Source organism: Acidobacteriota bacterium (assembly GCA_009838525.1).
In the GTDB taxonomy this organism is placed as follows: domain Bacteria; phylum Acidobacteriota; class Vicinamibacteria; order Vicinamibacterales; family UBA8438; genus VXRJ01.
Window position 1 is genome coordinate 1 of sequence record VXRJ01000014.1, and the last position, 57,671, is coordinate 57,671.

General features: G+C 66.9%; 47 protein-coding genes (1 of these 47 running past the window's edge). 28 read left to right on the plus strand and 19 right to left on the minus strand.

The features are described 5' to 3' along the window. Together F4Y45_04105 and F4Y45_04110 are read right to left on the minus strand one after the other, a co-directional pair. Positions 1-873, minus strand: an 873-nt coding sequence (locus F4Y45_04105; GenBank protein ID MXY23690.1) for a hypothetical protein, incomplete at its 3' end; no start/stop codon positions are given. A 30-nt stretch (positions 874-903) separates the two neighbouring features. After that, a complete protein-coding gene (locus F4Y45_04110; GenBank protein MXY23691.1) occupies positions 904-2,856 on the minus strand; it encodes a tetratricopeptide repeat protein in 1,953 nt (650 codons plus the stop codon). 64 nt (positions 2,857-2,920) lie between these two features. Between F4Y45_04110 and F4Y45_04115 the strand changes: the two genes are divergently transcribed. From F4Y45_04115 to F4Y45_04165, 11 genes are all read left to right on the plus strand, one after another. Further along, positions 2,921-3,166: a Trm112 family protein gene (locus F4Y45_04115; protein ID MXY23692.1), complete on the plus strand. Its 246-nt coding sequence runs from the start codon at positions 2,921-2,923 to the stop codon at positions 3,164-3,166. Continuing rightward, the gene (locus F4Y45_04120; GenBank protein ID MXY23693.1) at positions 3,019-4,446 is read left to right on the plus strand and encodes an O-antigen ligase family protein; all 1,428 of its coding nucleotides are present in this window, start codon (positions 3,019-3,021) and stop codon (positions 4,444-4,446) included. Before F4Y45_04115 ends, F4Y45_04120 begins: the two co-directional genes overlap by 148 nt. Positions 4,447-4,450: 4 nt before the next feature. Next, positions 4,451-6,103, plus strand: a complete 1,653-nt coding sequence (locus F4Y45_04125) for a hypothetical protein (GenBank protein MXY23694.1) — start codon at positions 4,451-4,453, stop codon at positions 6,101-6,103. Further along, positions 6,100-8,124, plus strand: a complete 2,025-nt coding sequence (locus F4Y45_04130; GenBank protein MXY23695.1) for a hypothetical protein — start codon at positions 6,100-6,102, stop codon at positions 8,122-8,124. Before F4Y45_04125 ends, F4Y45_04130 begins: the two co-directional genes overlap by 4 nt. Before the next feature lie 74 nt (positions 8,125-8,198). After that, positions 8,199-10,139, plus strand: a complete 1,941-nt coding sequence (locus F4Y45_04135) for a hypothetical protein (GenBank protein MXY23696.1) — start codon at positions 8,199-8,201, stop codon at positions 10,137-10,139. Next, on the plus strand, positions 10,136-12,016 hold the full coding sequence (locus tag F4Y45_04140) for a hypothetical protein (GenBank protein MXY23697.1): 1,881 nt from the start codon (positions 10,136-10,138) through the stop codon (positions 12,014-12,016). The genes F4Y45_04135 and F4Y45_04140 overlap by 4 nt, the downstream gene beginning before the upstream one ends. 36 nt (positions 12,017-12,052) lie before the next feature. After that, complete coding sequence (locus F4Y45_04145; GenBank protein ID MXY23698.1) at positions 12,053-12,775, plus strand: YceI family protein; 723 nt, start codon at positions 12,053-12,055, stop codon at positions 12,773-12,775. Next, on the plus strand, positions 12,772-13,929 hold the full coding sequence (locus F4Y45_04150; GenBank protein MXY23699.1) for a hypothetical protein: 1,158 nt from the start codon (positions 12,772-12,774) through the stop codon (positions 13,927-13,929). Before F4Y45_04145 ends, F4Y45_04150 begins: the two co-directional genes overlap by 4 nt. A gap of 18 nt (positions 13,930-13,947) precedes the next feature. Then, positions 13,948-15,894 (plus strand): phospholipid carrier-dependent glycosyltransferase, encoded by a 1,947-nt coding sequence (locus F4Y45_04155; GenBank protein ID MXY23700.1) that lies wholly within the window; start codon positions 13,948-13,950, stop codon positions 15,892-15,894. After that, on the plus strand, positions 15,821-16,447 hold the full coding sequence (locus tag F4Y45_04160; GenBank protein MXY23701.1) for a hypothetical protein: 627 nt from the start codon (positions 15,821-15,823) through the stop codon (positions 16,445-16,447). The genes F4Y45_04155 and F4Y45_04160 overlap by 74 nt, the downstream gene beginning before the upstream one ends. 40 nt (positions 16,448-16,487) lie before the next feature. After that, positions 16,488-16,934: a hypothetical protein gene (locus F4Y45_04165; protein ID MXY23702.1), complete on the plus strand. Its 447-nt coding sequence runs from the start codon at positions 16,488-16,490 to the stop codon at positions 16,932-16,934. 46 nt (positions 16,935-16,980) lie between these two features. On the opposite strand, the gene F4Y45_04170 is transcribed toward F4Y45_04165, so the two are convergent. From F4Y45_04170 to F4Y45_04185, 4 genes are all read right to left on the minus strand, one after another. Next, positions 16,981-17,418, minus strand: coding sequence for a PIN domain-containing protein (locus tag F4Y45_04170; protein ID MXY23703.1), 438 nt, complete (start codon positions 17,416-17,418; stop codon positions 16,981-16,983). Then, positions 17,408-17,629, minus strand: a complete 222-nt coding sequence (locus F4Y45_04175; protein MXY23704.1) for a hypothetical protein — start codon at positions 17,627-17,629, stop codon at positions 17,408-17,410. Before F4Y45_04175 ends, F4Y45_04170 begins: the two co-directional genes overlap by 11 nt. Positions 17,630-17,705: 76 nt before the next feature. Continuing rightward, positions 17,706-19,427, minus strand: coding sequence for a bifunctional phosphoribosylaminoimidazolecarboxamide formyltransferase/IMP cyclohydrolase (gene purH, locus F4Y45_04180; protein ID MXY23705.1), 1,722 nt, complete (start codon positions 19,425-19,427; stop codon positions 17,706-17,708). Positions 19,428-19,435: 8 nt separating this feature from the next. Then, a complete protein-coding gene (locus F4Y45_04185; GenBank protein ID MXY23706.1) occupies positions 19,436-19,792 on the minus strand; it encodes a hypothetical protein in 357 nt (118 codons plus the stop codon). Between the two features lie 44 nt (positions 19,793-19,836). Between F4Y45_04185 and F4Y45_04190 the strand changes: the two genes are divergently transcribed. The 3 genes from F4Y45_04190 (at position 19,837) to F4Y45_04200 (ending at position 23,555) form a co-directional block, all read left to right on the plus strand. Then, the gene (locus tag F4Y45_04190) at positions 19,837-21,369 is read left to right on the plus strand and encodes an L-seryl-tRNA(Sec) selenium transferase (protein ID MXY23707.1); all 1,533 of its coding nucleotides are present in this window, start codon (positions 19,837-19,839) and stop codon (positions 21,367-21,369) included. 223 nt (positions 21,370-21,592) lie between these two features. Next, complete coding sequence (locus F4Y45_04195; protein MXY23708.1) at positions 21,593-22,792, plus strand: FAD:protein FMN transferase; 1,200 nt, start codon at positions 21,593-21,595, stop codon at positions 22,790-22,792. Between the two features lie 148 nt (positions 22,793-22,940). Continuing rightward, positions 22,941-23,555: a transposase gene (locus tag F4Y45_04200; protein ID MXY23709.1), complete on the plus strand. Its 615-nt coding sequence runs from the start codon at positions 22,941-22,943 to the stop codon at positions 23,553-23,555. A 177-nt stretch (positions 23,556-23,732) separates the two neighbouring features. On the opposite strand, the gene F4Y45_04205 is transcribed toward F4Y45_04200, so the two are convergent. From F4Y45_04205 to F4Y45_04225, 5 genes are read right to left on the minus strand one after another with little or no spacing between them, the layout of a single operon-like run. Next, the gene (locus tag F4Y45_04205; protein ID MXY23710.1) at positions 23,733-24,959 is read right to left on the minus strand and encodes an NADH:ubiquinone reductase (Na(+)-transporting) subunit F; all 1,227 of its coding nucleotides are present in this window, start codon (positions 24,957-24,959) and stop codon (positions 23,733-23,735) included. Positions 24,960-24,976: 17 nt separating this feature from the next. Beyond that, entirely contained in the window at positions 24,977-25,591 is a 615-nt protein-coding gene (nqrE, locus tag F4Y45_04210) for an NADH:ubiquinone reductase (Na(+)-transporting) subunit E (GenBank protein ID MXY23711.1), read from the minus strand. Positions 25,592-25,599: 8 nt separating this feature from the next. Continuing rightward, on the minus strand, positions 25,600-26,226 hold the full coding sequence (locus tag F4Y45_04215; protein ID MXY23712.1) for an NADH:ubiquinone reductase (Na(+)-transporting) subunit D: 627 nt from the start codon (positions 26,224-26,226) through the stop codon (positions 25,600-25,602). Then, on the minus strand, positions 26,223-27,002 hold the full coding sequence (locus F4Y45_04220; protein MXY23713.1) for a Na(+)-translocating NADH-quinone reductase subunit C: 780 nt from the start codon (positions 27,000-27,002) through the stop codon (positions 26,223-26,225). Before F4Y45_04220 ends, F4Y45_04215 begins: the two co-directional genes overlap by 4 nt. After that, complete coding sequence (locus tag F4Y45_04225; GenBank protein MXY23714.1) at positions 26,992-28,215, minus strand: NADH:ubiquinone reductase (Na(+)-transporting) subunit B; 1,224 nt, start codon at positions 28,213-28,215, stop codon at positions 26,992-26,994. Before F4Y45_04225 ends, F4Y45_04220 begins: the two co-directional genes overlap by 11 nt. A 209-nt stretch (positions 28,216-28,424) precedes the next feature. On the opposite strand from F4Y45_04225, the gene F4Y45_04230 reads away from it, so the two are divergent. Next, complete coding sequence (locus F4Y45_04230; GenBank protein MXY23715.1) at positions 28,425-29,663, plus strand: ATP-binding protein; 1,239 nt, start codon at positions 28,425-28,427, stop codon at positions 29,661-29,663. A 7-nt stretch (positions 29,664-29,670) separates the two neighbouring features. Here the strand turns inward: F4Y45_04230 and F4Y45_04235 are convergent, their stop codons facing one another. Next, a complete protein-coding gene (locus F4Y45_04235; GenBank protein ID MXY23716.1) occupies positions 29,671-30,306 on the minus strand; it encodes a Uma2 family endonuclease in 636 nt (211 codons plus the stop codon). A 126-nt stretch (positions 30,307-30,432) separates the two neighbouring features. Here F4Y45_04235 and F4Y45_04240 point away from each other — a divergent pair, with 126 nt between their 5' ends. The 8 genes from F4Y45_04240 (at position 30,433) to F4Y45_04275 (ending at position 40,944) form a co-directional block, all read left to right on the plus strand. After that, entirely contained in the window at positions 30,433-30,687 is a 255-nt protein-coding gene (locus F4Y45_04240) for an antitoxin (GenBank protein ID MXY23717.1), read from the plus strand. Further along, positions 30,687-31,076: a type II toxin-antitoxin system VapC family toxin gene (locus tag F4Y45_04245; GenBank protein ID MXY23718.1), complete on the plus strand. Its 390-nt coding sequence runs from the start codon at positions 30,687-30,689 to the stop codon at positions 31,074-31,076. Before F4Y45_04240 ends, F4Y45_04245 begins: the two co-directional genes overlap by 1 nt. 5 nt (positions 31,077-31,081) lie before the next feature. Then, the gene (locus F4Y45_04250; protein ID MXY23719.1) at positions 31,082-33,886 is read left to right on the plus strand and encodes a sulfatase-like hydrolase/transferase; all 2,805 of its coding nucleotides are present in this window, start codon (positions 31,082-31,084) and stop codon (positions 33,884-33,886) included. A gap of 29 nt (positions 33,887-33,915) precedes the next feature. After that, positions 33,916-36,738 carry a sulfatase-like hydrolase/transferase gene (locus tag F4Y45_04255; GenBank protein ID MXY23720.1) on the plus strand — a complete coding sequence of 941 codons (2,823 nt, stop codon included), beginning with the start codon at positions 33,916-33,918 and terminating at the stop codon, positions 36,736-36,738. Between the two features lie 245 nt (positions 36,739-36,983). Then, on the plus strand, positions 36,984-37,403 hold the full coding sequence (locus tag F4Y45_04260) for a WxcM-like domain-containing protein (protein ID MXY23721.1): 420 nt from the start codon (positions 36,984-36,986) through the stop codon (positions 37,401-37,403). Continuing rightward, positions 37,400-38,836 (plus strand): NDP-hexose 2,3-dehydratase, encoded by a 1,437-nt coding sequence (locus F4Y45_04265; GenBank protein ID MXY23722.1) that lies wholly within the window; start codon positions 37,400-37,402, stop codon positions 38,834-38,836. Before F4Y45_04260 ends, F4Y45_04265 begins: the two co-directional genes overlap by 4 nt. A 7-nt stretch (positions 38,837-38,843) precedes the next feature. After that, a complete protein-coding gene (locus tag F4Y45_04270) occupies positions 38,844-39,821 on the plus strand; it encodes a Gfo/Idh/MocA family oxidoreductase (protein MXY23723.1) in 978 nt (325 codons plus the stop codon). 4 nt (positions 39,822-39,825) lie between these two features. Continuing rightward, the gene (locus F4Y45_04275) at positions 39,826-40,944 is read left to right on the plus strand and encodes a DegT/DnrJ/EryC1/StrS family aminotransferase (GenBank protein ID MXY23724.1); all 1,119 of its coding nucleotides are present in this window, start codon (positions 39,826-39,828) and stop codon (positions 40,942-40,944) included. A gap of 36 nt (positions 40,945-40,980) precedes the next feature. On the opposite strand, the gene F4Y45_04280 is transcribed toward F4Y45_04275, so the two are convergent. Further along, on the minus strand, positions 40,981-41,616 hold the full coding sequence (locus F4Y45_04280; protein ID MXY23725.1) for a Uma2 family endonuclease: 636 nt from the start codon (positions 41,614-41,616) through the stop codon (positions 40,981-40,983). 68 nt (positions 41,617-41,684) lie between these two features. Beyond that, complete coding sequence (locus F4Y45_04285; GenBank protein MXY23726.1) at positions 41,685-43,421, minus strand: hypothetical protein; 1,737 nt, start codon at positions 43,419-43,421, stop codon at positions 41,685-41,687. On the opposite strand from F4Y45_04285, the gene F4Y45_04290 reads away from it, so the two are divergent. Then, positions 43,165-44,352, plus strand: coding sequence for a glycosyltransferase family 2 protein (locus tag F4Y45_04290; GenBank protein ID MXY23727.1), 1,188 nt, complete (start codon positions 43,165-43,167; stop codon positions 44,350-44,352). The two genes, F4Y45_04285 and F4Y45_04290, sit on opposite strands and share 257 nt — an antisense overlap. A 48-nt stretch (positions 44,353-44,400) precedes the next feature. Here the strand turns inward: F4Y45_04290 and F4Y45_04295 are convergent, their stop codons facing one another. Genes F4Y45_04295 through F4Y45_04305 form a run of 3 tightly spaced genes read right to left on the minus strand, consistent with a single transcriptional unit; the run spans position 44,401 to position 51,327 of the window. After that, a complete protein-coding gene (locus tag F4Y45_04295; GenBank protein ID MXY23728.1) occupies positions 44,401-46,884 on the minus strand; it encodes a hypothetical protein in 2,484 nt (827 codons plus the stop codon). A 10-nt stretch (positions 46,885-46,894) separates the two neighbouring features. Beyond that, positions 46,895-49,135: a hypothetical protein gene (locus tag F4Y45_04300; GenBank protein ID MXY23729.1), complete on the minus strand. Its 2,241-nt coding sequence runs from the start codon at positions 49,133-49,135 to the stop codon at positions 46,895-46,897. 35 nt (positions 49,136-49,170) lie between these two features. Beyond that, the gene (locus F4Y45_04305) at positions 49,171-51,327 is read right to left on the minus strand and encodes a hypothetical protein (GenBank protein ID MXY23730.1); all 2,157 of its coding nucleotides are present in this window, start codon (positions 51,325-51,327) and stop codon (positions 49,171-49,173) included. Positions 51,328-51,417: 90 nt separating this feature from the next. On the opposite strand from F4Y45_04305, the gene F4Y45_04310 reads away from it, so the two are divergent. Continuing rightward, positions 51,418-52,182: a class I SAM-dependent methyltransferase gene (locus tag F4Y45_04310; GenBank protein ID MXY23731.1), complete on the plus strand. Its 765-nt coding sequence runs from the start codon at positions 51,418-51,420 to the stop codon at positions 52,180-52,182. On the opposite strand, the gene F4Y45_04315 is transcribed toward F4Y45_04310, so the two are convergent. Then, positions 52,155-53,639 carry a class I SAM-dependent methyltransferase gene (locus F4Y45_04315; protein MXY23732.1) on the minus strand — a complete coding sequence of 495 codons (1,485 nt, stop codon included), beginning with the start codon at positions 53,637-53,639 and terminating at the stop codon, positions 52,155-52,157. The genes F4Y45_04310 and F4Y45_04315 overlap by 28 nt on opposite strands. Before the next feature lie 18 nt (positions 53,640-53,657). Continuing rightward, positions 53,658-55,082, minus strand: a complete 1,425-nt coding sequence (locus tag F4Y45_04320; GenBank protein MXY23733.1) for a Na(+)-translocating NADH-quinone reductase subunit A — start codon at positions 55,080-55,082, stop codon at positions 53,658-53,660. Positions 55,083-55,191: 109 nt separating this feature from the next. Here F4Y45_04320 and F4Y45_04325 point away from each other — a divergent pair, with 109 nt between their 5' ends. The 3 genes in view from F4Y45_04325 to F4Y45_04335 are tightly spaced (at most 2 nt apart) and all read left to right on the plus strand, a layout consistent with a single transcriptional unit that may run on beyond the window. Next, positions 55,192-56,166, plus strand: coding sequence for a glycosyltransferase family 2 protein (locus F4Y45_04325; protein ID MXY23734.1), 975 nt, complete (start codon positions 55,192-55,194; stop codon positions 56,164-56,166). Positions 56,167-56,168: 2 nt separating this feature from the next. Next, entirely contained in the window at positions 56,169-57,152 is a 984-nt protein-coding gene (locus F4Y45_04330; protein MXY23735.1) for a glycosyltransferase family 2 protein, read from the plus strand. Next, positions 57,149-57,671, plus strand: partial view of a glycosyltransferase family 4 protein gene (locus tag F4Y45_04335; protein MXY23736.1) — the start only. Its footprint extends 731 nt past the window's final position; only the first 523 of its 1,254 coding nucleotides appear in the window; the start codon lies at positions 57,149-57,151; its stop codon lies off the right edge, out of view. The genes F4Y45_04330 and F4Y45_04335 overlap by 4 nt, the downstream gene beginning before the upstream one ends.

Consider the following 57,671-nt stretch of genomic DNA (forward strand, 5'->3'; position numbering starts at 1 on the left):
GGGCGGGGGCGACCCGTGGGGCGGTAACGACTCGAGGGGCGGTGCGCCACGCAGTTGGTCGACCGTGATCGGCGCATACTCCGCCGGCACGTCGACCTGGAAAACCGCCGGGTGGAGGGTCGTGTTGATATTCACCTGCGTGAGCGACGCGTTGAGATCCGTCGCCGCCGCGACGTCCCCCGCGTCCGCCGTGCCGGGCACGGTTGACGGCGCCTCCACCTCTACGCGGAACCCGCGGGGGAGGCCTCGCACATGGTCGCTGTAGGCGACGGTCAGCCGGCCGCGCTGCCCCGCCGCGACGACCGGCCCGGCGCCGTCCCCGCCGGCCGGGGCATCGCGCAGATAGGCGGACACGCCGCCCTCCAGATCGATGACGGTCCAGTCGCCTAGCCGGCGCCCCGCCGTCGTCCCCGCACCCGGCGCCAGGCACCCCGTCAGGAGCGCGGCCACGTCGGCCGGTCCCAGTTCCAGGCCCGCCAGCACGTCGAGCAGAACGGCCGGATCGGCGCCGGCGATCACCTGCCGGTCGCGCGGCAGCAGCAGCGTCGCGGCCCGATCGTCCGGGGCCACCAGGATGAAGAGCGCAGCGCCGAACGGCGCCAGCGCTTCCAGCCGAAGCGCTCCACCCTCCACCGCGCCGCGCATCCGCGTGCGGCGCAACGCGGCGTCGTGCGCCCGCCCGCCGATCGACAGGTTGAACTCCATCGACCGGACGGATCGGCACGGCTCGGTGGCGGCCTCCCAGATCGCCGCGTGGTCCGCCAGCGGCACGCCCGTTCCGGACGGCAGCTCGATGCCGCCACGCGCGGATCCGCAGGCGCCGACAAGGGCCGGCAACATCAGAAAAAGGAGAGAGCGTCGAAGGAAGCGCACCGATCGGTGGCTGATCTAAGGCCTATGGCGTCAGCGTTGACGGACGTCGTCGATCTTCTGCTGAATCACGCCGGCATCCACCCCGTCGCGGTCGCCGTTCAGGGCGCGTTCCCATGCGGCGATGGCCTCTTCGAACCGGCCCAGGCGCTCCATCAGGTCGCCCAGGTGGTCCTGCACGACCGAATTGCGCTGTAGCTGCTCGGCCGCCGCGCGCAGCGGCGGCTCGGCGAGGTCAAGCTGATCCAGCTTGAAGTACGCCCAGCCGATGCTGTCGAGATACGACCCGTTGTGGGGATCCACTTCGAGCGCCCGCGCGATGAGCTCGACCGACTCGTTCAGCCGCTCGCCCCGCTCGGCCAGCATGTAGCCGAGGTAGTTGAGAGCGGGGGCGTGGTCCGGATCCTCCTCGATCACGACGCGGAACATCTCCTCCGCTTCGGCGAAGCGGTCGGTCTGCTCGAACATGGCGCCCAACTGGAACGGGATGGACGTCACCGACGGGAACCGCTCGCGCGCCGCTTCGAGCAGCGCGATCGCCTCGCCGTGGCGGTCATGCCGGCTGTAGTAGCTCGCCAGGGCGAGGTGCGCGCGGACATCGTCCGGGTTGCCCTCCAGCACCGCGCGGAGCGCCTCCCCACCCGCGTCCACGTCGCCGCTCCGGGCCAGCAGATCCGCTTCGATCATCTCGATCGACAGGTTGGCGGGATTGTTCACGCGGGCCCGGCGCAAAGCGTCCTGCGCATCCCGATCGCGATCCGCGTCGACGTAGGCCTGAGCCAGCCGGGCCAGGAACCGCACGTCTGACGGCATCAGCGCAATCGCGCCCTCGTAGACGCGAATCGCCCCGTCGCTGTCCTCCAGCATTTCGTACGCGAAGCCGAGCCGGTCGAACACCGTGACCAGCCGCTCGGGACGGACCTCCTGCGACAGGGCGCGGGCCAGCACCGGCGCCAGCGTGTCCACGATCCGCTGGTACTCGCGCCGCCGCTCGAAGACGCGCGCCAGCACGGACGGCCCGCGCAGTCCCTCCGGCTCCAGTTCGATCAGCCGCGCCGCCGCAGTTTCCGCCGCGTCGAAGTTGTTGGTCTCCAGCTCGACTTCCGCCAGCAACCGCCAGGCGAGAGCGTCACGCGGACGCATCTCGAGCAGGTCTTCGATCACGGCGCGGGCGCGCGCCGGCTCGTCCGCTTCGATGAGCGTTCCCGCAAGGCGCTGCCGGACGCTGGCGTTCCGCGGATTGAGGGCGGCGGCCCGTTCGTAGGCGGCGGACGCATCACTCCACCGGCGGCGGCGCTCATACATCTCGCCGAGACGCGCGAGCGCCTGGTAGGTCGGCCGTCCGGTCGCGACCGTCTCCTCGAGGGTCGCCAGCGCTTCCTCCCCGCGTCCCGCCTGCTCGTAGGCCTGGGACAGCAGGAGGCGCGACGGCTGATAGCCAAGCTGGTCCTTCGCGAGCGCCTCCAGCAGGTCGATCGCGTCGTCGTTCTGGCCCGCCCGGAGGTACAGGCGCCCCAACGTCAGCTCCACCTGCAGATCGGGGACCACCGTGTCGCGCGCCTGCTCCAGGTGCGTGATGGCCTGGTCGACGTCCTCGCGCGTCGCCTCGCGGGACATCGCGGCGGATGCATGGTTCATGCCGAGCACGCGGTGCGCGCTCACGTTGGCGGACTCGCGTTCAATCGCCTCGTTCGCGGCGGCGAGCGATTCGTCCTCCCGGCCGGCTCGGGCGTAGAGCCCGGCCAACTCCGCCAGCGGCTCGCCCGACGTCGGATCGAGGCCGGCCGCGTCCCGCAACGCCTGGATGGCGCCGTCGGTATCGCCTTCGCCCTCCAGGTGGCGGCCCAGCATGAAGAGGCGGTACGCCTCGGCGCGATCGCCCGCTTCCAGGTCGGGCCCGGAGGCGGTCTGCGCCGCGGCGGGGAGCCCGGTCACCGGAGCGAGCAGCAGCGCGACGCCGAACAAGGCACAGGTCGGCCGGCGCATGAGAAGGCGATTGTTCCACAGGTAAGGCGGCAGAGTCCACGTCGCGGTTACAATGGGCGTGTCGATGGCCATCGACCCTGAACTGCTCGCCATACTCGCCTGCCCCACCTGCCGGACGCCGGTCACCCTGACGGCGGGCGGCGCCGGCCTCCGTTGCGCCGAATGCCGCCGTGTCTTTCCGATTCAGGACGAGATCCCCGTGATGCTCATGGACGAGGCGATCCCCGAGGATGCGCCGGCGGACGCGGCAGACCCGGGAGGTCCGGCGGATTCAGCGGATCCGGCGGGGGACGATACCCCGAAGCCATGACGACGCACGGCGGGGTCGCAACGGCGGCGTCCCCCGGCCGGCCCGATGCCGGCGCGTCCTGGCCGGGGCGCTTCGAGACCGTCGCGTGGTGGCTGCTGCCGCTGTTCGTCTTCGCGCTGCCGCTCTCCGTCGCCGCCTCCGGCATCCTCCTGACCGCGCTGCTCGCGGTCTGGGCCGGCCTGCTCGTCACGGCGGGCGAACGTCCTGCCGTCCCGGCGTTCTTCTGGCCGCTCGCCGCGTATTCGGGCTGGACGCTCGCAACCGTTCCCTTCTCGATCGACCCGACCGCCAGCCTCATCGAATCGCGCGAGGTGCTGCTCTACCTCACCGTGCCGGTCGTCTACCGCCTGGCCCGGGGGGATCGCGCCTGGTCGATGACGAACGTGGTGCTCACCGCGGGCGCGCTCACCGCGGCGATCGGGATCGTGCAGTACGGCATCCTGGAATTCGACAACCTCGGGCGCCGGCCGAGCGGCTCGATGGGCCACTACATGACGTACGCCGGCCTGCTGATGCTCGCCCTCGTCGTCGCCGTGTCGCGCGTCACGTTCGGCGCGCGCGACCGCCTCTGGGCCGCCCTGATGCTGCCGGCGCTCATGGCCGCGCTGGCGGTTACGCTGACGCGCGGGGCCTGGATCGGCGCTCTCGCCGCCGTCGGCCTCCTGCTCGTGCTCCGCGACCGCCGCCTGCTCCTCGTCGCGCCGGTCGCCGTGCTCGTCGTCTACTTCGTGGCGCCGGCGACGGTCACCGACCGCGCGCTCTCGATCTTCGATCCAGCGAACCCGACGAACCGCGACCGCGTCGCGATGTTCACGGTGGGCGCCGGCATGGTGCGCGACCACCCCGTCACCGGAGTCGGCCCGGAAATGGTGCTGCGGCGCTACGCCGAGTACCGCCCCGACAATGCCGTGAACGACGTGAATCCGCACCTGCACAACGTTCCGATGCAGATTGCCGCCGAGCGCGGGCTGCCGGCCCTGGCGCTCTGGGCCTGGTTCGTTGTCGCCATCTCCCGCGACCTGGCCCGGCGCTTCCGCCGGCCGGAGACCCGCACGCTCGCCGCCGCGGGCCTCGCCGCGGTGGCCGCCATGCTCGTGGCCGGCCAGTTCGAATACAACTTCGGCGACTCGGAGTTCCTCCTCCTCTTTCTCGTGTTGATAACGCTGCCCGCCGCTAGGGAAGCCGGTCTGGAGACCGGCGAACCCGCTGGTGCGCCGGCCTCCAGGCCGGCATCTTCCGACCCGGAATCCGCGGACACAACGGTGTCCGACCCGCACTAACCCCTTGCGCCACCGTCACGCCCTCGCGGCAGCGATCTTCCTGACGCTCACCGTTCTCCACACCTGGCCGCTCGCCACCGATCCGGCGCGGATGTCGCGCATCCACGACGACGAGTGGCTCAACGCCTGGGCCGTCTCCTGGATCGCGCACCAGTTGCCGCGCGCGCCGCTCGACCTGTTCGACGCCAACATGTTCCATCCCGCCGAGCAGGCGATGCGGTACACGGAGCCGCTCGTTGTCCCGGGACTCATCGGCGCCCCGTTCTACTGGCTCGGCGCTTCGCCCCTTCTGACCCACAACCTGCTCGTCCTCGCCGGCCTGCTGCTCACCGCGCTCGCGATGCACCGGCTCGTCGTCCACTGGACCGGCGACTTCTGGAGCGGCATCCTGGCCGGGGCGCTGCTGACGTTCGGCACCGCGATGGCGACCCGCATCGCGCACATCCAGTTCCTGCACTTCTATGCCTTCCCGTTCGCCGTGCTCGCCCTCGATCGCCTCCTCACCGGCGGGCGGGCGCGCGACGCGGCGTGGGTCGGCGTCTGGGTGACCGTAGCGGCGCTCACCTCCGGGTACCTGGTCGTGCTTGTCGTGGTTGCCCTCGGCGCCGCGTTCGTCATGCGGGCGGGCGACTGGTGGGGACGGCGCGCAACCGGCATCGCGGTGCGCCTCGGCGGCGCCGCCGCGGTGACGGGGGCCCTCCTCCTCCTCCTGATGCGCCCCTACCTGGGGGCGGAGCTGCGACGCGCCCTGGTCGTGGACGCAGGCAGCATCGGTGAATCGCTGGCCGGGTTCCTGAGAACCGCGGCCGACCTGCACTACGGACTCTGGAGCGAGCGGTTCTGGAGCGGGGATGCGCCGAGCGCGATGTTCCCCGGCGTCGTCGCAATCGTCCTCGCGGGCGCCGCATTCGCCGCACGTGGACGCCACGCACCGCACGGCGTGCGCCGCATGTTGATCGGCATCGGCGCAGTCGGCGCAGTCCTCTCCCTCGGCATGCTGACGCCCGTCTACGGCTGGCTCGCGGCCGTCCTGCCGCCACTCCTCGGCCTGCGCTCACCGTCCCGGTTCGCGATGCTGACGATTTTCGCCCTCGCCGCCCTCGCCGGCATCGGCTGGAGCGCGGTGCGGGAACGCCTGAACCCGCGTTGGCAGACTGCCGCGGCGGTCGGCCTGCTCGCGCTCGCGACGGTCGAGAGCCTGCACGCACCGCTCCCCTACCGGGAACTGACCCGCGACGAGTGGTATCCACCCATCTACGGGATGCTCGAGGCGTCGCCGCCCGGGCCCATCGCGGAGCTGCCGGTGCCACGCAGCGTCTTCTTCCATGAGAACGCGCGCTATCTGTTGGCGTCGACACAGCACTGGCGGCCCATCCTCAACGGCTTCGGCGGGTTCTATCCGGAGAGCTACGCGGAGGCGGTCCGGCGCCTCGCGACCTTCCCCTCCGACGACGCGGTCGACTACCTCCGGTCCGTCGGCGTGCAGACAGTGATCGTGCACGGCAATCGGATGCGCTACTTCCATTTCCGCCGCGTGCTGGCGGAAGCGGACCGGCGCTCGGATGTTCGGCTGGAGGCGCAACTGGACCGGGATGTGATCTATCGCATCGCGCCGCACGACGGCCGGGAAATAGGTACCATCCGGCCGGGTAGATGAACGATCCGACGCACACGCGCGAACGGCGGAAAACGATTGCCGTCTGCGCCGGCGTCACACTCCTCGCCGCCACCCTCGCGTTCTGGTGGAGCACGACGAACCGCTACCGCCTGACCGGCGACGAGCCGCACTACTTCATCCTGGCCGCCAGCCTCCTGCGCGATAGCGATGTCGACGTCCGGAACAACTTCGACGAAGACATAGCCACCGGCGAGATCTATGGTTCGTTCCCGGACCTCCCGAGTCGTCACGTCAGCGCTCGCGACGGCCGGGAGTACTCCCTCCACGCGCCCGGGCTGGGTGCGCTGCTAGTCCTTCCGTTCGCGATTGGCGGACCGCTTGCAGGCCGGCTGCTTCTTTGCCTGTTGATTACGCCGATCCTGGGCTGGGCTTGCTGGCGCTGGTTCAATGGGCGGGCTCCGCCGGGCGACGTGGCGCTCGCCACTGCGGGCGTACTGCTGTGCCCGGTGATCCTGCTCGGTTCGGGACAGGTTTACAGCGACCTTCTGGCCGGTGTCCTCATCGTGGCGCTCGCCGTCTGGCTGTGGGACGGCGAAGGGGAACGCCAAGCATCCGACTCCGCACACGCTTCCGGCGCGAGGTCGCCGGCCGCGTGGACACTCTTCGGTCTCATTGCCGGCGTCCTTCCCTGGCTGCACATGAAGTACCTCGGCACTACTGCGTTGTTCGGCCTGTTCGCCGCTTGGCTGATCCAGCGCGAGGGAGGGCGGAGAACTGACCGCGGACCCCAACGGAACTGGGGCCATATCGCCGGCGGCGCGCTCCTCTTGACCGGACCGGCCGCCTTCCTCGCCTATCAGATGGCAACCCATGGCCAGCCCCTTGCCGGCCTGGGAAACCAGATGACGGATACTCCGTACCTGCGTGCCGCCGAGTTCCTGATCGGTGAACACCTCGATCAGTCGCACGGCCTCTTCTGGCACCAGCCACTCTTCTTTGCTGGCCTCATCGCCTTGGGCTGGATGATCCGCACCCGTCACCCTCTGACTATCCCCTGGTTGCTGCTCTACGCCTCGCTGATGCTCCCTCCCGCACTGCGGGGGGCATGGGGCAGCGTGCCGCTCGGCCGGTTCAACTGGGGCGGCTTCTGGCTTTGGCTCATCCCGATCGGCTACTGGCTACAGTCCGAACGAAGCGCCATCGGACGGTACGTCCGCCCAGCCGTGCTGACGGTGCTCGCCTATCAAGCGCTGCTGGCATTCCGTTGGATTCCGGATCCGACCCGCCTCTTTGACTACGCCTCGTCTGCCCTGGTGTGGGCACGCGACTCCCTCTTCCCATTGCCGGTCCGCTACGTGCTCCCCCACTTCTACGGTGATGCGGGCGATGGCTGGTGGGTCGTGCGCTACCTGGAGTACCTACCCAATCTGGTTTGGATCCTCGCAACGGCACTGCTGATCGTTACTGGTCTGCTCTGGAGCGCCGACGGGCGGCGGAGGCTGCGTCCCGTGTGGATCGGGGGATTCATCGTCGCTGCGTTCCTGCTGCCCGTCGAACCCACAGCCGACCGGGAAGGGCCACATGACGACGGCCTCCACGATCCGATGATGCGGTCGCTCCGGAGCACCTTCGCGCGGCGGTTCGAGGCGGAACGCATGTTTCCGACCGAAACGGCAGCCCGAACGACACGCTTCGACGACGAAGCCAGCGACGGACGTGCGCGCGCCGCCGACCCGGACCGGCCGGACGGGGTGATCACCTTCGGCCCCTACCTCGGCGTCGACGCGGGGCGTTACCGTATCGAGGCGGCGATGCGGCTCGAGACGCCGTCGGATGCCGCACCAGCCGCCTGGCTTAATGCAACGACCGATCGCGGTCGCGTCTCGCACGGCCGTATCGACATCGCAGCCTCACGCTTGCCAGCCGACGGAAGCTACACGATTGTCAGTCTCTCCATCGACGCGGTGGAACCCCTCGGCGACCTGGAGTTCGTCGTCGGAGCCCATCCCGGGGTTGACCTAGTGGTTGACTACATCGACCTCATCCCCGTCCTGCCATGAGTTTGTCGACGGGCGTTCGACGCGACAGAACACTGGCCGTAGCGACATGCGCCAGTGCGGCGTTGCTGGCAGCCATGCTGGCGTTCTGGTGGACCAGCTCCGACCGGTACCGCCTCACGGGCGATGAGCCGCACTACGTCGTACTCGCGGCAAGCATATGGCGCGACGGTGACTTTGACGTCCGCAACAACTTCGACGAAGACGCCACTACTGCCGAAATCTACGGTCCGATTCCCGACAGACACGTTGGTACGCGCAACGGCCGACAGTATTCGCACCACCAGCCCTTATTGAGTGTCCTGCTTGCCCTCCCATTCGCGATCGGGGGGACGGTCGGGGCGCGGCTTTTTCTCTGCCTCCTGATCACACCCATTCTTGGCTGGGCCGCCTGGCGCTGGCTCCACGGACGTGCCCCACCAGCCGACGTGGCGATCGCACTGGCGGGGTTGTTGTTCTGTCCCGTCATCCTGTTCGGTTCCGGCCAGGTTTACGGCAACCTTCTGGGGGGAGCCGTCATTTCGGCGCTCGCGATCTGGCTCTGGCAGGGCGAGGATCTCGCCCGGACATCCTCGGCACTGACGCGCCGGGAGGGGCGTTCACCTATCGCATGGATGTTCTTTGGCGTGGTGGCCGGCCTCTTGCCCTGGCTGCACATGCAGTACCTCGCCGTTACCTTCCTGCTTGGCGTGTTCGCCATCTGGCAGGTCTGGCGCGAACAGCCGTGGCGCGACGGAATCGCGCGTGACTCTCGGTGGGGCTACACGGCGGGCGCCGTAGCGCTCGTGCTCGGACCTGCAACGTTCTTCATGTACCAGATGGCGACACTGGGACAGCCCTTCGGCAACATGGAGCGTTTCATAGTAGAAACCCCGTACCTGCGCGCCGCGGAGGTCTTGATCGGCAACCACCTCGATCAGTCGCACGGCCTTTTCTGGCATCAGCCACTCTTTTTCCCGGGTCTGATCGCCATTGGCTGGATGGCTGGAAGGCGGCATCCGCTCACGATTCCCTGGCTGCTGCTGTACGCGGCCCTGATGACGCCGCCCGCGCTCCTGGGCACGTGGAGCACGATGCCGATCGGCCGATACAACTGGGCCGCCTTCTGGCTCTGGCTGATTCCCATCGGTCTGTGGCTACGGGCGGAACGAGCCAGTCTCGGTCGCTACGTCCGTCCGGTGGCGCTGGGGGTATTGGCGTATCAGGCGATACTGGCGCTCCGCTGGGTACCGGATCCAACGCGCCTCTTCAACTACGCGGAATCCCCGTTGGTTTGGGCTCGCGATTCCCTTTTCCCACTATCAGTCCGCTACGTCTTTCCCCACTTCTTTCTCAACACCAGTGACGGCTGGGGCGTCGTGCGCTATCTCGAATACCTGCCAAACCTGATCTGGGTCGCGGCAGCGGCGCTTCTGTTCGTGACGGGATGGATGTGGAGCGCCGAGGGACGCCGCCGCCTGCGGCCGGTCTGGATCGGAGGGGTCGCCGTCACTGCCCTGCTGCTGCCCGTCGAACCGACCGCCGACGCGGAGTCGCCTACCGACGATGGGCTCCATGAACCGATGGCGCGGTCGATTCAGAGCACGTTCCCGCGCCGCTTCGAGGCGGAACGCATGACGCCGATGCAGACGGCGGACCGCACGACCCGCCTGGACGAGCAGGCAAGCGGCGGCCGCGCCCGCGCCGCCGACAACGGGCGATCCGACGGCCTGATGACGTTCGGCCCCTATCTGGACATGAACCCTGGGCGTTATCGAATTGAAGCCGCTATGCGCCTTCGAACATCCTCCGAAGCCGCGCCGGCCGCCTGGCTCGATGTCCGGTCGGCGCGCGGTCAGTTCGCGCACGGCCGGGTCGACGTGCCAGCCGCGAACCTGCCGATAGACGGCGGCTATACGACCGTCAGCGTCGCTTTCGACGCGGTCGAGCCGCTCGAGGATCTGGAGTTCCGGGTTGGCGCGCACCCGGGAGTCGATCTGCTCGTGGACTACATTGACCTGATTCCGGTGCTGCCATGACGTCGCGTCCCGCCGGCACGCTGCCAACGGTCTCGTCGTGGCTGAAGACGGCCGCCCTCGTTTGCCTGCCCTGCGCGTTGCTCACTGCCGGGAGCGTCTATCTGGCCGTGCAATGGACCGCGTCCGGCGATCTGCCGATCATCGGCGACGAACCGCACTATCTGATTACCGCCGCGAGCGTGGTGCGGGACGGCGACCTCGACGTCGCGAACAACTACGAGTACGAAAACACCGCCCGCGAGGTATTCCCCGCCGACCTGGCGCCGCACGCCCTGCGCCAGGGACCGCACCTCTGGCCGCAACGCATGCCCGGCCTCAGCGTGCTGCTCGCGGTCCCCTTCGGCCTCGGCGGCGCGCTGGGGGCTCGCGCGGCGCTCCCGCTCGTGATCATCCCGTTGCTTGCCGCCGCCGTCTATCGATGGAGCCGAACCTGCCTGGGTCCGCTCGACGCGACGGTGGCGACGGTCGGCGTGCTGGCCTGCAGCCCCGTGGTCTTCGGAGCGTCGCAGGTCTATCCGGACCTCTTGGTAGGCGCCACTGCTCTGACGCTGCTGGGTTGGCTTTGGGGAAGCGGACGTCGCAGCTACTTGGGATGGTGCATTTACTGGTTCGTAGCCGGCTTGTTCTGCTGGATGCACGTGAAGTACTACGCGCCGTCGGCGGTTCTGGGAGCCCTGGGCGCCTGGCAGCTCTGGCGCGACGCCGATGCCCGTTTTACGCGCACGAGTTACCTGACCTTCGGCGGTCTTCTTCTGGCCGGCCCGGCCCTGTTCTGGGCATTCTCCGTCCCCAGATTCGGGAACATCATGGGCGGAAGGGGCAGCGGGGAACTGAACGTCGACTCTTCCACGGCGCTGGAGCTCTTCCTGGGCCTGCACATCGATCAGATTCACGGCCTGTTCGTCCAGCAGCCGATCCTGCTGCCCGGTCTCGTCGCGCTGGGCTGGATGATCCGGCGGCGGCATCGACTGACGCTTCCCTGGCTCGTGTTGTACGGATCGCTGATCGCGCCCAACGCCCTGCAACACATAGCGTATGGCGGTCATGTCGCACCGGCCGGACGGTACGGCTGGTCGGCGGCGTGGCTGTGGCTCGTTCCCATCTGTATCGCCATCGGCGAACTGCGGGACCGCAGTTCGTTCTCGCGAGCCGTACGGCTGACCGTTCTGGCCGGCGCCGCCTATCAGGCGGTACTAGCCCTCCAGTGGGTGCCCGTACCGCAACGGCTGTTCAACGGGTTGTTCCCGCTGGACACCTGGCAGCCGTCCCTATTCGCGAACGGCTGGATGTTGTCGCTCCCGAAGCTCGGCCCGCACGCTGACCCCGGCTATCCTCCGAACGTCGTCTGGACGCTCGGCGTCCTGTCGCTGCTTGCCGCCGGTTGGTTGCGACGGGCAAGACTGCGGTATGCGCCGCTGGTGGCGACTGCCGTCCTTGGCGTGTTTCTGTTGCCGGTCGAGGACCCGTTGGATCGCTCCCAGTCGGTGGCGCGTCGATACGAAGCCGAGAACACGCCGGCACGGTGCGCCGTCCGGCCCCGCGGGACCGCCAGCAATGGTCACAGTTGTCAACAGGATGCGGACAACGCAGCCGCGGTGGCCGGACCATTCATTACCCTGGAGCCGGGTCGGTACCAAGTCACGGCGGTAGTGCATCAGGGCCTGAACTCGTCAGCCGGCGATGGAGTCATCGACGTGATGGCCGACCGCGGCCGCATCCACATCGCACGCCACGATTTCAGTCTGATTCCGGCTCCCGACTGGTCCTCGCTTGCTTTCCATTTCGACATTGCCCGGACCATGCAGGATGTCGAATTCCGGATTCGCGCATTCCGGGGCATCGAGATCGACTACATCGATCTGTCGTACGACGAGTAGCGAGCCAGATGGTATTGCTTTCCTGTTGTGCCATGAATGGACATGTCTACCATTAGACGAATGAGATACCGTAAACGGTCATTCCATCCATATACGGCACAAAACGCCATGAGTTGGAGATCCTGCCATTTTCCGCGTGCCAGCTGGCGGCCCGGCGTCCGCCGCGCCGCCGCGATCGCTCTGGCCGCTCTCACGCTGACCGGCACGCACGCCGCAGCAGCCGCGGAATCGTGGAGCGTTTCTTCGGGCGACGTCGAAGTCCGCTGCCGCCTCACGGTCGGCGGCAGCTTCAACGTAGCCACCACCGCGCTCTCCGGAACGCTCCAGCGCTCGACGTTGGACGGGGCGGACTATGCCGGCGAGCTGCGCGTCGACTTGGCAACTCTCGACAGCGGCATCGAGCTGCGCAACTCCCATCTCCGGGGCACTTATCTGGAGCTGGAGCGCGGCCCGGATTTCCAGCATGCCGTGCTCTCGGGCATCGTCCTCGACGATCCGCTGCCGGATGGCGCCGGCCGCCACGACGCAGACTTCTCCGGAACACTGTCCCTGCACGGCATGGAACGCCCGATCGAAGGCGAAGTGGAGCTGCGCCGGGGCGACGGGCAAATGCGCGTGGAGGCGACGTTCTCGATCAGCCTGGAAGCGTTCGACATCCCGCCCCCGCGTTACCTGGGCGTCGGCGTCCGCGACACGGTGGAAGTTACCGTTGCGTTCGACGCCACGCCGGCTGAAACGTCAACAGGCGGCACGCCATGATGTGGCCCGGGAGCCGCCACTCCGCCGCGCGCCTCGCGCTCATCGCCGCACCCCTGCTGGCGGCTTGGGGCGCCGACCCGGCGTCCGCGGAACCGACGTTCCTGTCCAAGCAGTATCCGCGGTGCACGGCCTGCCACCACTCCGAGTCGGGAGGCGGGCTGCTGACGCCCTACGGGCGGTCCCTGTCGCGGGAAGAGATTTCGACTTTCGGACGCCAGGGCGCGGGCCTGGACCCGCAGGCCCCGGCCGGCGAGGAAGGCGCATTCTTCGGCCTTGTCGGGAACGACAGCCCGCTGCAGCTCGGCGTCGACTTCCGGCCGTCGCACGTGCGGGTCAAGACGGCCGGCCGACCCCAGCGGAACCGGACGTTCCCGATGGTCCTCGATCTGCAGGCGGCCTGGCGGCGCGATCGCTGGACGGCCTACGGCACGGTCGGAGCCCAGCCCCGTTCCGCCGGCGGGGGGATGGTGTCGTACGAACACTGGGTCGCTTACCGGGCGACCGACAGCGTGAGCGTGCGCGGCGGACGGTTTCTTCCCGCCTACGGCGTCCGGTTCGCCGACCACACGTCGTTCACGCGCGAGCGTCTCGACCTCGCCCAGGACGATCAGATCTACGGCGTAGAAGTCGACGTCTCGACGGATCGCACGCTGTTGCAGGTCTCCGCCGGTCCGGGACGCGCCGAATCGCTCCTGGCCGCCACACGGGAAGGAGCCTGGACGTCGACCGGCCGGTTCCAGTTCGACTTGGGAACGCGTACCGTCCTGGTCGGGTCGGCCATCCACCGTGGCGCGGCTGGCGCCGCTCCGTCACGTACCGGGGGCGGTCTCTCCTTCGGCTACGCCCCTGTCGCCTGGCTGACCACGTGGACCCACGCCGACGTGCAGCACCAGGAGTTACGGACGAGCAGCCGCTCGTATATCGTCGCCAACCAGACATCCGTCGAGGCGCTGCGCGGGTTCTGGTTGCGCGTGTCGCCGCAGGTGCGCTGGACCGACACTGACCCACGCGGGGAGATCCGCCGCATGGTCTACGGCCTCGACTTCTATCCGCGCACCCACTGGCACGTCAACGTGTCGTACTACCGCGACCACCTGCCGTTCAACGGCCGGGGCGTGCAAACCCTGCTTGCTCAGTTGCACCTGTATCTGTAACTTCCGGTCGTGACGCCCATGCACCGTACTCACGTCGTCGCCTTTGGTGCGGTACTCCTCGTCGGTCTCTGGCTACGGGCACCGCAGATCTCCGCGAACTTGCCTTACTTCTACGACGCTGACGAGACAACGTCTTTCAACCGCTTGGTGCGGATGGTTCAGACCAGCGACTACCACCCTTATTTCTTCTTCTATCCGTCGCTGCACCTTTACCTCCGGATGCCGGCGCTGGCGGGCGGCTTTCTGTGGTCGGCGCGGGAGGGCGACATCAGTTCCGTTCACGACATTGTCAGAATCGACAATAACGTGCCCGACGGAATCGCAAGAACGGCATCGCACCCGCACATCGTGATGTGGGTACGGTCCGTCACGTTGTTCTTCAGCCTGCTGATGATTGTTTCGACGGTGGGAATCACACGCAGGCTAACTGCCTCGCCCTGGGCGGGGATTCTGGCGGGGGCGCTCGTAGCATGCTCGGCACCACTGATTCGGGACTCGGAGAAGATCGGTGTCGACACGGTGATGGCGGCAATGTGCCTTGTGACCGTGTGGCTGTCGTTGCGCACCATGGAGCAGCCAACCGTGGGGCGGGCAGCGCTCGCAGGACTCGCGGCAGGTCTTTCCGTATCAAGCAAGTACAACGCCATGCCGATCGTGGCTGTGCCGGTGCTGGCTTGCCTGCTTTCGGCCCGCTGTACGCCCGGCATGTTGGCAGCAACTCTGGGTCTTCCGGCGGTCGGGTTCTTCGCCGGGACCCCGTACGGCTTGCTCTATCCCGCCAGCCTGCTCAACGGCCTTGCGGAGCAGGTTAGCCACTACGGCCTCTACGCAAGAGATGGGACCGTCGACCCTGGCTGGCCGCAAGCGCGGCGATTCCTTCTCTGGATGTTAGGCCCCGCTTTGGGCGCGACTGCGACACTGACCGGTGTCGCCGGGGCAGTACTGATGGTGTGCATGGAGAAATACCGTCGCACGGCAATCGTGGCACTCGCCTTCCCAGTGGCATACGGGATGCTGATGTTCGACCAGCGGGTCTACTACAACCGAAACATGCTCGTACTGATTCCCTTCTTCGCTGTGGCCGCGGCGTGGATGACCGAACAACTGGTGACGTACTTTTCCGCACGGTCGCGGACACCCGGAAGGAGCCGCGCCACCATCACGGCGTTGGTCATTCTCCTGATCAGCCAACCGGCCGTGATGGCCATCGATGTGTGGCTACACGCAGGGACCGCACCGGAGAGCCGACATCTGGTCACCACGTGGCTGGCAGAGACTAACGATTCCCAGCAGGAAACCGTCATCGCCGCAAGCCTGCAGCTACCATCCCGGTATCGAGCTAATGGCATCTCGGTGGCGCGCACCGATGAGTTGACGGACCCGAGACGACTGTTTCTCGATGGCTACGACCGCATCGTTGTCGGGCCAGACTTCGCGCTCCGCGCACCCTCCTGGGCTACGGACCTGATGCAGGTGCATCGGGTCTTTGCAGGCTATCGAGAACAGACCTATATCCCACTCAATCCGGAAGTAACGGTCTACGACCTGCCTGCCACACTCGCGTATGCACCCGAAGTCCGCGCTCTCGTCGAGCAGGACGCGCGCTACGAGGTAACCGACGGTACGGTACGGACGCGCGTCGCACGGCTCCCACTCGACGCAAAGGCTATCGCTCTGATCCGCACGCGAAACTCGACCATCACGCTGGACCTCCGGTCGCGTTGGCCGTCCCAATCCTGCCGTCTCGAGCTCGCCATTTGGCAATCGCCCGATCTTTGCGCGAACCTCCAGACCAACGAATGGAGAACGACGACAGTGCCGGTTCCTACGCGCGCTCTGACCGATCGAACATCGCTATGGATCGTCAACCGTCGTGTCCACGGGGATCCCGATGCGCCGAGGCAGGAGGGGCTCCGGCGACTTGGACTGGAGGTGCAGGGACTTACCATCTCGCCGGCGCCGTAGCGTTCCATTCCACGCCTTAGGGTCCAGACGCTGCTTGCCCAGTTGCACCTCTATCTGTAACGCTGGCTGTACCGCCATGAACAAATCACGTCGCCTATGCTCGTCGTCGCTGGCCCTGATCCTGGCTCTGGGCCTCGCAGTCCTGGGCCTCTCCGCGTGCGGCAGCGACCCTGCCCCGACGCCGACGGCCCCGACGCCGACGGAGCCCGAACCGGACCCCGATCCCGATCCGAACGTGCTGTCCCCCACGCTGTCGAGCATCCAGAGGAACGTGTTCTCGCCAACGTGCGTCGTCTGCCACGGGGACAGCGACGCGGAGGCAGGCCTCAACCTGGAAGAGGATCGGTCATTCGACTCACTGGTCAACGTATCCAGCACCCAGGTGGCGCTCGACCTGGTGGAACCGAACGACGCGGAGAACAGCTACCTGATCCACAAGCTGGAAGACCGACCAAGCATCGAGGGCGACAGGATGCCGCCGGACAACCCACTTTCCAGCGACGACATCGACGTCATCAGGCAGTGGATCGACGACGGCGCCCAGAACAACTGAACTGCTTGTCCAGCTACGCGCGTACCGGTAGCGTAGCCGGATGAAAACGTTCCTTCTCTTCCCGGGGATCCTCCTCGTGGCGGGGCTCGCCGCCTGCGGAGATAGTTCCCCTACGGCGCCCACCACCACACCGACCCGCCCGACGACGCCGACCACGGATGCCGACGAGTTGATGCCCACGCTGTCCAGCATCCAGAGCCTCATCTTCAACGAATCGTGCCTCGACCACCACGGAGACCACGCCGTTGAAGGCGAACTCGATCTCTCGGAGGGCATGTCCTACGCCGAACTCGTGAACATGCCCAGCATCCAGGTACTGGGGCTCAATCGGGTTGAACCCAACGATGCGGAGAACAGCTACTTAATCCACAAGCTCGAAGATCGGGCGAGCATCGTGGGCAATCGCATGCCGCCTGCCGGGCTCCTGACCACCGAACAGATCGACACGATCAAGGAGTGGATCAACAACGGCGCGCAGAACAACTGATCCGGAGTCGTTGCGGTCTGCAGGCGAGCTGTTGATCTCTCGGATCCTACGGGGCGACGCTAGATCCGAATGGATCCACGACCGTCAAGCCATCAATCCGCTGTCGATCCTGTAGGTCCTCGCTGTAGAGGACGCTGCATCCGGCGTCAAGCGCAGCGGCGACGATAAGCGCGTCATAGTAGGCGAATCCATAGCGCGAGTGTATGTCCAGGGATGCGTGATAGAGCCGCAGACTCGGCTGCACGCGGAGCAGCGGAGCAAGCACCGAGTCCACGTACCGTCGCATGTCATCGCTGCCGAGCGGAACAAGCGCCTTGCGGAGGGCCGTGTTGAGGCATTCCTGAACAACCTGAAAGCTGATGCAGGCGTTCCCGCTCTCTATTCCCTGGCGGATTAGGTCGTGAGCGATCGCGGCCTTCCGAGTATCGCGCCCTTCAAGCTGGTACACGAACACGTTGGTGTCCAGGAAGCAGTCAACGCTCATGCATTTCTTCTCTGGCCAGCTTGCGCCCAACGTGCAATCTGCCTTGCAGTTCGCGCATCACGTGACCCGCTTCGGCGGCCAGTTGCTTGCGGCCGACGTAGTCCGCCAGCCACCGGCGAAACTGCTCGTTCAGCGTCGTGCGCTCGCTGGCCGCCCGCTGCCGCGCCGCTTCGATCAGGCCGTCATCGGCACTCAAGGTGATGTTCTTCATTGGGCACCATACGCACGAGACTCGTGCACACTATTCTAGTGCATTCGCGCGGCCGTCTGGCGGAACTGAAGCGGGTTCAGTGGCGGAAGTGCCGCCGCCCGGTGAGGACCATGGCGAGGTTCTGTTCGTCCGCCGCGGCAATCACGTCGGCGTCGCGCTTCGAGCCGCCGGGCTGCGCGATGGCGGTCGCGCCGGCCTGAGCGATTGCGTCGAGCCCGTCCCGGAACGGGAAGAACGCATCCGACGCGGCAACGGTCCCCCGCAGGTCGGCGCTGGCCTGGGCGGCCGCCTTCATCGTGGCGACGTTCACCGCGTCGACGCGGCTCATCTGCCCTGCCCCCACTGCCACAGCCCGGCCCGCGCGTGCGAAGATGACGGTGTTTGACTTCACGTGCGCGCAGACCCGCCAGGCGAAGCGAAGCGCCTCCCACTCGTCAGCGGTAGGCGCGCGCTTGGTGACGACGCGGATCGGCTCGCCCGGCACCACCTCGACACCATCGGCCCAAGGCTCGGCGCACTCGACGACGCCGTCCCGCTTCTGGACCAGCCACGCCCCCATGATGGAGCGGACGTCGCGCTGCCCCGCATCGCCGCCGCCATTGAAGTCGGCCACCACGAGGCGAAGGTTCTTCTTTTTCGACAGCACGCCGCGCGCCTCGTCGTCGACGGCCGGGGCAATGACGCATTCGATGAACGTCTCGGCGATGGCCGCCGCCGTCGCGCCGTCGAGCGGCCGGTTCAGACCGACGATGCCGCCGAAGGCCGACAGCGGGTCCACCTCGCGCGCCGTGACGTACGCGTCGCGCAAGCTGCCGGCCGTCGCCACGCCGCACGGGTTGGTGTGCTTGATGACCGCGGCGGCGGGCTCGTCGAACTCCAGCGCGAGGCGCGCCGCGGCGTCGAGGTCAAGCAGGTTCGTGAACGACAGCGCCTTCCCCTGCAGGACCTGCGCGCTGCCGAAACCCCAGTCCCGGTCGGCGTAGAGCGCCGCCGCCTGGTGCGGGTTCTCGCCGTAGCGGAGGTCGCGCAGCTTGGCCGCGCGGACGTGCAGGAGGTCCGGGGCCACACCGTCCAGGGTCAACGCCGACCGCTCGAACGACGCGCCATCCGTCTCCACCGCGTCGAGCGCGGCGGCGATCGTGGCGTCGTACTCGGCGGTGTGTGCGAACGCCTTGCGCGCCAGCTCGAAGCGGAAACGCCGCGCGGCGGCCTCGCTGCCCCGTGCGCCGCTCGGTTCGCCGGCCGGTTCGCCGCTCGGTTCGCCGGCCGGTGCGCCGGCCGGTTCGCCGGCCTCCAGGCCGGCATTCCGGCTGGCATTCCCTCCGGCATTCCGATCAAGCAACTCGAGCACTCGCCTGTAATCGCCTGGGTCGACGACGATCAGCACATCCTCGAAGTTCTTGGCGGCCGCGCGCACCATGCTGGGGCCCCCGATGTCGATCTGCTCGATCAGCTCGTCGACCGGCGCATCCGACGACGCCGTCTGCGCAAACGGATACAGGTTCACGACGACCAGGTCGATCGGCGTGATCCCCTGCCCGGCGATGGCCGCCAGATCGTCCGGCCGGCCGCGGCGGGCCAGGATGCCGCCGTGCACGGCCGGGTGCAGCGTCTTCACCCGGCCGTCCATCATCTCCGGGAAGCCGGTCACGTCCGAGACGCTCGTGACCGCGAGACCGGCGTCCGCGAGCGCGCGCGCCGTCCCGCCGGTGGAAACCAGTTGCACGCCCCGATCGATCAGGCCGCGGGCGAAGTCGATCAGGCCCGTCTTGTCCGAAACACTCAGCAGCGCACGCATCTTCAGATTCAAGCTCCCGTGACCCAGTTGTGGTTGCGGCGCGTTCGCAGCAGCCAGATAAGAGGCAGCCACAGCTCGCGCGCGAACGGCACCGGCCGATCGTCGATCAGCACTTGGCAATCGTCCCGCCCGCCGACCAGCCCATAGAGGGCATGGAGGGCGTCGACATCGTCCGGATAGAAGCGCGCCCGATGACGCAGGCGGTCCCCTTCGCCGACGCTCCGATACTCCGCGGACGCCTTCGCCATCTCCACCGCCCGCGCGCAGTCCTCGCCCTCGAAGGGCGCAAAGCTGAGGGTGATGGAAAACGGCCGTTTCTTCCGGCCGAACAGCATCTCGGCGAGGTCGGGATCGAGCGCCGCCATTTCCTCGTCGGTAGGATGCTCCGCGAGCTCCGCGTACGGCCAGAATGACTCGCTGGGACGCTGGGTGGGCCGTTCGTCCAGCGGTGGGCGCTTGTCGGGAATCCGGCTATCGCTCATCGCGGGGTCCGGGATCGTACCATACCCCTCGGACCCGACTTACCGACATGCCCTCTCACGCACGCGTCATTCCGTCGATCGAACTGCTCCGGCAGCGGGAGGAAGTTCGGGACCTCGAGGCGCGCTACGGACGCGAAGCGACACTCGCGGCGCTCCGTGAGGAAAGCTCCGCGCTGCGCGAACGGCTGCTCGCCGGTCCAGTGGATGGCCAGCCCGGCGCGGGACCGGCCGACCCCGAGGCCGCCGCCACCGCCATTCTGGCCGGTCTCGAACCACGCCTGCGGGCCGCCCTCGCGCCATCGCTGCAACCCGTCATCAACGCCACCGGCGTCATCGTCCATACGAACCTGGGGCGCGCACCGCTCGCCCGGCCGGCGATGGACCGCATCGCCGAGGTGGCCTCGGGTTACGCCAACCTGGAATATGACCTCGCGGCGGGGACGCGCGGGTCCCGCACGGTGCATGCGGCGACGCTGCTGGCGCAACTGACCGGGGCGGAGGCGGCGGTCGTCGTGAACAACAACGCCGCCGCCGTGCTGCTGGTGCTGGCTGCGCTCGCGGAAGGCCGCGAAGCGATCATCTCGCGCGGCGAGTTGGTGGAAATCGGAGGGGGCTTCCGGATCCCCGACGTGATGCGGCAGTCCGGCGCGATCCTGCGCGAGGTGGGCACCACCAACCGGACACGCGCGGCGGACTATGCGGCGGCCATCAGCGAACGGACGGCGCTGATCCTTCGGGTCCACCCCTCCAACTTCCGTATCGAAGGCTTCACCGAGCGACCGGCGCTCGCGGAGTTGGCGCAACTGGGTGCGCGGTTCGACGTCCCCCTGGTGGAGGATCTCGGCAGCGGGCTCCTGGCCAGCGAGGTGACCGCGGGAGCAGTCGGCGATGAGCCAACCGTGGGCGCCAGCATCGACGCGGGGGTCAGCGTCTGCACGTTCAGCGGCGACAAGCTGCTCGGCGGACCCCAGGCGGGAATCATCATCGGGCAGCGGACGCTCCTCGACCGAATCCGGCGCCACCCACTGATGCGTGCGCTGCGCGTCGACAAGCTGACCCTTGCCGCACTGGAAGCCACCCTCATCGAACATGCCGTAGCGCGGGCCAGTCGCACCGTGCCGGTGACCCGGATCATCGCCACGCCGGTCGAGGAACTTGCTTCCCGGGCCAACGCCTTGCGCGCGCGCCTCAGCGGCGCAGCCGCCCTGCGCGTCTCCGTAGAAGCGAGCGACGCGGCCATCGGCGGCGGCAGCACGCCGGGGATAACCGTGGAGAGCCGCGCCCTCGTCGTCGCGGTGTCCGACCGGTCGGCCCGCAACCTCGCCGCCGCGCTGCGGGCCCACCAGCCACCGGTCATCGGCCGGGTCGCCGACGACACGCTCTGGCTGGACCTCCGGACCGTGCTACCAGAGCAGGACGACGCCCTTGCGGCGGCACTGGTCAGGTCCGCCGGCCTCTAGGCCGGCCAATAAGCACGGTGCGCCGGCCTCCAGGCCGGCATGCCTTGCGTAATGGTGCGCCGGCCTCCAGGCCGGCAATCACGCACGGACGTCCGTGGTCGCACGGCGCTTAGGGCACGCCGCGCAACGCAACGACTCGCCGTTGGCATCCAGCGGATCTTCGCCGCCGCACGAACCGCGCAGGCAGGGGTAGCGGAAGAGGAGGCCGACGCCCATCGCCAGCATGATGGCTGCGATTGCCGCGACGGTCAGCAGGAACAGACCCACTTCTCCAATCCTACACCCGTCATCATGCGACCACCGGTGCGCCAGCCGGTTCGCCGGCCTCCAGGCCGGCATTCGCCAACCCAGGCCGGCACTCCCCATCATCTACAATCCGAGACGGGCCATGACCCGACTCCTCTCCGCGGCCCTCCTCTTCTTCCTCGCCGCCTGCACCACCAACGACCTCCATGTGTTGGTACAGGGCGGGACGCACAGGTACCGCGGCGACACCATGGGCACCACCTACGAGGTGACGGTCGTCGCGGACCCGCAATACAACGTCCGCTTCCCCTTCCTCCACGCCGCCATCGCGATGACCCTCGAGCGCATAGAAGCCGCCATGTCCACGTGGCGACCGGAGTCCGAGTTGAGCCGCTTCAACCTCGCCGACACGACCGATCCGTTCTCCGTCTCGCCGGACACGGCGACCGTCTTCCAGCACGCCCTGACCGTAGGCGCGCTGACGGGTGGCGCGTTCGACATCACGGTCGGCCCGCTGGTCGATGCCTGGGGATTCGGCCCGCCGGGACATCCTCCCGCCGCCCCGTCTGCGGCGGATCTCACGCGCCTCCGCGAGCAAGTTGGTTGGGAGCGACTCGCGGTGGACGCCGAAGCGTCGACCATCCGTAAACTAACGCCCGGCGCCTCGGTGGACCTCTCGGCGCTAGCAAAGGGCTACGCGGTGGACCAGGTGGCCGAACTGCTGGACGCCGAGGGCTTCACCAACTACCTCGTCGAAGTGGGCGGCGAAGTGCGCGCCGCCGGCCGCAACGCCCGCGGCGAACCTTGGCGGGTCGGGATTGAACGCCCGTCCGCCGGACCGCCCACCGTTTACCGAACCGTGGAGCTCAGCGGGCAGGCCCTCGCCACTTCTGGCGATTACCGCAACACCTACGTTCTCGACGGACAGCGCGTCTCGCACACCATCGATCCCCGCACCGGCCAGCCCGTGACGCACGCGCTCGCCTCGGTCAGCGTCATCGATCCGCTGTGCGTCCGGGCTGACGCCCTCGCGACCGGACTGATGGTCCTCGGCCCGGACGACGGCTTCGCCCTGGCCACAGAACAGGGCTGGCCGGCGCTGTTCCTGGTTCGCCGCCCCGACGGCACGCTGGAAGAACTCACCACACCAACCTGGGCTCAGTTCAGCGCGCAATAGGTCCGCCGGCCTCCAGGCCGGCATTCCGTAGGTACCGGTCCGCCGGCCTCCAGGCCGGCATTCCGTAGGTACCGGTCCGCCGGCCTGCAGGCCGGCGACCCCTTCCTGGCACCAGTCTTGCGTACGTCTCGCCTGCATGAGAGCAACAATGCAAGGCAGCGGTCCCGCCCGTGGGCGCCAGCTTGCAATCGGCTCCGGACACCTCGCGTGGCACTCGCGCGGCTACCACCCGCACCTTGACGCAGCCTACGTCACTCAGCACATCACCTTTCGTCTCGCCGACAGCGTGCCCGCATCCCTGATCAACCGGTGGCGCGCCGCTCTGCACGGCGACCGCGCCGCAGAGATGCACCGGCGGATCGCCAAGTACGAGGACGCCGGCCGTGGAGCGTGCCATCTGCGACGCCCCGAGATCGCCAGGCTTGTTCAGGATGCCCTGCTCCGGTTCGATCGCAAGCGCTACCGACTGCTCGACTGGTGCGTCATGCCGAACCATGTCCACGTGCTGATCGAACAGGCGGCGGGCGTACCGCTGCACAAAATCGTGCACTCGTGGAAGGGATACACCTCGCGCCAGGCCAACGCCCAGCTCAACCGCAACGGAGCGTTCTGGATGCGAGATTACTTCGACCGCTATGTGCGTTCGCCAGAGCAATTCAACGCCATCCGGTACTACATTCAGTGGAATCCGGTCCGCGCGGGACTGTGCGACAGACCGGAGCATTGGCCGTGGTCGTCAGCGGGGTGGAGAGCGAAGCGGTGATTGGTGTTGATCTGCCGGCCTAGAGGCCGGCGGACCATGTGTACCGTGCCGGCCTGGAGGCCGGCGCACCGTGGGGAACGTTGAGGCCGGCGCACCGTGGGGAACGTTGAGGCCGGCGCACCGTGGGGAACGTTGAGGCCGGCGCACCTTGGGGAACGTGGAGACCGGCGGGGGCGCCTACCCGAAGTCGTCGAAGAGGATGTTGTCCCGCTCCACGCCAAGGCTGTCGAGCATGCCCATGCACGCCGTGAGCATCATCGGGGGCCCGCAGATGTAGTACTCGACATCCTCCGGCGCGGGATGGTCCTTGAGGTAGTTGTCGTACAGAACCTGGTGGATGAAGCCGGTGAGGCCGTCCCAGTTGTCTTCGGGAAGCGCGTCGGACAGCGCGAGGTGCCACTCGAAGTTGTCGTTCTCGGCTGCGATCCGGTCGAAGTCGTCGATGTAGAACGCTTCCCGCAGGCTGCGCGCGCCGTACCAGAAACTGACCTTGCGCCTGGTGTTGATGCGCCGGAACTGATCGAAGATGTGCGACCGCATCGGGGCCATGCCGGCGCCGCCCCCGATGAACACCATCTCGGCGTCGGTGTCCTTCGCGAAGAACTCGCCGAACGGGCCGGCGATGGTCACGTCGTCGCCCGGCTTCAGGCTGAAGATGTAGCCGGTCATCTTGCCGGGCGGCGTCCCCTCCGGCGCGCGCGGGGGCGGCGAGGCGATCCGGATGTTGAGCATGATGATGCCCTTCTCTTCCGGGTAGTTCGCCATCGAGTAGGCCCGCGTCACCGGCTCGTCGACCATAGCCGTGTAGCGCCACAGGTTGAACTTGTCCCAGTCGTCGCGGTACTCCTCCTCGACGTCGTAGTCGCGGTAGTCGTACGCCCCCTCCGGCGCCTCGATCTGGATGTAGCCGCCGGCCCGGAACGGCACGTCCTCGCCCTTCGGCAGCTCGAGGATCAGCTCCTTGATGAACGTGGCGACGTTGTGGTTCGAGCGCACCTTGCAGGTCCACTGGCGGATGTCGAAGATCTCCGCCGGGATCTCGATCTCCATGTCCTGCTTCACCTTCACCTGGCAGGACAGCCGCACGCCGCCCCGTTCCTCCCCCCGGCTGAGGTGGCTCCGTTCGGTCGGCAGCACGGCGCCGCCCCCGTCGCAGACCGTCACCTTGCAGACGCCGCAGCTTCCCTTCCCGCCGCAGGCCGACGGCACGAACAGCTTGTTGTCGGCCAGCGTGCCGAGCAGCGTGCCGCCGGCCGCCGTGCGTAGCGCCTTGTCAGGGTCGCCGTTGACGGTAATGGTCACCTCGCCCGTTGCGACGAGCTGCCGCCGCGCCATCATCAGTAGGCCGACCAGCGACACGATGACGAACGTGAACATCGCGACGCCGAGGGTGACAGTAACCATGGCTCCTGCTGTGGCTCCTAGAGTTGCACTCCCGCAAACGCCATGAAGCCGATAGCCATCAGCCCCACCAGCATGAAGGTCAACCCGAGGCCGCGCAGGGCGGGCGGCGGGTTCGAGTAGCGCAGCCGCTCGCGGATGCCGGCAAGCGCGATGACGGCGAGCGCCCAGCCGATGCCGGAGCCGAGGCCGAAGACGGTGCTCTCGGCCAGCGTGTAGCTCCGCTCCACCATGAACAGCGACGCGCCCAGGATGGCGCAGTTGACGGCGATCAGCGGCAGGAAGATGCCGAGCGCGGCGTGGAGCGGCGGCGCGAAGCGGTCGAGGACCATCTCTACGATCTGCACCATCGCCGCGATGGTTCCGATGTAGGCGAGGAATCCGAGGAACGACAGGTCGTAGGCGGCCAGCGACGGATGCAGCCACGCCATCGCGCCCGGACTCAACATGTAGATGTAGATGAGGTTGTTCATCGGCACCGTGATCGTCAGGACGAAGATGACGGCGCCCCCCAGGCCGATGGCCGTCGTCACCTGGCGCGATACGGCGAGGAACGAGCACATCCCCAGGAAGAAGGCGAGGGCCATGTTCTCGACGAACATCGACCGGATGGCCAGGCTGAGGTAGTGCTCCAGCATCTCTACTACCCCTGTTCCTCTTCCACCTGCTCCGGCTTCCAGGTCCGGATGGCCCAGATCAGGAAGCCGATGATGAAGAACGCGGCCGGCGACAGCACCATCAGGCCGTTCGGGGTATACCAGCCGCCCTCGCTGGCGAGCGGCAGCACCGTCGCGCCGAAGAGCGAGCCGGAGCCGAACAGCTCGCGGATGAGGGCCGTCACCATCAGGATCAACCCGTAGCCGAGGCCGTTCCCCAAGCCGTCGATCAGGCTGAGGCGGGGCGGGTTCTGCATCGCGAACGCTTCGGCCCGGCCCATGATGATGCAGTTGGTGATGATCAGGCCGACGAAGACGGAAAGCTGCTTGGACAGCTCGAACAGGTACGCCTTCAGCACCTGGTCCACCACGATCACGAGCGACGCGATGATCGTGAGCTGCACGATGATGCGGATGTTGGTCGGGATCTGCTCCCGGAGCGCGCTGACGAAGAAGTTCGATCCGAGCAGCACGGCGACGACGGCCGCGCTCATCACCAGCGCGGTGTCCATCCGCGTCGTCACCGCGAGGGCCGAGCAGATGCCGAGCACCTGCAGGGCGATCGGGTTGTTGTTGAAGAGCGGATCGATCAGCGCGTCGCGGGGCTTCGTCATCCTGCCACTCCCTCGCGGCGCAGGCGCTCGAGATACGGGCCGAACCCCTGTTCATCCAGCCAGAAGCGCAGCATGTTGGTGACGCCGCGGCTGGTCATGGTGGCCCCGGCCAGGCCGTCCACCCGGAACGGGTCGTCGGCCGGCGGGCCGGCCAGCCCCTTGATGACCTCGATCTCCGGTTCGCCGTCCGCACCGAACGCCTTCCGCCCGTCCCAGAGCGCCTTCCAGCGTGGGTTGTCCACCTCGCCGCCGAGACCGGGGGTCTCCTTGTGCTCGTAGTAGGTGAGGCCGCGGATGGTCTCCAGGTCGGCGTCGATCGCCACGAAGCCGTAGAGGATGCCCCAGAGGCCGAGGCCGTGGACCGGCAGCACCACCAGGTCCAGCTCGTCGTCCGCGTCCGCCAGTTCATAGACCAGCACTTCGTCCGCCACCCGCATCAGGCCGGCGTTGTTCTCCGGCGCCGCCTCGCTGGTGTCGGGGTCGGCCGCGGCCAGGCGCCCGTCGAAGCCGAGCGGGTCGGTGTCCGATTCCTCGCCCGTCCGGCGGTCGACCACGACCTGGCGGATCGGCGCGAACCGCTCGGCAATCTCCTCCGCCGTGAGCGACTCGTCCGTGCCGGCGAGGCCCGCCGCGACCAGCACGTTGCGCTGCATGTCGAGCATCTGGTTCTCGTGCTGGCGGTCGCGCAGCGTGACGGCCGACGAGGACACCACGATGGCGCACGCGACGCAGATGATCGCGGCGAAGACGAGGTTGTAGACGACGCTACCCTGCATAGCGCGCCTTTCGCCGGCGGAGGTTCGCGCGGATCGCGAAGTAGTCGATCAGCGGCGCGAACAGGTTCATGAACAGGATCGCCAGCATCATCCCCTCAGGATACGCCGGGTTCACGACCCGAATCAGGACACACAGGAACCCGATCAGAAAACCATACACCCAGTGCCCGCGAATGACCGAGGGCGCGGAAACCGGGTCCGTCGCCATGTAGACGGTTCCGAACGCCCAGCCCCCCGCCAGCAGGTGCCAGACCGGGCCAACGTCGAAGAACGGGTTGGTGGCGGAGCCGATCGCGTTGAGCGCCATGGCGGTGAGGACGGTCCCCGCCAGCACGCTCACCATGATGCGCCACGAGCCGACGCCGGTCACGATCAGCAGCGCCGCCCCGGCCAGGCAGGCGAGGGCCGACGTCTCGCCCATCGAACCGGGGACGAAGCCGACGAACGCGTTCCACGGGTCGAATCCCGCCGCGGCGACCGCCACCGTCCCGCCCAGCGTCGCGTCCGCCAGGATGGTGGCGCCGCTCACCGCGTCGGTCGACGTGTCCGCTGCAATCCACACCGCGTCGCCCGACAGCTCCGCCGGATAGGCGAAGAAGACGAACGCCCGCGCGACCAGCGCCGGGTTCAGCACGTTCATCCCGGTGCCGCCGAAGATCTCCTTGCCGACGACGATGCCGAACGAGATGCCGAGCGCCACCTGCCAGAGGGGCACCGTCGGCGGCAGCACCAGCGGGAAGAGCATGCCGGTCACGAGGAACCCCTCGTTCAGCTCGTGCTTCCGGACAATCGCGAACACCGCCTCCCAGAGCCCGCCCACCGCAAACGTGACGGCCAGGATCGGCAGGTAGTAGAGGCCGCCGTGCGCCAGGCAGCTCACGAGGCTGTCGGGCGCGAAGCCGAGGCCCAGCGCCTCCATCGCCGCTGTCTGCCAGTTGTCGAGCGGCGTCGCGCCGCGCGCGATCGCCAGGTTCGCCTGGTAGCCGGTGTTGTGGAACGCCATGTAGACGCAGCCGGCCAGGGCGACGACCACCGTCATCATCAGCCGCTTCAGGTCGAGCCCGTCGCGGACATGGGACGGCCCGGCCGTGACCATGCCGGGCGTGTAGAGGAAGGTGTCCTGCGCTTCCCAGAGGGGATACAGCTTCTCCAGCCGCCCCCCCTTCTCGAAGTGATGCGCCTGCGCGTCGAGCAGGCGGCGCAGCCATTTCATTGCGTGGATGCGGGCCGGCCACGGCGTGGCGTCGCCGGCCGGGCGCCAGTTTGTGAAAAAAGTATCAAGCTCGGGCCGAAAAAAGACCGGCGGCGCACTGCCGACGGTTTTCGGCTTCCCCGTTCCTTAGGATCGTAGCGTACCCTCACGCGGCCTGCGAACCTCGCGCTCGGCTTGCAATTTTGCATTCTAAATGCAAAATTACAACCATGGCCTCGCCGCGCGAGCCGGTCTATGTACGCCGTTCACTGGAGACAGCGCTCCGGCGCGCCGCCCGCGAGTTCCCGGTTGTCATCGTGACCGGGCCCAGACAGTCGGGCAAGACTACGCTACTCCGGAGGCTCTACGAACCGCAGTGCCGCTACCTCTCGCTCGATCCGCCGGATGTGCGAGCGGCCGTCGCAGCCGATCCACGCACGTCCCTGGACCGCTATGGCGCTCCGCTCATTGTCGACGAGATCCAGCACGTGCCCGCCCTCCTGTCCTACATCAAGGAACGGGTCGACGCGCGGCGCCATGTTCCGGGCCAATACCTGCTGACCGGATCGCAGAATCTTCTCCTCCTGCACCAGGTATCCGAGACGCTGGCCGGCCGGGCCGCCGTGCTGCGCCTGCTGCCGCTTGCCCAGCGCGAAATAGGTGACCACCGCCTCGCAGGTCTCCCCTGGGAGCTGTCGAGTGGTCGGACCGGCAGCCTACCGACGCAGGAGGCTGTCTGGAACTCCATTCTGCGGGGCGGCTACCCGGAGATCGCCCTCGATCGCGCACGCGACGCCGTGCTGTGGCACCGCAGTTATGTCCAGACGTACCTGGAACGGGATGTTCGGACCCTGCGCCAGGTCGGCGATCTCACACAGTTTCAGGTCTTTCTCCGAGCACTCGCCGCTCGCAGCGGGCAGCTTCTGAACCTGAGCGACCTTTCGCGCGACCTGGGCGTTACCGTCAACACGGCGAAGGCTTGGCTCTCGGTGCTGGAAGCGAGTTATCAGGTCATCGTCGTTCGGCCCTGGTTCGCCAATACCGGTAAGCGTCTCGTCAAGACGCCCAAGGTGTATTTCACGGACACCGGCACCCTCTGCTTCCTGACCGGATTGCGCGACGCGCGCCACGCCGCCGACGGGCCACTCGGCGGCGCCCTGTTCGAGACCGCCGTCCTCGCAGAGCTCACGCGGACCGCCTGGCATCGTGGCGAAGCGCCTCGCATCCACTTCTGGCGCACGTCGGCGGGCGCCGAAGTCGACTTCCTCGTCGAGGACGGAACCGATCTGATTCCCATCGAAGTGAAGCTCTCCGCCACACCACGCCCCCGAATGGCCGACGGCATCGAGCAACTTCGCGCCGACATCGGCGCACGCGTCCGACCCGGCTACGTCGTGCATCCGGGCACGGTTGAACTGCCTCTCGGACGGCACGCCACAGCGTTACCGTTCGGCCGGCTCTGGAGGTAGTGGCCGCCTACTCCGCGGCTTCGTCGAAGAGTGCGGTCACGTCGACCGCGACGCCGTCCAGCAGCGCCGAGGTCGCCGTGTCGCCGCGGGCGAACATACCGTGCTCGACGTAGTCGCTCCCGGCTAGCTTGAGGACGGTGACCGTCTCGCAGCGGGGATCGACAATCCAGTACTCGGGAATGCGCGCCTCGGCGTAGTCGGCCCGTTTGACGACCAGATCGCGAGGCGGATCGTCGGGGCTGACGACTTCCGCCACGAGATCGGCGCCGAGCCAGAATCGGTCCTCGTTCCGTGGATCTGAACGGTCAAGAAGCAGCAGGAGATCCGGTTCCCGGAACTTGCCCGAGCGCACGCGCATCCGCAAGCCCGACGTGATGACGAGTCCGGGCCGCGCGGCCTCCTGCAGGTGGGCGTGGAAGACTCGATACAGGAACAGCAGGAGGATCTGGTGCGCGCGGGTCGGCATCGGCAATAGCTCGAGCCCACCGTCGGTGAGCTCGATTCGCCGGCGCGCACGATCCGTGAGCCAGAGGTACTCCTCGTCGCTCCAGCCCCCCTGGGGCGGCAGGACTTCGCGGAGGAGCACATCCACGGCGTCCTGCGAGGCAAGTGACGCTGCCGTGGCCGGGCTCGCGAGTGGCATGAGTTTCATCCTGCCATATCGGGCGCGAGACTGCTACATTCGAGCGCGTAACCTCCGACCATGTGACGCAATGTCGGTTAGGCCACCATGGTAGAATCTATCCCAATTGCTACCTGGATCCATACCATGGCGCTGAGCATCAAGAACACCCAAGCCGAACAGCTCGCTCGAGAACTCGCCAAGGAACGCGGAACCACAGTGACTCGGGCGGTCATCGTCGCGCTTGAGGACGCACTCCGGCGTACGCGCGGCCGAAGAGTCGCCCCGTCCATGCAAGATGCCATCCTCGAGATCTCGGAACGTTGCGCGGCGTTGCCCGACCTCGACACGAGAAGCGCGGACGAGATTCTCGGGTACGACGCGAAGGGCGCCTTCCGCTGATGGTCGTCGATTCCTCCGCGGTCCTTGCGATCCTCTTCAACGAACCTGAGCGGGACACGTTGGCCGCCGCCCTTGCCCAAGCGGGGGTCCGGCTGATGAGCTCGGTAAACGCCCTCGAAACGGCTGTCGTGGTGTCAGCGCGCAAGGGGCCTCACGGCGCGCGAGAATTCGATCTCCTGCTTCACCGCGCCGAGATAGAGGTGATCGCGTTTACCGCGGACCATCTCCGACTCGCCCGCGACGCGTATCAACGCTACGGCGAGGGGCGACACCCTGCCGGGCTCAATCTTGGCGACTGCTGCGCGTACGCGCTTTCCCGCCACACCGGCGAACCCTTGCTGTTCAAGGCAGGCGCCTTCCTGCTCACGGACGTTGTGCCGATCCAGTGAACCTGATGCGATTGCGCTGGAGCGACATGCGTGACGACTGGGGCCGCCAGCATCCCCGGACGTTTCGCGTGTGCTCCGCTTACGTACTCGGGGCGGTCTCAGTGACGCTATTGTGGCCGGCGTTCATCATCCTGGGGCCCGACTCCGGACTCACACGCAGCTATTGGCATCTGGACGACGCGGTCGTCGAGGAACGAATCACGACGGTCGATCTCGCCTTTATCGACGAGCAGAATCTACCGACGCGGCACTACCGGGTTCTCTGGGAAGGCGTATGGTTCTCGCCGCGCGCCGAGAGCGTTGACTTCCTGGCGGGAGCGGACGACGGCGTCACTCTCCGCATCGATGGAGAGACGATTCTGGAACGGAATCCGGCGCTCGGCATGCACACGACGGCCCGCGCGGTCGAGCTGGCACCGGGTCCGCATCGACTGGAAATTGAGCACTGGCAAGTGGGCGGCGGACATTCGCTGAATGTGCAGTGGGCGCCCCCCGGCGGCGCCGCGGCACTCCTGAGCCCCACCCGGCTGTTCCCTGCGGATCCTGGCGCATTCGGCTACTGGCTCCACTACACCGCGACGCGATTGCCAAGCCTCCTTCTGTTGATCTGGGCGACAGGTCCTGTCGTGGTGGCCGCGCTGGCAGCTTGGCGAATCCTCTTCCGGCAGATCAAGACCCTGAGCCGGCACGAGGTTTGGCGCCGCCTGCGCACTGCGCTGTTGCCCGCGGCGCTTGGCCCCAGTCAACTCCTTCTCTTCGGCCCTTGGACGGTACATGACACCAACCGGACCGAGTTCCTGGTGGGATTCTGGGACCTCGCGCCCGGTTGGCTCTGGCTCCTTGGACCCATGGTCGGTGCCCTGACGGCGTTTAGCATCCTGCTGCCGCACCGATGGTTCGCACGCTACGTGGCGGGCCTATGCGCGGTCGGGGTTCTGCTCTGGGCGCAAGGAAACCTGCTCCTCGCCGAATACGGACTACTGGATGGCGAGGGACTCGACCTGGCATCTCACGCGTGGCGAACCCCTGTCGAAGCCGGCTTGTGGATTGGCGTGCTCATCCTTGCCATTGCATTCGCCGGCGTCGTCACTCGCGCCGCGCCCGTGGCGAGCGGCATGCTGGTGACTCTGCAGGCGGTCGTACTGCTTGTCCCCACGAGTGGAGAGGCAACGGTCCCGGGAATCGCCAACGGTTCCTCCGACAGAGCTGAGACCGGCTGGCAGTTGCCGCCACCCGAGATCTTCGAACTCTCCAGCACGCGCAATCTCATCTATATCGTGCTCGACTCGTTCCCCTCACACACTTTCGCCGAAATTCTGGACGCCGACCGTTCCGCCTTCGATCGCGACTGGCGCGGCTTCACCTTCTTCGCGAATCACCTCGGCACTCGACACACCACCAGGCATTCGATACCGGCGATGCTCACGGGCATCCCCTTTGGTTTCGAGACATTCAGCGAGTACCTGGCTCGCCATCCATCCGTCTTCCACGTGCTCGGACAGCAAGGCTGGCGACTTCGATTGCTGTTGAGCACCCACCACGGTGGAATCCACGTAAATCCCGCATTCCCTGGCGTCGACGGCGTCACCCGGTACGACATCCCGAACCCCTACGGCAGCTACGGTGACTATGTCGATTTCACGGCAGCCCAATTGCTGGACCTGTCGCTGTTAAGGCACGTTCCTCACCCTTTCAAACCGGGCGTCTACCGCGACCAGGAATGGCTGTTCCAAGAGTGGCTCGCGACGCGACGCGGACCGGAGGAGACGGCGGAGCGACCCTTCGGAGACGCCGTGTTTCTGCATGAGTTCGCCAATCGGATAGCCCGAGGCGACGTCGCACCGGTCTACTCATTCATGCATCTGCTAACGCCGCATCCCCCGATCGTGACGGACTCGGATTGCCGGTACGCACCCAAACGAACGGAAACCCCGGGAGATTTCGTGAACCAGGCACGCTGCGCGCTGTCAGCGATCCGGGCACTGCTCCGGCGACTGCAGGACCTCGGCCTCTACGACCGAAGCGCCATCATCGTCACATCGGATCATGGAGTCAACATACGTCTGAATCCGCTGGACGTTGATCACCCCTTTCGCAGCAAGTGGTCACCAACCGACGTGACCCTGGCAACCGTTCAACGTCGCGCTGCGCCTCTGCTCCTGGTCAAACCGTTCGCGGCCGAAGATCCGCTCCAAGTATCGCACGCACCCACCTCCGCGCTGGACCTGCCAGCCACCCTGCTGGACCTCGCGGAGGTTCCCGATACTCTTGGGAACGGCGCTTCGGTGCTGAGGATGGATCCGGCAACGTCCCGGCAGCGCATTTACGCACATGGCAGTGGTTCGTTCGATGGCCTCCATGTGTTCGCCGTCAACGGACACCTCAACGACCCGGACGCCTGGAACTCCTACCGGTCGGTGTTCGCACCAGCGCTTGACCGCGCAGCACAACGCCGAACACATCGTATCGGCATATTTGCGGACCCAATTGACACGATGAGTCAGTCGCGCGAACGCATCTACCGGACCGACGAGCGTGCGGTCTTCTACGCCGCGCCCGAGAGTTCGCGCGTCGCCTTCGATGTTCGCAGAATGCCAACCATGGCCTCCCCACAGTCGGTGACCATCCGGATCGACGGCAACATCGTCGACCAGCGGCGGCTCGTAGACGATGCATGGCAAACACTCTCTTACCAGGTCACGGCGCGATCCGCAGAAAACACCCCATTCCGCATCGAACTACTGACGAGTCCTGCCTATCACGACGCGGACGGTGAGTCCTGGGGTGTAATGCTCCGTAGCGACATCTGAATAGGCACCATGGTATCGAAAGCCTCGCCATGACCCTGACGAAAACGCGCTGGATGGACAGCCGCCGCGACTGGAGCCGCCGCCATCCCCGCGCCTTCCGCATGGTTTCCTACGTTGCGGCAGCGAGTGTTCTGACGGCACTTTGGCTGGTGGCGGCTGGACTTGCGCCCGACACCGGACTCACGCGCAGTTATTGGTATCCGGACGGCGTTTCGACCCAGCCGGTTGTAGCAGAAGGAATCACCGCCATCGATCTGACCTTCATCGAAGAGCAGGATCGACCGGCACGGGACTACCGGGTTCACTGGGAAGGCGTGAGGTTCTCGCCGCGAGCGGAACGTGTTGAGTTCGCGGCGGGCGCGGACGACGGCGTCATTCTTCGTTTGGACGGCGAGACCGTCGTGGAACGCAACCCGGCGGTCGGCATGCACACGGTGGCGAGAAGCATGGCGCTTGACGCGGGTGCGCATCACCTAGAAATCGAGCACTGGCAAGCGGGCGGCGGCCGGAACCTGAACGTGGAGTGGGCGCCCTCCAGCGACACCGCGGCGCTTCTCAGCGCCACTCGTCTGTTCCCGGAGGATCCGGGCACGCTCGGCTACTGGCTTCGCCTCGCCGCAACCCGTTTGCCCGGCTTGCTTCTGCTGATCTGGGCGACAGGCCCAGCCCTGCTGGTCGCGCCCGCAGTCTGGCGAACCGTCCACCGACGGGTCACGACCCTGAGCTGGGACGAGGTCCGGAGCCGCCTGCGTGCGGTGCTGTTTCCGGCGATCCTCGGCCCCAGTCAACTCCTTCTCTTCGGCCCGTGGACGGTGCACGACACCAACCGACCCGAATTCCTGGTGGGTTTCTGGGAACTCGCTTCCGGCTGGCTTTGGCTGCTTGCGTTGGTAGTCGGCGTCCCAGCGGCGCTCGGCGTCCTCGTGCCGGCCCGATGGTTCCCGCGTTATGTAGCGTCTCTTTGCGCGGCCGGCGTGCTGCTCTGGACGCAGGGCAACTTACTACTCTCCGACTACGGCGTGCTGGATGGCGGAGGGCTCGACCTCGTCTCGCACGGGTGGCGAACACCGTACGAGGTCGGCCTGTGGATCGGCGTGCTCGTCCTCGCCGTCGCATTCGCCGACGTCGTCGCTCGCACGGCGTCCGTCGCGAGCGGCATTCTGGTAGCGCTGCAGACAGTCGTTCTCTTGATTCCGACGAGTGGAGAGGCACCCCTGCCTGGAATCGCCGAGAGTCCCCAAGACAGAGCTGAGGCGGCCTGGCAGTTACCGCCGTCCGAGATCTTCGAACTCTCCAGCACCCGCAATCTCATCCACATTGTGCTCGACTCGTTTCCTTCACACACGTTCGCTGAAATACTGGATGCCGATCGGTCCGCTTACGATCGCGACTGGCCCGGCTTCACCTTCTTCGCGAATCACCTCGGTACTCAACGAACCACGAGGCACTCGATGCCAGCGATGCTCACAGGCGTCTCCTTCGCCAACGACGTGACATTCAGCGAATACGTGGCTCGCCATCCATCCGTGTTCAACGTGCTCGGACAGGAGGGCTATCGACTACGAGTGCTGAGCTCGTATGGTGGAAACCAGGTAAACCCCGCGTTCCCCGGGGTAGACGGCACGATTCGTTACGCCATCCCGAACCCCTACGGCGGCTACCGTGACTATGTCGATTTCACGGGCGCTCAATTGCTGGATCTTTCCTTGTTACGGCACGTCCCGCACGCTCTCAAGCCAAGCGTCTACCGCGACCAGCAGTGGTTGTTCCAGGAGCGTATGGCGTCGCAACGCGGACCGGAGGCCACAGCAGAACCACCGTTCGGGGACGCGCTGTTTCTAAGTGAGTTCGCCAATCGGATCACCCGGGGCGGCAGCGCGCCGGTCTACACGTTCGTGCATCTGCTAACGCCGCATCCCCCGATCGTGACGGACTCGGATTGCCGCTACGCACCCAGGCGACCGCCCAGGCCAGAGGACTTCGTGAACCAGGCGGAATGCACCTTGTCTGCCGTCGGGGCACTGCTCCGTCGACTGCACGAGCTCGACCTTTACGACCAGACCGGCATCATCGTCACTTCGGACCATGGCGTGAACGTCCGTCTGAATCCGCTTGAAGCCAACCACCCGTTCTACGGCAAGCCGTCACCACACGGCGTCGTCACCTTCGCAACCGTCCAGCGTCGCGCGGCACCCTTGCTCGCAGTCAAACCGATCGCGGCTAAGGGTCCGCTCCAAGTCTCGGACGCACCCACGTCCGCGCTGGACGTGGCCGCGACGCTGCTGGATCTCGCAGACATTCCCGGCTCTCTCGGGAATGGCGTTTCGGTATTGAGGATGGATCCAGCCACACCGCGCCAACGCACTTACGCACATGCCAGCACTTCGTTCGATGTTCTCCACGTCTTCGCTGTCAACGGACACATCAACGACCCGAACGCCTGGAGCTACTACCGGTCAGTGTTCGAGCCGTCGAATGACCCCGCAGCGCAGCGCCGAGCACATTGGATCGGTTTGTCTGCGGAGCCGATGAGCACAACTGCTCAGTCGCGTGGTCGCGTCTACCGGGCCGACGAGTACGCGATGTTCTACGCCGCGCCGGAGAACTCGCGCATCACCTTTGATGTCCGCAGGATAGCGGCGGTGCCGGCCGACCAAACGGTGACCGTGCAGATCGACGGGCAGGTCGTTGAGCGACGTCTGCTCACGGACGACACCTGGCACGCAGTCTCGTATCCGGTAGAGCCGCGGCCTTCGGACGACAGCCCGTTCTGTATCGAGTTGCTGACGAGCTCTGCTCAACCCAACACGGAAGGCGCGTCATCGGGCCTTATGCTTCGGGGCAACATCTGAACTGACAAACAGCGCGGCCTTTCTCCACCGCAGCCGGCGCAACCGCTCCCAGACGGGCGGCGTATGGGCAAAACGTACACACTTTTCTGACCGGGACACTTGGACAGCGGTAGCCGGACGTCCAAAGACCGAAACCACCCATCGCGGCAGTCCTCGTACATCGTGGCTTTCCCGGGTCCGGAACGATACAGGCCCGGTGACACGGCTAACATAGTCGTGCCAGGATCCCAAGAGCTGGGAACACCATGAGCCTGACGGAAGCGCGCTGGATCGACATCCGCCACGCCGATGATGCGCGCGGAACACTCACGGCGCTGGAAGGCGACGAGTTCCCGTTCCCGGTCCGGCGCGTTTTCTACATGCACGGCGTTCCGCCGGGCGGCGAGCGCGGCGCGCATGCGCACCGCTACACGCAGCAGTGCCTGATCGCGGTGGCGGGTGCGTTCACGGTCGAGGTGTCGGACGGGGCGGACACCGCCACCTACGTGCTCGACGACCCGAACCGCGCCCTCTATCTGCCGGTGATGACTTGGGCCCACCTGCGGGACTTCCTCCCCGGCACGGTGGCCCTGGCCCTCTGCGATACGGTCTACAATCCCGCGCACGTCGTCCGTTCGTGGGACGAGTACCGTCGGCTGGTGCAGGAGACGACATCGACCCGATGAGCGGGGCGCAGCCAATCGAGAACGCGGACCGGCCCGGATTCCTGGCCTCGGCGCTGTCCGCGGAGGGCCGCTTCTCGGACGGAGCCTCCGCCCGCCGCTGGCTGGATGAACGGCGTCGGGCGCAGCGGTGCCACGTCGAGCGGATCCCGTTCTCTGACCTGCGAGGGTGGCGCTTCGAGCCGGATTCGGGCGACCTGACGCACGAGTCGGGGCACTTCTTCCGGGTCCAGGGAGTCCACGCCCGGTGCGACTTCCCCGCCCCGCTGCGCTTCGAGCAGCCGATCGTCAACCAACCGGAGATCGGCGTCCTCGGCATCCTGGCCAAACGCTTCGATGGCGTTCTGCACTTCCTGCTCCAGGCCAAGATGGAGCCGGGGAACATCGACCTCGTCCAGTTGTCACCGACCGTCCAGGCAACGCGCAGCAACTACACGCGCGTCCACGGCGGCAAGCGCCCCCGGTATCTCGACTTCTTCCTGCAACGCGGCGTCAACCGCGTGCTGGTGGATCAGCTCCAGTCCGAGCAGGGGCTGTTCTTTCTGCGCAAGCGGAACCGGAACATCATCGTGGAGACTCGCGAGGACGTGCCGCTTCACGAGGACTTCCACTGGCTGACGCTCGGCCAGATCAAGACGCTGATGCAGGAGCCGCACACCGTCAACATGGATACCCGCACGGTGATCGCGGCCGTCCCCCTGGTGGCGGGCGGCGGTGAGGCGCTGGCGGCCGGCAGCCCAGCCCATCCCGCCGCAGGCAGCTTCGGCGAGGCCCTCATTGCGTCGACGCTCGCCCAGGACGAAGGCTGCCAGCCGATCGAGGCGGTGCTCAGTTGGCTCACCGAAATCCGCGCATGCGCCGAGATCGACTGCCAGCCCTGCGCGCTGAACAGCGTGCCGGGATGGGAGCGCGACGCGCACGAGTTGAGGCGGCGCGACGGACGGTATTTCCGTGTCTTCGGGGTCGAGGTCGAGTCTGACGCCCGCGAGGTGCCGGGCTGGACGCAACCGATGGTTCAGCCAGTAGAGACAGGCATCGCCGCCTTCGTCACCAAGCGCATCGGCGGCCTGCTGCACTTCCTCGTGCAGGCCCGCATGGAGCCGGGGGTCTGGAACCTGATCGAACTTGCGCCGACCGTGCAGTGGCTCCCCGGCGTCCCTACGGACGAAGACCAGGCGCCCTATCTGCTGGAGGCAGTCAGGACGGACGGCGCGGGCGTCGTCCGGCACCGCTCGACGCAATGCGAGGAGGGTGGACGCTTCTACCGGTACTCCACCGAGAACCTCGTCGTCGAGCTGGACCCGGCCGACGATCGGCCGGCGCCAGCCAACTACACCTGGGTCACTCTCGGCCAACTCAACACGCTGATCCGCTACGGCAACCATCTGAACATCGAGGCCCGCAGCGTGCTCGCCTGTCTCGACGTCCAGGGCTAGACGCGCCGTGCACCTGCTGTTCCTCGGCTACTCCAGCATCGTCCGCCGGCGCGTCCTGCCCGCGGCAAGGTCCATCTCCGCAATACGGCGCATCTCCGTCGCATCGCGCAGCCAGGGGCAGGACGGCGCTGAGGGTCGCGGCGACGACGGTGACGCCGTAAACCACTGGTATGCAGACTATGCGGACGCGCTCGACACCGCCGCGGCAGACCTCGTCTATGTATCCGGCACCAACGCGGTCCACGCCGAGTGGGTGATGCGCGCCTTGCACGACGGCTGCCACGTCATCGTGGACAAGCCCGCGTTTCCGGACTTGGCGAGCGCCGAGGCGGCCGTACGCCTCGCGCGGGAGAAGAACCGAGGCCTGGCGGAAGCGACCGTATTCCTGTTCCACCCGCAAGCGGCGGCGCTGCGCGCGCTCGTCGACCCGGCCGAGTCGGCTGCCACCCGCGTCACCGCCACTTTTTCTTTCCCGCCCCTGCCGCCGGACGACTTCCGTTACCGGGCCGATTGCGGCGGCGGGAGCCTGTACGACCTCGGGCCTTACGCCGCCGCCACGAACCGGCTGCTGTTCGGCCGCGCGCCGGACGGCGTGGACGGCATGGTCCTGTCGCGGGATGCTTTGCGGGATCCCGGCGTCGACACCTCGTTCAGCGTCCTCATGACCCACGACGATGGCGGGTCGCTGGCCGGCCACTTCGGCTTCGTCACGGCCTATCAGAACCGGCTCTCCGTAGTGACGCGCTCTCGGACTATCGACGCTGACCGCCTGTTCACGACGCCACCGGATCTGGCGTGCACACTGCGCGTCCGTGAGGGGTACGACGAGCGCACAGTACCGGTAGCGCGGGGCGATGCGTTCGCACTGTTTCTCGAGGCATTCATCGACGCCATCGGCCGGCGCGACTTCGAGGCTTTCGAACGCGCCCTCCTGGAGGACGCGGCGCTCCTCGCGCGCCTGCGCCAAGCCGCCGGGGCCGACTAGGGCCATGGCGATCCAGGTCTGGGACTACCGGGCGGAGTACGAAGCGGAGCGGGACGACATCCTGGCCGCCATCGAGCAGGTGGCGCGCTCAGGAAGGCTGATCCTGGGAGATAGCGTCCGAGGCTTCGAACGTGAACTGGCCGCGTACAGCGGCGCCGCCTACGGGGTCGGCGTGGGCAGCGGCACCGACGCGCTGGTCCTGGCGCTGCGGGCGCTCGGCATTCAGCCCGGCGACGAAGTGATCACGACGTCCAACACCGCCATCCCGACGGTATCGGCCATCGTCACGGCGGGAGGAACACCTCGATATGTCGATATCGAGCGCGACACCTACTTGATGGACGTAGCGCAGCTCGACGCCGTCATCACCGAGCGCACGCGCTGCATCATCCCCGTGCACCTGTTCGGACAGTGCGTGGCGATGGACCGCCTGCGGGAGGTCGCCGATCGCCGCGGGATCGCGGTGCTGGAGGACTGCGCGCAGGCAACCGGAGCAGACCAGACCGGACGCCGGGCGGGCTCGCTGTCGGAGGTCGCGGCGTTCTCGTTCTATCCCACCAAGGTTCTCGGTGGCTACGGCGACGGCGGAATGGTGGTTACCTCGGACGAAGCGCTCGCCGCCCGCGTGCGCCGGTTGCGCATGTATGGCACCGACGGGCGCTACTTCGCGGACGAACACGGTTACAACTCGCGGCTCGACGAGCTGCACGCGGAGATCCTCCGGCGGAAGCTCCGGCGGCTGGACGCCTACATCGAGCGCCGCCGCGCCCTCGCACGTCGCTACGACGCGGCGCTCGCGGGCTCCGGCCTCCAATTACCGGTCACGGCATCCCGGAACCACCACGTCTACTATCTCTACGTCGTCCGGCACCCGGCCCGCGACGCCATCCTCAGCGAGTTGGCCGCACGGGGCATCCTGGTCAACGTCAGTTACCGCTGGCCCATCCACACCATGCCGGCCTACGCGCGCGCCGACTACCCGGAGGGCTCCCTGCCCGAAACCGAGCGGGCCGCACGGGAGATCTTCTCCCTGCCGATGTACCCGTCGCTGACGGACGCCGAACAGGATCGCGTCTGCGAGGCGTTGCTCGGGATTCTAAGAACGATCGGCGAGCCCGCGTAGCGGACGCGGACGAGGTAGGCCGGACTCGTGTGACGGCTATTCCGCAGCTTCGTCGAAGAGCGTCGTCACATCGACCGAGACGCCGTCCAGCAGCACCGAGGTCGCCGTGTCGCCACGGCCGAACTCGCCGTGCTCGGCATATTCACTGCCGTTGAGCCAGAGCACGGTGACCGTCTGGACGCGAGGATCGATGATCCAGTACTCGGTGATGCCGGCCTCGGCGTAGTCGTCACGCTTGACGACAAGATCGCGCGGCGGATCGTCGGGACTGACGACTTCGGCCACAAGATCGGCGCCGAGCCAGTAACGGTCCTGGCGACGCGGATCGAACCGGTCGCAAAGCAACAGGATGTCGGGTTCCCGGAAACTCCCCGGCCGCACGCGCATCCGCAACCCCGACGTTACGACGACCCCGCGACGCCGGGTTTCCTCGAAGTGGGCGTAGAACGTCCGGTACAGAAACAGCAGGAGGACCTGGTGCGCGTAGGTAGGCAACGGCATTGGCTCGATGCTGCCGTCGGTGAACTCGATCGGACGGCGCAAGCGATCCGTGAGCCACAGGTATTCCTCTTCGCTCCACGCCCCCTGGGGCGGCAACGCCTCGCGGAGGAGCTCTTGTAGGGCGTCCTGGGACGCGGTGGATGCCGCCCGCGTCGGTTTGGTGGAGGCCACGGTCCCTATTCTGACATGTCTGTTGGGAATAGTCCTTTAGCCTGCAAGCATGGCCGGCTGCGCACCGGTCAAGGCGAACCCCTAGCCAAACCGAGGTACAGCCGGCCCCGGCGGGTCTCCTGCGTCCGGTGCACGCGATAACCCCGGGCTTCCATTGCGGCGATGATTCGAGGTTCGCTGATTCGGGAGCGATACGCAAGGTACCACGCCCGGCGCGGCCGCGACTCCGCGAGGTAGTGGTTGACTTCGCCTTCGTGCATCCCGGGATACAGGTAGCGTGTCCGTTCGCGTCCGATCTTGGCCGTCGCAAAGGACAACTGCTCAGTTTCCACAACAGTGACCGGCCACGGACCATAGTAAGCCGCCAGGAAGATCCCGGACGCTGACAGGATCAACTCATCCTCGGGTTGGACGTGCGCCGCCAAGTAGTCGATCAGGGGAACGTCGTTGACCCGATAGTACTCGACGTGGAGCGGACGCATCAGTGCGATGCCGACAACTAGCATCGCAGCGGCCAGACGGAACAGTTTGCGCCGCGGCAACCATTCGGTGGCGAGGTGGATGCCGGCTGCGAACAGGCAGATCGCCGCCGGAAACGCGAACATGTCGGGGCGGCCGCTCCCCAGCGGGTAGATCTCCAGCGCGCTGGCGGTGAGGAACGCCGCGTATAGGCTGGCGACCACCAGACCGAAGAAGCGCGTCGCGGGCCGCACCAGCAGCCAAGCGAGGCCAAGCCCGATGAACGGCAAGGGCCACGACACGGTGTCCGGATTCGCCGCCCCGACGGTCTCCCAATTCGGCATCCCCATCTCAAGGAGCCGGCGGCCATTATTGGCGAGAAAGCTCCAGGCGTTGCCCAGCGAATCGAGAGGCAGGAAATCGTCGGGATAGAAATTACGCAACCGCTCGTTGCTCCGGCTGCGCAGCAGCAGGTATCCCGCCAGCACCGCCAGGTTGTAGGCGGCGGCGCTCACGAGAATGGAGCGCACAGGCCGGCGGCTGCGTAACCAGTCGCGCATGGCGTACGCCGTGCCCAGATTCACGATGGGGAAGCTGGCAAAGACCGAGGTCATCGCGAAGAACGGCAACACGGCGCCGGTCAGCGCCACCCGACGGAACCGCCGCGGATCGATGCCCTCGCCGTCTCGAGAGAGCCCAGCCGCGGCCAGCAGAAACAGCGCCGTCACGAGGAACTCGAGGGTGTACTGGCGGACAAAAACGCTGTAGTGCGCCACTAGTGGATTGAGCGCCGTCACCGACGCGGCGACCAGCGCCAGACTGTTGTCCTGCGTCAACCGGCGTACGACCAGCGCCATGACCGGAATGGCGGCGATACCACAGACGAACGGTAGAAGTTGAAGCGACCACTCCGGATCTCCGAAAACCACCAGGCACCAACGCCAAACCAGGAGCAGCCCCGGCGCCACTTGGATGGGCGCCGTCAGCATGTTCCACACGTCATCGCTCCGGATGATTGCCCCGTAAACGAGATCGTCTACCCACAGCGCCTCGGGGTTCCATCCCGGCACGCGGGCCAGAAAGGCCTGGATGACGACTGCAGCGACAGAAATCGCGACGACAATGCGCAATCCAGCCTTCTCCGTTAGCATCTTGGCGCACGTCAGGAGCGTCATGCCGGCTGAGTCCTCCAAACTAACGGTCGCACCCGCGAACCGGGTGTCGTCATCATACCGGTCCGCGCCGGACGACCGGCGACATGCGCTTTCGGTCGTTGTGCCTTGCTTCAACGTCGAGAAGGAAGTAGCCGGCGTGATCCGGGAACTTCCCTCCTGGGTGGCGTGCATTGTCGCGGTCAACGACGGGAGCACGGACGGGACGGCAACCGTGCTCAACGAGCTGGCGGCGGAGGATGCCAGGCTGAAGGTGATTCACCGCGATCGGAACGGTGGCGTCGGAGCCGCCATGGTAACCGGGTACGAAGTCGCGCTTGAAAGCGGCGCAGATTTCATCGTGAAGATGGACGGCGACGGTCAGATGGACAGCAAGGAGCTCCCTCGCCTCCTTCAGCCACTTCTGGACGGTCGCGCGGACTACGCAAAGGGCAACCGTTTCCGCCATGTGAGTGATCTCCAACGCATGCCCCGGGTGAAGCTGTTCGGAAACATCCTGCTGACCTTCATCACCAAGCTCGTGTCCGGCTATTGGCAGATCTTCGACGTGCAGAACGGCTACACCGCAATCTCGCGGGAGGCGCTTCAAGCGCTGCCCCTGGACCAGATCGAGCGCGGCTACTCGTTCGAGAATTCAGTTCTGGCGCTGCTCAATCTGGAGAACAGGCCGGTTGCAGACATCCCAATGCCGGCAGTGTACGGGAATGAGCGCTCCAGCATGCGGGTGAGCCGCGTCGTTCTCGGCTTCCCGCCGCGGCTCGCGCGCATGCTTTTCCGACGGCTGGTATACAAGTACGTCGTCTACGACACCTCGCCGGTGGCACTGTACCTCGGCCTCGGCACGCTCCTGGGCGGGTTCGGCACGGTCTTCGGTGCATACGAATGGCGGCTGTCGATTCAGACCGGCATCCCCGCCACCGCCGGAACCGTGGTTGCGGCACTGCTGCCCTTTCTGATGGGCTTCCTGCTCCTGCTGCAGGCAGTTGGCCTGGACATCGCACAATCGCCACACCTGCGCGACCCACGAGAGACGCTCGACGTCGAGGAGGTGCCGAGTCGTTTCGTTGGCGATGCAGCCCAAGTCGGCGATCCGGAGGGTCGTTGATGCTGGGATTCCGAGAAACGAAGGGCGTGCCGTCCCACAATCACACCGTCAACAGGCCGTGAAGCGGAAGACGACGCTGTCGGGCAGATCAGCCACCCGCGTGAAGTTCGCGGCCGGCGTTCCCGGTTCCGCGGGGACACCAGCCAGCAGGTCAAGCGCGAAACGACCCCATCTGCGCGGCAGTTTGCTGAGGAGCAGGTAGAGGTTGTCGTAGCGCCCACAGCGCGCGATAAGGACAGAATTGATCGTCGTGCCGGTGACTTCCGGGAAATACGGCTGAAGCGAGAAAGACACGGTAGCCGGCACCTGTTCCCGGAAGAAATACGGGAGATCCATGGTGTCCGCGCCGACGACGAGATCGCGCGGCGTGACATTGCGACTGACCCAGAGCCGGCGTGGCGAACTCGCAATCCGGCGGGCGTAGTCAGATCGATCGCCGTTCTTCGGCAGGACGCGCGCCGTCATGTTCCGTCCGATGACGAACTGGGCGGGTGACACGTACAGACGTTGGGCCGTCGCGTTGTCACCTTGTACGATCGCGTCACCGGCGGTGGCCAGCATGAGCGTCGCCGCGAATACGACTACTCCAACCGCCAGCCGCAGGCGTTCGGGACAAAGGCGCCAGACGAACAGTGCGCTGACGATAGCCGTGACCGCCGCCAACGGCGCCAGCATGCGATTGTCGAACTGGTCGGTCAGCACCACGAGCCGAGCCACGAAGAGGAAGGTCGACCATCCGGCTATCCAGGCGATGACGAGAACGTACCCGTAACGCGCCCGCTCCGGCACAATCGGTCGGCCGTCGCCAACGGACCGCAGCCAGGCGCACGCGCCGAGGAAAGCGGGCGTGGCGAGTGCCCACCCGATGCTCTCGCGGAAGTCGGCAACCAATTCTCCGGAAGTGATGTCCGGAAACCAGCCGGCCGCAGCCGTCGTCTGGGGCGGATAGACGAGCCCTTCACCCAGGAACGGACCAGCCAACGCTACGCACGCGCCCGCCGCGAACAGGACCAGGCGGCGTACGCGGGAGCCGTTGCCGAGCAGGCAGGCCAATCCACCCAGGGCCAATATGGGGAGGAAACCGCTTCGCACGAACAGCGCGGCGCCCACCACCATTCCACCGGCAACCGCTCGCCGGGGCGTAGCGCCTCGCGCGAACAGCGCTAGCAGCGCTAGCAGCAAGGCAATGACCACGGGTTCGGTCCACGTTCGAAGGAAGATCCAGCGGAGCTGATGAGCCAAGAACGCCGCAGCCAGCAGGCCCGCGGCTGGGCCCGCAAGGCGGGCAGCGAACAGGAACGTGAACGCAACCGCAACGCCATAGGCGCCGGGGCCGATCAGGAATGCCGCGTCGGCATGTTCCAGTCCCGTCAGTTGCGCCGCCGCCGCAATCAGGACCGAGTACCCGGGGTTGTGGCTGGCACGGGTCTTGCCCGAGAAGTCTGGCGAGAAGTCTTGCCCCCAGTATGTCGGCTGATTGAAACCTGCCGCGCTCTGCACCAGACCGTCGCCGGCAGAGAGATTGCGGGCGACATCGATGTAGTTCATGGAGTCGGCGGTGAGCCGACGGTCGAATGTAAGCGAGCGCCAGGCGAAAACGCCTACGTGGCCTGCAAAGAGCAGTGCGAGCAGGACGGCGACGATGATCCCGGCTCGCGATCCTGGCCAGCCCGAACCAATCCGGCCGCCGTCACTCTCGCGGGTCGCCGGAACGTCCTCTTTCAGGGAGGAGCCGAATCTGGCCGACGCGGACAGACCGAGGGGACCCGCGATAGCCACCTGGAACACTCTTGCCGACAGGTCGAACGCCCTCACCCAGTGACGACGGCCATAGGTCGAGTGCGGGCCGACACGCATCCAGGCCAGCGTTCCCAACCATGCAAGCGTGATGCCCAGGAAGGCCATCCAGACCGTAACGACGACGCGTTCTAGCCACGCCATCCCGTACGCCAACCGGAGGTCATCGGCGTCTGGCAGTGAGTGAAACAATCGGTAGGCCGGCAGGGGGCTTGGGCGCCCGCCGGGCGGAGACCACTCCAGTCGCAGGTTGAACGCGCCGCCGTGCTGCTCGAAGTCCACTCGGAGTTCGTGGACGCCGGCCTCAAGTCGTACCGTCCGAACCAGCGCGTGCATGTCCGCCGGCGGTGTCCGGCGAATCACCAGTTCGCCGTCAAGCCAAACGTCGAGGCGGTCGTCGCCGGCGGCGTGCAACTCGACCGCGCCTGCATCGGGCACGTACCAATAGCCGGTCCAGCGCGCACTGAAGAACCGCCTGGGCAGATCGGGATCGTCATCGAGGAAGTCGAGGGTGATGCTCGGATCGACGCCGTCAAGGAGTGGCGTTCCGCTGAACCCAACCTCTGGGAACACCTGCAGGCGCAGGCCCGTCCGCTCTGTCGCCGCGGGTCCAGCGACAGACAGCACTGCGGTCAGCGTGACGGCTGCCCCCAGGAAGGCGACCGCCAGAGCACCGAGCCTTTGCCGCCCGAGCCGGGGAAGACGAAGTCCTGCCGCCACGGATTCCTGGATCAAATCAAACTTGTCAGTGGTGTTCGGCGAGGTATAGCGCGCCGCGTTGCGTCTCCACGACGCGACGTACGGAGTAACCCTGCCTTTCGATCGCCTCGACTATCTGCTCAGTCGTCGGGGTACGGAAGGCCACATACCAGACACGATCCGGTCGGTACTCGTCCACAAACCGTTCTGCCGACGGCGCCTCCGATGTTTCCGGCGGGAACAGGTAGTGCGTCCGGTCGCGCCCAATGGTCGCCATCGTGCCGTGACTGTACCTTTCGGTGGCCGTGATTGTGACTGGCCAGTCCCCGTAGAAGGCAACTAGGAAGGCGCCGGATGGCGAGAGAATCAACCCATCTTCCGGCTGGAGGTTGGCCGAAAGACGGTCCACGAGGTGCACGTCGTCGAGGTTGAAGTAGACCACCTGCAACGGGCGGGCCAGGGCGATCGCCATCACGACAATCGCCGCCGCCATCCGGAGGAACCTGCGTGCCGGCAACGCGCTTGTGGCGCACTGCACACCGATGGCGGCCAGGCAGATAGAGAGCGGGAACGCGAAGATGTCCGCTCGCCCCGTTCCCATCGGGTACACCTGCAACGCGCTCGCGGCGAGGAAGGCAGCGTAGAAACCCAGAACGACGAGCCCGAAGAACCGGGTGGAGCGTTGCGCGAACAGCCAAATGAGCCCGAGCGCCAGGAACGGCAGGGGCCAGGAAACCGTCTCCGGATTCGTGAGAGGGCCCTCACCCCAACTGGGCAGCCCCAGTTCCAGCAGATAGCGTCCGTTGCGCGCAAGGAAGTCCCAGGCCGCATCGGCGGATGCCAGCGGTATGAATCCGAACGCGAAGTCCTCGCGCACGAGCGGGTTGGAGCGGGCACTCAGGAACGCGTAAGCGGCCAGCACGGCGGCGTTGTAGGCAGCGGCGCTCAACAGGATTCTGATCGCCCGCCTCCGGTCGCGCCGCCACCCGCGCATCGCGAGGGCCGCGCCGAGATTCACCGCGGGAAAGCTGACAAAGACGGACGGGACCGAAAAAAAGGCGGCGAGTCCGCCTCCGACAGCTAACCATTCGAAACGCGGTGAGTCAACGTCTCCGTTGCGGATCAACAGTGCAGCGGCAATCAGAAAGAGCGCCGTCACCAAGAAGTCGAATGGATACTGGTGGACGAATACCGTGTAGTGCGCCAGCAGGGGGTTGAGCGCCGTCAGCGCGGCAGCGAGAACCGCCAGCCCCGTGTCGCGAGTCAGCGACCAGACCAACAGCGCCATCGCAGGAATGGCAGCGACGCCGCAGACGAACGGCAGCAGTTGAAGCGACCATTCCGGATCCGGAAACAGCGCGTACAGCCCCCGCCAAATAAGTAAGGGGCCGGGGGCAACGTGGATAGGAGCGCTAATCATGCTCCACACGTCCTGACTCCGAATGATCGCGCCGTAGACCAGATCGTCGGACCACAAGGACTCGGGATTCCAGCCTGCGAGTCGCGCTCTGACGGTCTGGACGACGACGGCGCCGACCGCCGCCGCCAGCCCGGCGCGCTCCGCCACCCTCCAATGCCACGCATACGGGGATGCCGGCCCGTACCGGTCGCGCACCCTCCACGCCCAGCGCATTGCGGCACCGGTCGCCAACAGCAGCGGCGTCACCCAGAAGAAGGCGGCAGCCCGGCTGAACCACGCGGCCCGCTCGGCCAGCCGGACGTCCTCCATCGACGGGCGCTCAAGGAATAGGCGATGCCCGGCGAGCGGTCGCCTCAATCCGGACGGCGGCGACCAGCGGACATCGGCGACGTAGCTGCCCGCTTCCTGTTGGTACTCCACGAGCAGCTCGTGCGCACCCTCGCCGAGGCTGACCGTCTCGGCCGCCTGACGCATGTCGTTCGGCGGGTAGCGCTGCAGCACCAGCTCGCCATCAATGTAGACGTTCAGCCAGTCGTCACCCGCCCCGTGGATCTGCAGCGGCCCGCTCTCCGGCACATACCAGTAGCCGCGCCAGCGGACGCTAAAGTAGCGGCGCAGGCGCTCGTCCTCGGCCAGGAAGTCGAGCGAGATGTTCTCGCTCACCTCGTCGCGAAAGGGCGCCCCCTCGAAGCCGTTTCCCAAGAACAGTTCCCGGCGCAGCCCGGTCCGCTCCGCCGCTTGCGGTCCGATTACCAGCCACGCCGTTGTGCAAGCCAAGGCGATCGTCCCGTAGGCGCCGATGCTCCACCGGAACCAGAGGCTGCGCCTCCGGGCTCGATAGGCAGCCCGAAGTTTCTCCAGTAGCATTTTGTTGCGCGTCGGCGGAACCCCGCCGGGCAATCCTACCGTGTGCCGCAAAAGAGGGCATAACCGTTGTTACTCGCCTGGACCCGGTCGACGGCGTACCCCGCGTTCTTCATCGCGGCGACAACCCGGTCGGACCCGTCGGGGCCGAGGTACCAGACACGGCCGGACGCCGGGAACCGGCGAAGGAACGCGGCCGCTATCCGCCCCGCGCGGCCACTTCGCGGCAAGTGGGCCGTCCGGTCGCGGCCAATGGTGACGGCAATTCCCTGCGAGACGTCATCAGCGGGCTGCGTCGTCACTGGCCACGACCCGTAGAAGGCGGTCAGGTAGACGCTGCGGGCCGACAGCAGCACGACATCGTCATCGTGCGCGTTCGCTGCGAGGTGGTGAACGAGCGGCGCGTCATTCATCTCCCCGTAGCCCACCTCGACCGGCCGCGCCAGGGCGAAGGCAACCACGAGGGCGGCGGCGGCGACGCGCACTGCGTGCGCATGCGGCAGGGCGGCGGTCGCCGCATGGACGCCGGACGCGAAAAGGCAGATTCCCACGGGGAACGAGAAGATGTCCGGGCGGCCCAAGCCGAGCGGGTAGATCCAGAGTGCGCTCGCCACGACCCGCGCCGCATAGAACCCGAGGACCGCCAGACCGAAGAAACGGGTTTCCCGGCCCGCCAACAGCCAGACCAGTCCGAGACCGACGAGGGGCAGCGTCCACGAAACCTCGCCGGGATTGAAGCTCCAGCCCTCGGTCCAGCCGGGCAAGCTGATCATCAGCAGGCGGCCGCCCTGAGCGGCCAGGAAGCTCCCGGCCGCGGACAGCGAGTCAACCGGCAGGAACCCGTCCGCGAAATCGGCGCGGACGATCGGGTTCGACCGGTCGCGCAGCAACCACCACGCGACAGCGACCGTCACGTTGTAGGCCACCGCGCTCCAGACAATTCCCGCCATCGGCCGACGGCGCTCCACCCACGCCCGGGCGGCGTAGAGAACGCCCAAGTTCACCACCGGGAACGTGACAAAGACGGCGGGCACGGCGAGGAACGTGGCGCAACCGCCGGCGAGCGCAAGCCGCCGGAATCGCCGCGGGTCGACGTCGGAGCCGTCGCGCACGAGTCCGGTCGCTGCCAGCAGGAACAGCGCCGTGATCATCGCTTCCAGCGTGTACTGATGGACGAAGACCGTGTAATGGGCGAGAAGCTGCACGAGCGAGGTGACCGCCCCGGCCAGCAGCGCGACCGCGGAGTCGCCCGTCAGGCGCCACACGACAAACGCCGTCACCGGAATCACCGCGATGCCGCAAACGAACGGCAGGAGCTGCAGCGACCATTCGGGATCCGGGAAGAGGGTGTACAGCCAGCGCCACAGGATGAGCGGTCCCGGGGCGACGTGGATCGGCGCCGTGACCACGTCAAGGAAGCGATCGGACCGAATGATGGCGGCGTAGACCAAGTCATCGGCCCAGAGCGAGCCCGGATTCAGGCCCGGCAGACGCGCCGCAACCGTGCGGACCACCACCGCTCCGCCCGCCAGTACGAGAACGGCGCGCAACGCAGCGTTCCAATGCCACGCATAGCGGGATGCCGGTCCGTAGCGGTCCCGCGCCCGCCACACCCAACGCGCGCCGAGACCGGCCACTGTCAGGAGTGGAGCCAGCCAGAGCAACGTCATCCCGCGTCCCAGCCAGGCGGCGCGCTCCGCCAGTCGCACGTCCTCCATGGTGGGCGGACGCGGGAAAAGCCGGTGTCCGGCAAACGGCCGCAACCGGTCGGACGGAGGCGACCAGCGGAGAGCGAGCGCGTAGGCCCCGCCCGCCTGTTCGTACTCGATCAGCAGCTCGTGGGCACCGGCAGCCAGCGTGACCTCCTCAGAGGCCCGGTGCATCTGGTCCGGCGGATAACGCCTCAGCACAGGCTTGCCGTCGATGTGGACGGTAAGCGAGTCGTCGCCGCTTCCGTGGATGGTGATGGGGCCGCCATCCGGCACGTACCAATAACCCCGCCACCTCGCGCTAAAGCGCCGCCGGGGAAAGTCCTCGTCCTCGTCCAGGAAGTCGAGCGTGATGTCCTCGCTCACTTCCGTCCGGAACGGCTCCCCCGCGAAACCGGTCGCCAGAAACAGCTCACGCTGCAGCCCGGTCCGCTCCTCCGCCTGGGATCCGACCGCCAGCCACGCCGCCGTGCCGGCCAAGGCCACCGTCACATAGATGCCTGTTGCCCATAGTCTCCAGTCGCCGGACGGTCGCACCGTGCGATAGTACAACGGCGCGGATCGAGGGTTTCGGGCATGACTGCGGACGAAGTCCACAAGATGGCGGCGGTCGAGGCATCCCACTGGTGGTACGTGGGAACGCGGGAAATCTGCCTGTCTCTGCTCCTGCCGCACCTCGACTGCAGCCGGCCGCTCCGCATTCTGGACATCGGCTGCGGCACGGGCGGCAATATGGCGGAACTCGTTCGGCTGGGACCCGCCCGGGGAATCGACCTCGATCCGCTCTGCGTCGACTACACCCGGCGCCGAGGGCTGGAGTGCAGCCTCGGCGACATGCTCGACTTCGACGCGCCTCCGGCGTCACTCGATTTGATCACGTTCTTTGACGTGGCGACCCATCTGGGCCGCGACCCGTTCCCAGCGGTTCTGAAGCGTGCAGCGACCGCGCTCGCGCCGGGCGGCGTGCTCGCGTTCCGCGAACCGGCGATGCCGATAGCGCGGGGATCTCACGACCGCGCCGTTGATGTCCGGCACCGGTTCACCGCGTCCGACGTCCGGCAGTGTCTGAAGGAAGCAGGGTTCGAACCGCTCCGGATCACCTACCTGAACACCGTGCTGTTCCCGCCGATCGTGCTACTGCGACAGTTGCAGAACCTGCTGGCGCCTGCGCGGGCGGTCTCGGACGTGCGTCCCACCCGCGAGCCGCTGAACACGATGCTGCTCAGCCTGCTGCGGATCGAAAAGAAGTTGCTGCGGTTCATCGATCTGCCGTTCGGCGTCTCGCTGTTCGCGGTGGCGCGCAAGCGCGAAGGCTACGCCCGCTCGGCGACGATGGCGTAGTCCTGTTCCGCGAACAGCAGCCGGTTGAGCGTCTCGACGTTCCGGTTGAGAACGGTGGCCAGCCGGACAAGATCCGCGGCGGCGTCTCCTGCGCCGTCGGACCCGGAGGCCGCCGGGTCGTCCCCTCCATCGATGGGCGCGCCGGCCGGTACGTCCTCCACCTGGCGAAGCCGTTCCTCTTCCGGGTAGGGCGAGCGGTAGACGATCCGCGCTTTACGGAAGCCGGCCGTGCTGACCAGGAACTGCAGTGTCTCCGGGTGCACGGGGCGCGCGTGGGTGAGATCGCGGATGTAGCTCCGAAAAAAGGCTGACCAGGAAGCGACGTTGATGGTCTCCAGCGCCAGCGGCGCACCGGGCCGCAGCTTCCGGTGAGCCGCGTCGATGAACGCGAGCAGGCGCGACGGCTCCAGGTGCTCCACCACCTGGGCCGCGAACAGTCCGCCCAGGGCGCCGTCGTCGAGCCGCTCCAGGTGGTCCAGCGCATCGCCCTGAACGACGTCCAGGCCGCGTGCACGGCACAACTCCACCATGTCCTGATTGATGTCGACGCCGCTGGCCCGAATGCCGCGTTCCCGCAACGCGTCAAGGAACTCCCCGCGCCCGCAGCCGACATCCAACACGTCGCTCGCGTCCTCGAAGTACGGCAGGTAGGCGGCAACGCGCGTTCGGATCTCGTCCATCGAACCGCGGAAGCGGTTCTCGAACGCGACATAGCGGTAGCTCTGGTCTTCGCCAGCCCCCGGGACGGCGGCCGGCGACGGGGCGGATTCCGTCCCGGCGGAGGGAGCCGGTTCGCCCTCACCGTCCGGGGGCACCGGCGCCACGGTCCGCGCCGGGAACGCCGCCATGTCGCGCTTGAGCGCCGCGATCACGTGTTGCCAGGCGTCGATCTCGTCAGACAGGCGATCGAGCCGCGGCAGGACGCGCTTGGCAAGATCGGCGGCAAACTCGGCGTTGTCCTCGTTGATGCGCCGCATGAGGCCGCTCACCTCGCGGTCCTTCGTGTCGACGTAGGGCGTAATCTCCTCGGCGAACTGCACGAGCCGGCTCTGAAAGTGGAGGAGGCGCTCGTGCTCTTCGCGGATCAGCTCGATAGTGCTGGCCAGGGCGCGGGACACCTCCCGGTGCGTCGCCGCGTTACGGTCCACGTGTTCCACCAGCGCGGTGTTGAATGCCTTCTGGCGCTCGAACATCGGCGCCACCATGTTGCGGACGCGCATGCGCAGCCGGCCGCGCCAGCCGTCGCCGGCGGGAGGAGCCTCCGCCAGCGGGTCGGACAGCGCACGCAGGGCTGCGACCTGCGTGTCGTCATAGGGCGGCGGCGGGTGCGGCAGGTCGCGGAGCTGCTGCAGGGCGTCTGCTAGTGCGGTGAGAGCGTCGTTGTACGCACGATCCGCCTCCTTGCGCTCGGCGTGCAGGCGCTTGAGATCCTCTGGAGAAACCGTGCGTTTGGTCATGTGACCGTCACGGCGTGATCAGCCTTCGGTCCGGAGGGTGTCGAGGATGCGGCGGAGGTGGGGCCCGAAGTCCGTCTTACCCGGGTCTACGAAGGTGCAGAGGGCGACGTCTTCCTCGTCCAGCTCCAGACAGCCGAGCTCCTCGGCCCGTTCGACATCGTCCATCACCAGGGCGCGGAGCATGGGCGTCGGGAGCAGGTCCATCGGCATGACGCGCTCGTACATCCCGATGGGGACGATCGCGCGCGGCGAGCCGTGCGTCGTGGTCGTCATGGCGAAGCGTCGTCCCGGCGTCAGGGACGAAACGAACGTCGGGATGGTTGAGAAGAGACCGAGGCCCGGACCGAGCCACCCGAGGAGGTCCCGTTGCCGCCCCTCCGCCAGCACCGACACCTGCTGGTGGTAGCGCCCGAGGTAGCCGTGGATCTCGCCGGTGGCGGTCCGGCCAGAAAGGACGGAACCGGAGATGACACGCCGATCAGGCTGCCCGTCGATGCCCGACCCGTTGCCGGATCCGCCGTGTACCGTAGTGGCCGGTTTTATATTCCCCTCGACCAGCTCGCTGGTCGACGCGCCGATCCGCGAGCGGAGCAGACGCGGTTCGGCGATCGGCGGGCCGCCGAGCGCGACGATGCGCGCGACGTCGAGCACGCCGGTCTCGAACAGCCGGCCGATGGCGATCGCATCCTGCACGCCCAGGTGCCACACGACTTTGTTCCGGTCTACTGCGTCGAGCGTATGGATGTGGAAACCGACCGTGCCGGCGGGGTGGACCCCGTCGAACACCTCATGCCGGATCCGATCGTCTTCCTGAATTCGCAGTCCGGGCTCCGGCCCCGTGCACACGAAGACGGGGCCATCGGTCAGGCGCGCCAACGCCGCCAGTCCCCGCTCGAAAGGGACATCGCAACCCGCCACCATGGCCGCAATGGACGGTCCGAGCGGATTGGTGTCCATTGCGGTCACGAAGATCGAATGCGGCCGTGTGGCGGGATCGGCAACCCGTCCGAAGGGGCGGGCGCGAAGCGCGGTCCACTGGCCGGACTCGACGAGCAGCGCGCGCACCTCGTCGCCGGTCATGCCGGACGGATGCCGGCCCGAGAACGCACTGAACGACGCTGTCTCCGGCGCGCGTCCCTCCCGTTCCGCGCGGCTCACGTCGATGACGACGGACTGCAGGGCGCGGCGGTCGCCCCGGTTGACGGCAACGACGGTGCCGGCGGCCGGCGCCGTGTAGCGCACGCCCGGCATCGTCTTGTCCTCGAAGCACAACTGGCCGCGCGCGACGCTGTCGCCCGCCGCGACGTGCATGGTGGGACGCAGACCGATGTAGTCGGCGGCGACCAAGGCGATGCGGCGCGGGGGCGGCCCGTTGTCGACGTGTTCGGACGGCGCTCCCGTGATGGGCAGGCGTAGCCCGCGACGCACACGGTGACGAGACATCGACGGGGATCGTACTGACGCGCCGCGAGCGGCGTCAATTCTGTCGGTCTAGAGGCCGGCGCATCAGGCGGCGCACCAGTACACGCACAGATACGGGGGTTCTGGCACAATGGAGCGCATGTCGACGGCGGAATCGCTCGCGCCGACGCCGGTGAGCACGCCAGCGAGAAAGCCCGTGCCTACGTCGTCGGTGATGGTGCTGATCCCGGCGCTGAACGAGGCGGCGTCGATCGGCGACGTCGTCGCGGCGACGCGCCGCTGCGCCGAACCGCTCGCCGAGATGGGCCTCGGCCTCTCGGTCTGCGTCATCGACGACGGCTCGACGGACGGCACCGGAGCTGCCGCGCGCACGGCCGGCGCCGACCATGTGCTGAAGCATGGGCGGAACATGGGGGTGGGCGCCGCCGTCCGAACGGGCCTGATCTATGCGCGAACGCGCGGATTTGGCGTGGCTGTAAAGCTTGACGGCGACGGCCAGCACGACCCGATCGACATCCCGGCGCTGATCCGCCCCATTCTGGACGAACGGGCCGATGTGGTCTACGGGAACCGGTTCTCGCGGATCGACTATCGCATGCCTCTCTACCGGCGCGCCGGCAACGCCGTCTTCCGTCACCTCATGCGCTGGCTTACCGGCTGGGACATTGAGGATTCGCAGCCGGGAATGTTCGCCGTCAACCGGTCCTACCTGACCGTCTCGTTCATCCCTGGCGACTACAACTACACGCAGCAGGTGCTGCTGGACTCGTACCTGAAGGGAATGCGGTTCGAGCAGGCGCCGATATCCTTCCACCGGCGGCAGAGCGGCGAGTCGTTCATCTCGCTGCAGTACCCCTTCCGCGTCCTGTCCCAAATCCTGGTGCTGATGGTAATGATCCGGCCCCTGAAGATCTTCTTACCGCTCGCCACGTTCTTCCTCGGGACAGGTGCGTTGATCGGCGTGGTCGAATTGGGCATGTGGGCAGCCGGCATCGCGGAGCGCCCGATCGAGCATGTCAACCTCGTGCTCGGCCTCGCGATGTTCGGCCTCAATACCGGCTTCTTCGGCCTTCTTGCCGAGGCCATCGCCCGCAGGAGTTCGTAGCATTGGCGAAGCTCGTCATTCAGATCCCTTGCCTGAACGAGGCGGCGACGCTTCCGGAGACGATTGCCGATCTACCCCGCGAGATTCCGGGGATCGACACGATCGAACTGCTCGTGATCGACGACGGCTCCACCGACAGCACGGCCGACGTGGCGCGCGCGCAGGGCGTGCATCACATCATCCGCTTCCGCAACCACAAGGGGCTCGCCGCCGCGTTCATGGCGGGCCTCGATGCCGCCGTCCGCGCCGGGGCCGACTACATTGTCAATACCGACGCCGACAACCAGTACGCCGGCGCCGACATCCCCAAGCTGGTTCAGCCGCTGCTCGACAGAACCGCGGATGTGGTAATCGGCGACCGCAATATCCGCGAGATCCGTCATATGCCGTTGCTCCGCCGGTGGCTGCAGCGGATCGGAAGTTGGGTGGTGCGGCAGGTGTCGGATACGCGCATACCCGACACGACCAGCGGATTCCGCGCCTACACGCGCGAAGCCGCGCTCCGCCAGACGGTCGTATCGGACTTCTCTTACACGATCGAGACGATCATTCAGGCGGGCAAGAAACGGATGGCGATCGCCCATGTCGAGGTGGCGACGAACCGCAAGACCCGGCCATCGCGTCTCTTCGACAGCACGTTCACCTACATCCAGAAGTCGACGGCGACGATTCTCCGAATCTACACGCAATACGAGCCACTGAAGGTCTTTTCCGTCGCCGGCGCCGTGATCTTCGCGGTGGGGTTCGCCATCTCGGTCCGTTTCCTCTTCTACTACTTCGAGGTTGGCGGCGGCGGGCGCGTGCAGTCCCTGATCCTGGCCGCCGTGCTGATGATCGTCGGTTTCCAGGTGGTCTTGATCGGGCTGGTCGCGGACGTCATCGCGGCCAACCGCAAGTTGACCGAGGAGCTTCTGTACCGCGTCCGGTCGCTGGAACTGTCCTCGGCGCGCGGTTCGGTGCCAGCAGACGACGGCGTCGGCAAATGACCGGGCCGCGGCACTACACGGTCGTCATCGCCACGTCATCCTACCCGCGCTTTCCTGGCGATCTCACCGGAACGGCGGTCGAGCCGATCGCGCGCGGCATCGTTGCGCGCGGACACACGGTGCATGTCGTCGCACCCTGGCATCCCCTGGTGCGGCGTGATGCCGTCGAAGATGGCATCAACTACCATTTCTACCGTTACGCGCCGGTCGCGGCGCTGAACGTCTTCGGCTACGCCGGCGCACTCCGGGCGGATGTCTCGATGAAGCGAACGGCCTACGCTGCAGCGCCGTTCGCGTTCATCGCCGGCGTGCGCATGGTGCGGCGCGTGGTGCGCCAGCACCGCGCCACGCTGATCCATGCCCACTGGGCCATCCCGAGCGGCGCGATCGCGGCGACCGCCGCGGGCGGCCTGCCGCTGGTAATCAGCCTGCACGGCTCGGACATCTTCGTCGCGGAACGCAACCCGCTGGTGGGATGGGCGGCGCGCCGCGCGTTCCTGCGGGCCGACCGAGTCACTG

Bases quoted from the DNA above. Each gene is read 5' to 3' on its own strand.
- purH (MXY23705.1), bottom strand. From the start codon at position 19,427: ATGCGTGCGCTGCTGAGTGTTTCGGACAAGACGGGCCTGATCGACTTC.
- F4Y45_04165 (MXY23702.1), top strand. From the start codon at position 16,488: ATGAAAACGTTCCTTCTCTTCCCGGGGATCCTCCTCGTGGCGGGGCTC.
- F4Y45_04300 (MXY23729.1), bottom strand. From the start codon at position 49,135: ATGCTACTGGAGAAACTTCGGGCTGCCTATCGAGCCCGGAGGCGCAGC.
- F4Y45_04120 (MXY23693.1), top strand. From the start codon at position 3,019: ATGCCGCCGTGTCTTTCCGATTCAGGACGAGATCCCCGTGATGCTCAT.
- F4Y45_04185 (MXY23706.1), bottom strand. From the start codon at position 19,792: ATGGCGGCGCTCGATCCCGACCTCGCCGAGATGCTGTTCGGCCGGAAG.
- F4Y45_04240 (MXY23717.1), top strand. From the start codon at position 30,433: ATGGCGCTGAGCATCAAGAACACCCAAGCCGAACAGCTCGCTCGAGAA.
- F4Y45_04315 (MXY23732.1), bottom strand. From the start codon at position 53,639: ATGACCAAACGCACGGTTTCTCCAGAGGATCTCAAGCGCCTGCACGCC.
- F4Y45_04290 (MXY23727.1), top strand. From the start codon at position 43,165: ATGACGACTGCAGCGACAGAAATCGCGACGACAATGCGCAATCCAGCC.
- F4Y45_04245 (MXY23718.1), top strand. From the start codon at position 30,687: ATGGTCGTCGATTCCTCCGCGGTCCTTGCGATCCTCTTCAACGAACCT.
- F4Y45_04235 (MXY23716.1), bottom strand. From the start codon at position 30,306: ATGCCACTCGCGAGCCCGGCCACGGCAGCGTCACTTGCCTCGCAGGAC.
- F4Y45_04145 (MXY23698.1), top strand. From the start codon at position 12,053: ATGGACATGTCTACCATTAGACGAATGAGATACCGTAAACGGTCATTC.
- F4Y45_04160 (MXY23701.1), top strand. From the start codon at position 15,821: ATGCGCCGAGGCAGGAGGGGCTCCGGCGACTTGGACTGGAGGTGCAGG.
- F4Y45_04115 (MXY23692.1), top strand. From the start codon at position 2,921: ATGGCCATCGACCCTGAACTGCTCGCCATACTCGCCTGCCCCACCTGC.
- F4Y45_04150 (MXY23699.1), top strand. From the start codon at position 12,772: ATGATGTGGCCCGGGAGCCGCCACTCCGCCGCGCGCCTCGCGCTCATC.
- F4Y45_04275 (MXY23724.1), top strand. From the start codon at position 39,826: ATGGCGATCCAGGTCTGGGACTACCGGGCGGAGTACGAAGCGGAGCGG.
- F4Y45_04220 (MXY23713.1), bottom strand. From the start codon at position 27,002: ATGCAGGGTAGCGTCGTCTACAACCTCGTCTTCGCCGCGATCATCTGC.
- F4Y45_04140 (MXY23697.1), top strand. From the start codon at position 10,136: ATGACGTCGCGTCCCGCCGGCACGCTGCCAACGGTCTCGTCGTGGCTG.
- F4Y45_04325 (MXY23734.1), top strand. From the start codon at position 55,192: ATGGAGCGCATGTCGACGGCGGAATCGCTCGCGCCGACGCCGGTGAGC.
- F4Y45_04310 (MXY23731.1), top strand. From the start codon at position 51,418: ATGACTGCGGACGAAGTCCACAAGATGGCGGCGGTCGAGGCATCCCAC.
- F4Y45_04155 (MXY23700.1), top strand. From the start codon at position 13,948: ATGCACCGTACTCACGTCGTCGCCTTTGGTGCGGTACTCCTCGTCGGT.
- F4Y45_04250 (MXY23719.1), top strand. From the start codon at position 31,082: ATGCGATTGCGCTGGAGCGACATGCGTGACGACTGGGGCCGCCAGCAT.
- F4Y45_04195 (MXY23708.1), top strand. From the start codon at position 21,593: ATGATGGCTGCGATTGCCGCGACGGTCAGCAGGAACAGACCCACTTCT.
- F4Y45_04260 (MXY23721.1), top strand. From the start codon at position 36,984: ATGAGCCTGACGGAAGCGCGCTGGATCGACATCCGCCACGCCGATGAT.
- F4Y45_04200 (MXY23709.1), top strand. From the start codon at position 22,941: ATGCAAGGCAGCGGTCCCGCCCGTGGGCGCCAGCTTGCAATCGGCTCC.
- F4Y45_04265 (MXY23722.1), top strand. From the start codon at position 37,400: ATGAGCGGGGCGCAGCCAATCGAGAACGCGGACCGGCCCGGATTCCTG.
- F4Y45_04110 (MXY23691.1), bottom strand. From the start codon at position 2,856: ATGCGCCGGCCGACCTGTGCCTTGTTCGGCGTCGCGCTGCTGCTCGCT.
- F4Y45_04320 (MXY23733.1), bottom strand. From the start codon at position 55,082: ATGTCTCGTCACCGTGTGCGTCGCGGGCTACGCCTGCCCATCACGGGA.
- F4Y45_04130 (MXY23695.1), top strand. From the start codon at position 6,100: ATGAACGATCCGACGCACACGCGCGAACGGCGGAAAACGATTGCCGTC.
- F4Y45_04190 (MXY23707.1), top strand. From the start codon at position 19,837: ATGACTCGCTGGGACGCTGGGTGGGCCGTTCGTCCAGCGGTGGGCGCT.
- F4Y45_04285 (MXY23726.1), bottom strand. From the start codon at position 43,421: ATGCACGCCACCCAGGAGGGAAGTTCCCGGATCACGCCGGCTACTTCC.
- F4Y45_04230 (MXY23715.1), top strand. From the start codon at position 28,425: ATGGCCTCGCCGCGCGAGCCGGTCTATGTACGCCGTTCACTGGAGACA.
- F4Y45_04225 (MXY23714.1), bottom strand. From the start codon at position 28,215: ATGAAATGGCTGCGCCGCCTGCTCGACGCGCAGGCGCATCACTTCGAG.
- F4Y45_04215 (MXY23712.1), bottom strand. From the start codon at position 26,226: ATGACGAAGCCCCGCGACGCGCTGATCGATCCGCTCTTCAACAACAAC.
- F4Y45_04135 (MXY23696.1), top strand. From the start codon at position 8,199: ATGCTGGCGTTCTGGTGGACCAGCTCCGACCGGTACCGCCTCACGGGC.
- F4Y45_04175 (MXY23704.1), bottom strand. From the start codon at position 17,629: ATGAAGAACATCACCTTGAGTGCCGATGACGGCCTGATCGAAGCGGCG.
- F4Y45_04170 (MXY23703.1), bottom strand. From the start codon at position 17,418: ATGAGCGTTGACTGCTTCCTGGACACCAACGTGTTCGTGTACCAGCTT.
- F4Y45_04205 (MXY23710.1), bottom strand. From the start codon at position 24,959: ATGGTTACTGTCACCCTCGGCGTCGCGATGTTCACGTTCGTCATCGTG.
- F4Y45_04255 (MXY23720.1), top strand. From the start codon at position 33,916: ATGACCCTGACGAAAACGCGCTGGATGGACAGCCGCCGCGACTGGAGC.